General features: G+C 59.2%; 44 protein-coding genes and 1 pseudogene. 11 read left to right on the forward strand and 34 right to left on the reverse strand.

The window, feature by feature from the left end; genetic code table 11:
• The 3 genes from AAG793_RS15350 to AAG793_RS15360 all read left to right on the forward strand — a co-directional run.
• Positions 1-121: IS3 family transposase (locus AAG793_RS15350; RefSeq protein WP_341909825.1), on the forward strand; the 121-nt coding region annotated here is incomplete at its 5' end.
• 594 nt (positions 122-715) lie between these two features.
• Positions 716-1,060: a hypothetical protein gene (locus tag AAG793_RS15355; RefSeq protein WP_341909741.1), complete on the forward strand. Its 345-nt coding sequence runs from the start codon at positions 716-718 to the stop codon at positions 1,058-1,060.
• 336 nt (positions 1,061-1,396) lie between these two features.
• Complete coding sequence (locus AAG793_RS15360; protein ID WP_341909829.1) at positions 1,397-1,732, forward strand: hypothetical protein; 336 nt, start codon at positions 1,397-1,399, stop codon at positions 1,730-1,732.
• Positions 1,733-1,749: 17 nt separating this feature from the next.
• Here the strand turns inward: AAG793_RS15360 and AAG793_RS15365 are convergent.
• The 10 genes and pseudogenes from AAG793_RS15365 to AAG793_RS15410 all read right to left on the reverse strand — a co-directional run.
• Positions 1,750-1,971: pseudogene (locus AAG793_RS15365) on the reverse strand (transposase); the annotation flags it as partial.
• Between the two features lie 68 nt (positions 1,972-2,039).
• The gene (locus AAG793_RS15370; protein WP_341909743.1) at positions 2,040-3,278 is read right to left on the reverse strand and encodes a serine hydrolase domain-containing protein; all 1,239 of its coding nucleotides are present in this window, start codon (positions 3,276-3,278) and stop codon (positions 2,040-2,042) included.
• Between the two features lie 73 nt (positions 3,279-3,351).
• On the reverse strand, positions 3,352-3,765 hold the full coding sequence (locus AAG793_RS15375; protein ID WP_341909745.1) for a PPE domain-containing protein: 414 nt from the start codon (positions 3,763-3,765) through the stop codon (positions 3,352-3,354).
• A gap of 137 nt (positions 3,766-3,902) precedes the next feature.
• On the reverse strand, positions 3,903-4,346 hold the full coding sequence (locus tag AAG793_RS15380) for a hypothetical protein (RefSeq protein WP_341909747.1): 444 nt from the start codon (positions 4,344-4,346) through the stop codon (positions 3,903-3,905).
• A gap of 42 nt (positions 4,347-4,388) precedes the next feature.
• Positions 4,389-4,679: a hypothetical protein gene (locus AAG793_RS15385; protein WP_341909748.1), complete on the reverse strand. Its 291-nt coding sequence runs from the start codon at positions 4,677-4,679 to the stop codon at positions 4,389-4,391.
• Positions 4,680-4,734: 55 nt separating this feature from the next.
• Positions 4,735-5,346, reverse strand: coding sequence for a sigma-70 family RNA polymerase sigma factor (locus tag AAG793_RS15390; RefSeq protein ID WP_341909749.1), 612 nt, complete (start codon positions 5,344-5,346; stop codon positions 4,735-4,737).
• Between the two features lie 29 nt (positions 5,347-5,375).
• Positions 5,376-8,138: an NHLP bacteriocin export ABC transporter permease/ATPase subunit gene (locus AAG793_RS15395; RefSeq protein ID WP_341909750.1), complete on the reverse strand. Its 2,763-nt coding sequence runs from the start codon at positions 8,136-8,138 to the stop codon at positions 5,376-5,378.
• Positions 8,135-10,312, reverse strand: coding sequence for an NHLP family bacteriocin export ABC transporter peptidase/permease/ATPase subunit (locus AAG793_RS15400; protein WP_341909752.1), 2,178 nt, complete (start codon positions 10,310-10,312; stop codon positions 8,135-8,137). The genes AAG793_RS15395 and AAG793_RS15400 overlap by 4 nt, the downstream gene beginning before the upstream one ends.
• A gap of 25 nt (positions 10,313-10,337) precedes the next feature.
• Positions 10,338-11,636 carry an NHLP bacteriocin system secretion protein gene (locus AAG793_RS15405; RefSeq protein WP_341909754.1) on the reverse strand — a complete coding sequence of 433 codons (1,299 nt, stop codon included), beginning with the start codon at positions 11,634-11,636 and terminating at the stop codon, positions 10,338-10,340.
• Positions 11,633-13,144 (reverse strand): TolC family protein, encoded by a 1,512-nt coding sequence (locus AAG793_RS15410; protein ID WP_341909756.1) that lies wholly within the window; start codon positions 13,142-13,144, stop codon positions 11,633-11,635. The genes AAG793_RS15405 and AAG793_RS15410 overlap by 4 nt, the downstream gene beginning before the upstream one ends.
• A gap of 572 nt (positions 13,145-13,716) precedes the next feature.
• On the opposite strand from AAG793_RS15410, the gene AAG793_RS15415 reads away from it, so the two are divergent.
• From AAG793_RS15415 to AAG793_RS15425, 3 genes are all read left to right on the forward strand, one after another.
• The gene (locus AAG793_RS15415; RefSeq protein WP_341909758.1) at positions 13,717-13,905 is read left to right on the forward strand and encodes a hypothetical protein; all 189 of its coding nucleotides are present in this window, start codon (positions 13,717-13,719) and stop codon (positions 13,903-13,905) included.
• Between the two features lie 232 nt (positions 13,906-14,137).
• Positions 14,138-14,467: a hypothetical protein gene (locus AAG793_RS15420; RefSeq protein ID WP_341909760.1), complete on the forward strand. Its 330-nt coding sequence runs from the start codon at positions 14,138-14,140 to the stop codon at positions 14,465-14,467.
• A 196-nt stretch (positions 14,468-14,663) separates the two neighbouring features.
• On the forward strand, positions 14,664-15,131 hold the full coding sequence (locus AAG793_RS15425; RefSeq protein WP_341909762.1) for a hypothetical protein: 468 nt from the start codon (positions 14,664-14,666) through the stop codon (positions 15,129-15,131).
• Positions 15,132-15,647: 516 nt separating this feature from the next.
• On the opposite strand, the gene AAG793_RS15430 is transcribed toward AAG793_RS15425, so the two are convergent.
• From AAG793_RS15430 to AAG793_RS15470, 9 genes are all read right to left on the reverse strand, one after another.
• Positions 15,648-16,394, reverse strand: a complete 747-nt coding sequence (locus AAG793_RS15430) for an SDR family oxidoreductase (protein ID WP_341909766.1) — start codon at positions 16,392-16,394, stop codon at positions 15,648-15,650.
• Between the two features lie 20 nt (positions 16,395-16,414).
• On the reverse strand, positions 16,415-17,461 hold the full coding sequence (locus AAG793_RS15435) for an L-idonate 5-dehydrogenase (protein WP_341909768.1): 1,047 nt from the start codon (positions 17,459-17,461) through the stop codon (positions 16,415-16,417).
• Positions 17,462-17,496: 35 nt separating this feature from the next.
• Positions 17,497-18,273, reverse strand: coding sequence for an SDR family oxidoreductase (locus AAG793_RS15440; protein WP_341909770.1), 777 nt, complete (start codon positions 18,271-18,273; stop codon positions 17,497-17,499).
• Between the two features lie 16 nt (positions 18,274-18,289).
• On the reverse strand, positions 18,290-19,570 hold the full coding sequence (locus tag AAG793_RS15445) for a TRAP transporter large permease subunit (RefSeq protein WP_341909773.1): 1,281 nt from the start codon (positions 19,568-19,570) through the stop codon (positions 18,290-18,292).
• Positions 19,567-20,106: a TRAP transporter small permease gene (locus tag AAG793_RS15450; protein WP_341909775.1), complete on the reverse strand. Its 540-nt coding sequence runs from the start codon at positions 20,104-20,106 to the stop codon at positions 19,567-19,569. The genes AAG793_RS15445 and AAG793_RS15450 overlap by 4 nt, the downstream gene beginning before the upstream one ends.
• An 84-nt stretch (positions 20,107-20,190) precedes the next feature.
• The gene (locus tag AAG793_RS15455; RefSeq protein WP_341909777.1) at positions 20,191-21,165 is read right to left on the reverse strand and encodes a TRAP transporter substrate-binding protein; all 975 of its coding nucleotides are present in this window, start codon (positions 21,163-21,165) and stop codon (positions 20,191-20,193) included.
• A gap of 155 nt (positions 21,166-21,320) precedes the next feature.
• Positions 21,321-21,659, reverse strand: a complete 339-nt coding sequence (locus AAG793_RS15460) for a hypothetical protein (protein ID WP_341909779.1) — start codon at positions 21,657-21,659, stop codon at positions 21,321-21,323.
• Positions 21,660-21,721: 62 nt separating this feature from the next.
• Entirely contained in the window at positions 21,722-22,249 is a 528-nt protein-coding gene (locus AAG793_RS15465; RefSeq protein WP_341909781.1) for a gluconokinase, read from the reverse strand.
• Positions 22,250-22,280: 31 nt separating this feature from the next.
• Entirely contained in the window at positions 22,281-23,243 is a 963-nt protein-coding gene (locus AAG793_RS15470) for a 2-hydroxyacid dehydrogenase (protein WP_341909783.1), read from the reverse strand.
• Between the two features lie 319 nt (positions 23,244-23,562).
• Here AAG793_RS15470 and AAG793_RS15475 point away from each other — a divergent pair, with 319 nt between their 5' ends.
• The gene (locus AAG793_RS15475; protein WP_341909785.1) at positions 23,563-24,597 is read left to right on the forward strand and encodes a LacI family DNA-binding transcriptional regulator; all 1,035 of its coding nucleotides are present in this window, start codon (positions 23,563-23,565) and stop codon (positions 24,595-24,597) included.
• A gap of 25 nt (positions 24,598-24,622) precedes the next feature.
• Here AAG793_RS15475 and AAG793_RS15480 read toward each other — a convergent pair whose 3' ends face one another.
• From AAG793_RS15480 to AAG793_RS15535, 12 genes are all read right to left on the reverse strand, one after another.
• Positions 24,623-25,624 carry a 2-hydroxyacid dehydrogenase gene (locus AAG793_RS15480; protein WP_341909788.1) on the reverse strand — a complete coding sequence of 334 codons (1,002 nt, stop codon included), beginning with the start codon at positions 25,622-25,624 and terminating at the stop codon, positions 24,623-24,625.
• Between the two features lie 289 nt (positions 25,625-25,913).
• On the reverse strand, positions 25,914-26,330 hold the full coding sequence (locus tag AAG793_RS15485) for a hypothetical protein (RefSeq protein ID WP_341909789.1): 417 nt from the start codon (positions 26,328-26,330) through the stop codon (positions 25,914-25,916).
• A gap of 87 nt (positions 26,331-26,417) precedes the next feature.
• Positions 26,418-26,726 (reverse strand): hypothetical protein, encoded by a 309-nt coding sequence (locus tag AAG793_RS15490; protein ID WP_341909791.1) that lies wholly within the window; start codon positions 26,724-26,726, stop codon positions 26,418-26,420.
• Between the two features lie 473 nt (positions 26,727-27,199).
• Positions 27,200-27,565 (reverse strand): hypothetical protein, encoded by a 366-nt coding sequence (locus tag AAG793_RS15495; RefSeq protein WP_341909793.1) that lies wholly within the window; start codon positions 27,563-27,565, stop codon positions 27,200-27,202.
• Between the two features lie 1,805 nt (positions 27,566-29,370).
• Positions 29,371-30,078 carry an amino acid racemase gene (locus AAG793_RS15500; protein ID WP_341909795.1) on the reverse strand — a complete coding sequence of 236 codons (708 nt, stop codon included), beginning with the start codon at positions 30,076-30,078 and terminating at the stop codon, positions 29,371-29,373.
• A gap of 22 nt (positions 30,079-30,100) precedes the next feature.
• A complete protein-coding gene (locus tag AAG793_RS15505) occupies positions 30,101-31,114 on the reverse strand; it encodes a putative sulfate exporter family transporter (RefSeq protein ID WP_341909797.1) in 1,014 nt (337 codons plus the stop codon).
• A gap of 10 nt (positions 31,115-31,124) precedes the next feature.
• Positions 31,125-32,135 (reverse strand): D-cysteine desulfhydrase, encoded by a 1,011-nt coding sequence (locus AAG793_RS15510; RefSeq protein WP_341909799.1) that lies wholly within the window; start codon positions 32,133-32,135, stop codon positions 31,125-31,127.
• A gap of 43 nt (positions 32,136-32,178) precedes the next feature.
• A complete protein-coding gene (locus AAG793_RS15515) occupies positions 32,179-33,429 on the reverse strand; it encodes an aminotransferase class I/II-fold pyridoxal phosphate-dependent enzyme (RefSeq protein ID WP_341909802.1) in 1,251 nt (416 codons plus the stop codon).
• A gap of 7 nt (positions 33,430-33,436) precedes the next feature.
• Positions 33,437-34,756, reverse strand: a complete 1,320-nt coding sequence (gene hisD, locus AAG793_RS15520) for a histidinol dehydrogenase (RefSeq protein ID WP_341909804.1) — start codon at positions 34,754-34,756, stop codon at positions 33,437-33,439.
• Between the two features lie 26 nt (positions 34,757-34,782).
• Positions 34,783-35,610, reverse strand: coding sequence for an ABC transporter permease subunit (locus tag AAG793_RS15525; RefSeq protein ID WP_341909827.1), 828 nt, complete (start codon positions 35,608-35,610; stop codon positions 34,783-34,785).
• Positions 35,611-35,635: 25 nt separating this feature from the next.
• Positions 35,636-36,430 carry an ATP-binding cassette domain-containing protein gene (locus AAG793_RS15530; protein WP_341909806.1) on the reverse strand — a complete coding sequence of 265 codons (795 nt, stop codon included), beginning with the start codon at positions 36,428-36,430 and terminating at the stop codon, positions 35,636-35,638.
• Positions 36,431-36,504: 74 nt separating this feature from the next.
• Positions 36,505-37,506: an ABC transporter substrate-binding protein gene (locus AAG793_RS15535; protein WP_341909808.1), complete on the reverse strand. Its 1,002-nt coding sequence runs from the start codon at positions 37,504-37,506 to the stop codon at positions 36,505-36,507.
• A 277-nt stretch (positions 37,507-37,783) separates the two neighbouring features.
• Here AAG793_RS15535 and AAG793_RS15540 point away from each other — a divergent pair, with 277 nt between their 5' ends.
• Positions 37,784-39,274 carry a PLP-dependent aminotransferase family protein gene (locus AAG793_RS15540; protein WP_341909811.1) on the forward strand — a complete coding sequence of 497 codons (1,491 nt, stop codon included), beginning with the start codon at positions 37,784-37,786 and terminating at the stop codon, positions 39,272-39,274.
• Positions 39,275-39,291: 17 nt separating this feature from the next.
• On the opposite strand, the gene AAG793_RS15545 is transcribed toward AAG793_RS15540, so the two are convergent.
• The 3 genes from AAG793_RS15545 to AAG793_RS15555 form a co-directional block, all read right to left on the reverse strand.
• Entirely contained in the window at positions 39,292-40,479 is a 1,188-nt protein-coding gene (locus AAG793_RS15545) for an amidase (protein WP_341909813.1), read from the reverse strand.
• A 326-nt stretch (positions 40,480-40,805) separates the two neighbouring features.
• Positions 40,806-41,570, reverse strand: coding sequence for a class I SAM-dependent methyltransferase (locus tag AAG793_RS15550; RefSeq protein ID WP_341909815.1), 765 nt, complete (start codon positions 41,568-41,570; stop codon positions 40,806-40,808).
• 246 nt (positions 41,571-41,816) lie between these two features.
• The gene (locus tag AAG793_RS15555) at positions 41,817-42,578 is read right to left on the reverse strand and encodes a hypothetical protein (protein WP_341909817.1); all 762 of its coding nucleotides are present in this window, start codon (positions 42,576-42,578) and stop codon (positions 41,817-41,819) included.
• Positions 42,579-42,992: 414 nt separating this feature from the next.
• On the opposite strand from AAG793_RS15555, the gene AAG793_RS15560 reads away from it, so the two are divergent.
• The 3 genes from AAG793_RS15560 (at position 42,993) to msrA (ending at position 45,332) form a co-directional block, all read left to right on the forward strand.
• On the forward strand, positions 42,993-43,865 hold the full coding sequence (locus AAG793_RS15560) for a LysR family transcriptional regulator (protein WP_341909819.1): 873 nt from the start codon (positions 42,993-42,995) through the stop codon (positions 43,863-43,865).
• 349 nt (positions 43,866-44,214) lie between these two features.
• Positions 44,215-44,694 carry a peptide-methionine (R)-S-oxide reductase MsrB gene (gene msrB, locus AAG793_RS15565; protein WP_341909821.1) on the forward strand — a complete coding sequence of 160 codons (480 nt, stop codon included), beginning with the start codon at positions 44,215-44,217 and terminating at the stop codon, positions 44,692-44,694.
• The gene (gene msrA / locus AAG793_RS15570) at positions 44,691-45,332 is read left to right on the forward strand and encodes a peptide-methionine (S)-S-oxide reductase MsrA (protein WP_341909823.1); all 642 of its coding nucleotides are present in this window, start codon (positions 44,691-44,693) and stop codon (positions 45,330-45,332) included. Before msrB ends, msrA begins: the two co-directional genes overlap by 4 nt.
• Positions 45,333-45,866: the final 534 nt, after the last annotated feature.

Consider the following 45,866-nt stretch of genomic DNA (forward strand, 5'->3'; position numbering starts at 1 on the left):
TGAGCAGTTCATTCAGGTACTAGACTCATACATCCGCTGGTACAACGAGAAGCGGATCAAGATATCTCTTGGCTCTCTCAGCCCCATCGAATACCGGGAGAGCCTTGGATTTACAACATAAACCAGTCCAAGTTAATATCCGCATCCCCTGGCGCAGTAACTCAGGGAACGAGGGCGCGACGGTGTGAAGACCACCGTGATAGGGACAGTCACCCGAAGGGCTGAGACTTTAGGCTCAGTCGGAACGCAGTGGAGATATGGCCCGGGCCGAAGGCATCACCCTATTGGCGGAAGTACCCACGCACCGGAAATTCATCGAAAAACCGACTTTCGACGCTTAAAAACGGCATCGTTTGCTGCCCAAAAACAAAAAAGCCCGGTCGTTCCGGGCCTGCATGTGTTGTTCTTGAGCCGCGGCATTCAGACGCCCCCATCAGAACCTGTAGCGAATGTTTTCAGATGGCCTGCTGCTAGGCAGGTACTTATCAGCCATCACCATAGTAGCGTCTGGCAATGGCATCAAGGTCAGCGGCAGCCTACATCTGGTGCGCTTACCCAAAAATCTGAGGGTCTACCAGACCCCATGCTGGCTGGCTCACCACGAGGCGATTCATGGAACCTTTTCTGCCCCCGCGTTGCAAAGTGGATGTGGCTGCAGTGAATATGGTCTTCAGCCATTCTGTGCAATTCGTACCCGTGATACCAAGGACTCTCCATGACGCTCAAACAAGAAACCATCACCCAAATCCAGGCGCTGCTTCAGGCCGACCCGGCATTGCTTGCACAAATCCAGTCGCTCGCCGAACCAGCTGAAGCCGCTGCGATTCTGGTGAAGGCGGCTGCCGCCAAGGGAATTGATGTGAACGCTCCCGATGTGGTGGCATTTGCCGAATCAGCCCGGGCTTCACAGGGGGCTATGTCAGATTCGGAGCTTGAGCAGGTTGCAGGTGGTTCGATAGAGTTTGTCATGATGTCGCTCAAGTCGCTCGGATTTGGCTGCGCCATTCACTCCATCGTGAACGCAAGCAAAGGGAACGATTGCGACAAGTCACTCTGGTGATTATTCAACTGCATCCAGCGGGTTAGGCTGCCGGCACAAGCACTATCTGATGAATCGGTTAGCCAATAAATGGTGCTTGAGGTTCTGGATCGCATTGAGCAGTTCTGCTTCGACGTCCTTGAAGGTCTTAGTCATCAGCGGCTGGGCATCGGATCCCCACCGGGATTCGTCAGCATGACGAAGGAGTGACGGCGCCACGTGAATTTGATTGGCAGTATCTACAAAGATGCAAGCTTTGATGGAACTTTTGCCGCCTGAATGTTGCTTACCCTGCAGAGACTGAAATTCCTGACCCTACCATCTAAGGTATAAATCAAATCCAACCAAGGAACGTCAATGACCACCGCACCAGACATCATCACGCAGATCCAGACCGTGCTTCACGCGGATCCGGCGTTGCAGGCTCAACTCAAGTCTTGTACCGATGCCAACAGTGCAGCTACGCTGATTGTCAAGGCGGGTGCGAACCAGGGTATCGAGCTCAGCGAGGCTGACGTTGTTGCCTGCGGCATAGCATCACCGTCATTGCAGTCGGCTGCTATTTCTGACGACGAACTCGATCTCGTCGCAGGTGGTGGTTCATTTGATCCAAATGAAAAGTATTCGAGCCGTGAAGTATATGAATTGTTTAAGTGGAAATACGGAGGCGGTAAGTTTCCAGGCTCACCCTGAGGGGGACTCTGCGGGCTTGGCTGTGGGCGCTCGACCATCCATGCGCTGAGGGTGGGCTCGGTCAGCCTCATGTCGTGTCGGTTGGCGCTATCCACCACAACGGCCAGCGGTAGGCCATTGGCCCCGGTCAGCACGCTGCGCTTGAAGCCGCTTTTGCCGCGGTCCGTCGGGTTGGCTCCGTTTTTTTCCCCGCCTAGCGGAGCTTTGGTCATGGCGCCATCGAGTGCCAGCCACGACCAGCCGCTGGCGTTCAAGGCCGTACCGATACCAGCACTATCTGATGAAGCGGTTCGGATCAGATCGTGCTTCAGGTCCCGGCGATTGCCTTGAGCAGTTCCGCCTCCAGACCCTTGAAAGTCCTTTCAGTCAGTGGCTGGGCATCCGCCATCCCGATATCGGGATCGATTGGAAAGCTGTTGTAGATCACAGCCCAGGTCACGCCGTCGCTGCGGCGGTTGAGAAACGAATGGGTTCCGGCGATGAGGGAGCCACTGTGGTTCCACGAGCCGGGAGCCAGCGCCCAGGACAGTCCGGCCGCTGGTGCGGTGATACGGGGATCAGGGCTTTGCATCAGTGCGACGGTCGAAGGTTTGAGCAACCGGGCAACGCCAGAGCGCCCGTCGATGGCGTCAACAAAACGAACGAGATCGGTGCTGGTCATCACCCAGCCACCATGGGCATCCATTGATCGCAAGTGAAAGGCAGCATAGGCCAGTTTGCCCGATCCGATGCCGGTCTGGGAAGGTACGTCCTGTGGCCAGCGGGGATCGTCGTAGTACACCGCCTCTCCCTCGAACCGCTCTGCCAGCTTGTCCATTCCGATGCGCGCGGCGGTGATGCCCGCCGGTGCGAGCACCAGCTGTCGGGTCGCCGTCTCATAGTCCATACCCGTGCGCCGCTCGATGATTCGCCCGAGAATGTTGTATCCGAAGTTGCTATAGGAGTATCGGGTGCCCGGTGCGAAATCCAGCATCCGCTCGCGAAGCATGAACTCGATCACGTCGGCACCGCTGGCCGGGGCGGGAATGCCCATCGCCTTGGCAATGGTGACCAGGTCGTACTGCGGCTCGTAGACATTGCTGTCCCAGCCACTGCTATGCTGCAGCAGATTCCTGAGCGTGATGTCAAGTACCCGACGGTCACGCACGGCTGCGTATCGGGCGTCGGGCAGCAAGCCACCGGGACCAAAGACCTTGCGTTCGAGCGCACCGGGCAACTCGTCTTCAAACAGCTTGAGTACCACCATACCAGTGATGGGCTTACTGATGCTTGCGATGCGCATCAATGTGCGACGAGTCAACGGAACCCGCGCATCGCGATCCGCCCAACCGAATCCCTGACTGAACACGATACGCCCTTCATGCGCCACACAGAGGCTGGCCCCGGGAATCTGCAGTTCGCCGATCGTCCTGACCATGTAGCGATTGAGCGCAGCAAACTGCGGCGCAGACTCTGCTGTGCCGGGTGAAAAAGTCCCACGCCCGGCACAGCCAAGAAGAAAGCTTGGAATGGACAGAGTGAAACAGCGACGGCTGATGTCTTGCATGGGATCTTTCTGGTGATTTGTTATCCGGGCAAGCCCGCCGGGAAACAGCACGGGGACGGCGCCACAGCTTCACTCATGACCTAATGACAGGACCTGGAATGCCTGGCATGCCAGACATCACGGCGTCAAAGCTTGCAGCCGACGCAGACAGGTCTGCGGCCAGTGACTGCCAAGCCGCACCGGCAGAAAGCAGGGGGGCTGAACCGGCCCCGGTAAACATGCGGAGGGAATTGATCTCCGGGGGCAGGACGCTGAACTTGCCGCCCGAGATTTTCTCCAGTGCAGTATCTGGAATGACCTGATCGGCTGCATGTTCCCCAGTAGACGCCCCCAAGGGTGGTACACCGACACCGTGGGCCGAGGCCGCCCTGGCAAGCATGGCTGCCGCATCGACCGGGCTGGCGCAGGAACGGATGGCTGACACCAGCGCCGGAGAAGTCTCCAGCATGTCTCTGATCTGTGCAATGGTTTCTAGCGTGAGTATCATGAGGACTCCTTATTTAGGTCGGAGACATCAAACTCATACTGAAAATGTAGGGGCAAAATAGAAGCGTCCCCTTTTGACGTTTCTATTTTTCTCCTGCATTTACTACTACTGAAAGTAAGGTAAGTAATCTGAAATTCTTATCCTTTCTCAGGCGGAAACTTTTTAACCCAAACTGTCTGCCCCCTTCTTGGACCGTTAGGTACAACTTGCCATGAGCCCAAGTAGCCGCCATCACCTATTTGGTAATCAATTTGGCCACCCGCTACTTTATCTAAATCTTCCATTGATAACGCTTCAATATTTTTATTAAGACGCATTAATGGGAACACGTTTGCAGGCAAAGCAATTGCTTCCGCTTCAGTTTCTACAAATTTCAAAGTAGCCCCTTTTTTTAAATTTACCCCTGCATCGATCAATGCTTGTGAAGGATTTTCCATAAACACGTTCATATCTACTCGTTTAAGGCATTCTTGCAACGTTTCTTCGGTCATATCGGTACAAGACTTGAGTTGTACCTGCAACGCCGGGTCGGCCTGAAGCATGATCTGGATTCCGGTGATGATTTCTGGTTTTAGGGTCATGAGGATTCCTTATTCAGGTCGAAGACATCAAACTCAATCACGCTAGCCCTTTGGATAGTCCAAGTCCGGATCGCCACCAGGCCCCCCCCCGGCAGGGGCCGACCCGGCAGCAGACAGCCACTCGAGTTCGTCATCGCTCAGGGCCCGGGTAAAGGGCTTTAGGGTCTCGCGTGTTTTCTGCTCGGCCTCGGGCCGCGCAGGAAGTCTGGCATAGCGCTGCGCGAGCAGGTCGAGGGCAGCATCAAGCTGCGCCAGCTGCGCATCTCCCGCGGCAGTCAAGTCGCCGGCTTCACCATCAGACGGGGGGGGCTTCAAAGGCTGGTTTTCTTTCATGACACGATCCGCTTCCAAACAGTGAGTAACGCATGAAGGGAAAAGGTTCCATCGATCAAGCGAGATATTCCTTCAATTCCAGTGCCAGCTGCGCCCGGGCACGGGACAGGCGGCTCTTGACCGTCCCCATGGGGACATCCAGCAGTTTGGCGACATCCTGCAAGGCCATGCCCTCCAGCCGCACCAGCACGGTCACTTCGCGCATGTCGGCAGGCAGACGGGCCAGTGCTTTGTCGAGCGCAGTCAGCATTTGCCGCTGACCCAATTGCTCCTCAGGGGCTTCATCGGCCCCGAGCAGCACTTCAAGGTGATCGTCATCGGGCAGTTCGACCTCATGTCTGGCTGGTCCCCGGTTGCGATGGTTGCGGGCCAGGTTCAAGGCAATACCCAGCAGCCAGGTGGAAAACTTCGATTCCTTGCGGAACCCCGGAATTTTCTTCCATGCCGCAAAAAATGTCTCCTGCGCCAACTCCTCGGCCACAGCTTGGTGACGCACCCATTTCATCTGGAAGCGAAACACTAGCTGGTAATGCTCCTTCACCAGCACGTCAAAAGCTGCCGAATCGCCCGCCGCTGCCAGAGTGACAAGATGCATCGCACGGGCCAGTGCGACATCGTCCGCACCGCCGACAGGAACTGCCACATTGACTGAGACCAGAGAAATCATAGTCGGTGCTTTCATCCTTGAAACTGACATCAGGCGATCTGCCGGCGGGCAAGCTCGGCAAATGCCCCATTTCGTTGCATCAACTCGTCGTAGGTGCCCGTTTCGACCACCCGGCCTGCGTCGATCACGAATATCCGGTCGGCATGGACCACTGTTGACAGCCGGTGCGCAATCACCACCCGGGTCGCCTTGAGGGTGCTGACACTGTTGGCCACAATCGCCTGCGTGCGGTTGTCGAGCGCGCTGGTGGCTTCATCAAACAGGAGGATGCGGGGCTTGCGGACAATGGCGCGCGCCACCATCAAGCGCTGCTTCTGCCCGCCCGAGATGGTGCCTGCGCCTTCGGAAATCACCGTATGCAGGCCCATGGGCATCGCCTTAATGTCGTCTTCCATGCCGGCCATCACAACAGCCTGCATGGCGTCCTCATGGGTGAGGGGAGCAGAGCCAACGATGTTGGTGAAAATATCGCCGGGCATCAGCTTGCCGTTCTGGAGCACGACGCCCAGTTGGCGGCGCACGGCCTGCACGTTCAGGCCAGCAAGGTCCTGACCGTCGTAATAAACGCCACCGGACAGAGGGGTCTCGAAACCGAGCAGCAACCTGAACAGGGTCGATTTGCCGGATCCGGAGGGCCCGACAAAGGCCACAAACTCTCCCTGCTCGATGCGAATGCTGACATCGGTCAGCGTCATCGGGCCATCTGCCGCATAGCGAAAGTTCAAGCCACTGAGTTCGATGGCACCCGTCAGCTGGCCGGGGGCAGCGCGCTGTTCACTGACCTCGGGCAGCGTGGTCAGTATGGGCTTGGCACGCTCGTACAGGGGCACGATGTTCAGGGCTGCCGTCAGGGCGCTGGTCATGCCTAGCGTGGCCGCCATGAACTGGCCAAAGGCGCTGTTGAATGCCATGAAGCTGCCGGTCGACATGTCGCTCGTGTAGAAGGCGACCACCATGAACAGCAACAGCGAGCACAGGACGATGTAGCCCGAGTCAAACACCGCCATGCCGTTGGCCAGGCTGCGGATTCTGAAATCCAGCGTCTTCTGCCTGGAAAAGGCCTCTGCCCAACGCACAAACGCGCGCTTTTCCGCACCACCACCGCGCAGCTTGGCCATGCCATTGAGGAGCTGAAACACCAGGCTGGCAATGTCGCCCTGGACCTGGTAGGTCTGACGCTCCAGCCGGAGGCGGTAGAAGTTGACCGCCGTGGTGACCAGCAGCGAAACCAGCACCAGCGCGGTGGCCAGAAATGCGAGCTTGATGTCGATGAAAAACAGGTACCCGAAACTGAACAGACCAAACAGCCAGCCGAACACGGCCGTTTGAACTGTGCTGGTGAGGATGCGTAAAATCGAGTCAATGCCGAAAGCGCGTTGGGCCAGATCGCCCGCGGCATAGTCCCGGAAAAACGGCACGGGCAACCGGAGCAGGCGGTCGATCACAGCCGGCTGATTGGCGTTGTCAATGCCACTTTCCACCCGTAGGATAGCCAGCCCGCGCGTAAGTTCAAACGCGGCAATCGAAATCGAAGCTGTCGTCAGCAACAGCACCATCTGCAACAGCTGGCTGATGTTGGCCGAGGGGATGACCGAGTCGATCAGGATGCCGGTTGCAGTTGGCGTCAGCAGGCCCAGCAGACCACCCAGCACGCCGAAGACGAGTACCCGGTACATGTCTGCGGTCGTGCCCTGCAGGCCAAAACGGACCAGCCCCATGATGGTGATAGCCGCGTTGTTGAACGCCCGGTAGAACATCACCGCAGTACGGCCGAGGTCCTGTGCTGTGGCTGAAGTCAATAGTGTTTCCTGACCCGTCACAGGGTCATGAATCACGAATCGGCCGCGTCCTCCTGGCAGCAGGGCGACCGGCGCAGAATTGCTTTCCCTGAAGGCCAGGAGTGGCGTGGTGATGTCCTTCCACCACTGGGCACCATCGAGCTGGACACGACGTTGTGAGACTTTCGCCTGCCGGCACAGGTCTTCGATCCGGCCGGTTGAATCGGCGTCAGCCCCAAGAGCTGAAAGACTATTGCTGGAAAGCGGCGTCTTGCAGCCGATAGCGTCAAGTACCTTGCGGCAGGCGTCTATCAAGGCATCGCCAGTGATGCCTCCGGCTGACGCCGTCTGTTGGCCCGAAACCACCCTCGCCAGCTCCCCGATGGCATGGCCGAATGTCCGCTTCTCGTTGAGATCACGGGTGCCGACCAGCGTTGCCTCGGATTCATCCAGCGCGCTGCGCTGTTGCTGAATCCGCTGCAAGACGACCGCATGGAAGTCCGCGAGCTGTGACAGTACCGCGTCTGCAGTCATTCGCCCGGGCTGACCGGCGGCTTGCATCTCCGCCCCGAAAGCCTGTACCCACCCGTCAGCCAGGCAGCGCAGTGCAAAACCTTCGTTCGATACCGCGTTCAGTAGCGCATGCGCTGCTTCAAGCCGTATCCAGCGTGTAGAGGGCGTGGCGACTGCCAGCAGCCCGTGGCCAGCCGCTTCTTCTTCGCCGCCACCAGCAGAGCTCGCACCACCCGGGCGACGCAGACCCAACACAGCCTGACCCGCATCGATCCGGCACACGTGCACGCGCGCACCCGAGGGCTGCCCATCGCTGACAGGCACGGCGAAAATATCCACGCTGCCGCTGCCGACAATCCACGCAGCGCTTTCGTGGTTGAGCAAGGTGGGTGCGGTGGCAAAGACTTCCAGCGGTTCGGCGGAGCGCAACAGCGCGCTGAAGCCTGCATCAAAAACAGTTTGCTCCTCTGCGTTCAGCCGGTAGGGGACGCGCGGTGTCATGCCGACATCCTCCCGACCAGTTTGGCGTAGGCGCCACCCAGCTCGCTCAGCGTCTCGTGGGTGCCGCGCTCGACCACCTTGCCGCGGTCCATCACGATGATCTCATCGCAGTCGCGCACACTGGACAGACGGTGCGCTACCACCAGGCAGGTGCAGCCGCGCTTACGGAGATGATCAAGAATCTGCTTTTCCGTGATCGGATCCAGCGCGGAGGTGGCCTCATCCAGCACCAGGATCCGGGGGTTGCCTGTCAGCGCCCTCGCCAGCTCCAGTCGCTGTGCCTGGCCGCCGGAAAAATTAACGCCACCTTCACCCACTGCCGAGTCGTAGCCACCCTGGCGCGACGCAATCACGTCGTGGATCAGCGCATCGTGCGCAGCCCGCACCATGTCGGATTCGGGTACAGCCGCATCCCACAGCGTCAGGTTGTCACGCACGGTGCCCTGGAACAGGTAAACCTCCTGGTCCACACCCGCCAGGGTGGCATTGAGCGTGATGGGGGCAATCGATTCACGCGCCACACCATCGATGCGGACCTCGCCCGACCAGGGCTTGTTCAGGCCCATTACAAGACGGGCAATGGTTGACTTGCCACTGCCCGATTCACCGACCAGCGCCACACGCTGACCGGGCGCCAGCTTCAGGCTGAAATCCTCGATCAGCGGAGGGTCGAGGCGGCTGTAGCCAAAACTGAGGCGATCAATCTCAAGAAAACCTTCGAGCTTTCCAGGGGGGCTGTCTCCCACCACCGTTGACCTGAATCGCTCGTCTACGGGGTACCGGAGCACATCGTCCAGCCGCGTCAGGTCACCCGAGGCCTCCTGGAACTTGGTGGCCAGCCCCATCAGGTTATTGACTGGCCCGGCGAACGAGCCCATCAGGCTTTGAAACGCCACCAGCATGCCAACGGTCATGCCGCCCTCCATCACAAGCCAGCCCCCCAGCCCCAGAACGGAAGCGCTCGTCAGCGCGCTGAGCAACACCGGCACGCAGGACAACATCCGCGAGTAAAGCTCCAGCTGCTGGCCACTGTTACCCGCCTTGGCCCGCAGCCCTGCCCAACGAGCAAAGAAATCGATTTCCCCGCCAGTGGCCTTGATGGTTTCTATGGTCTGAATGCCCCCCATGGTGGCAGCCATGAGCTTGCCGCGCTCCTGCTGTACGCGCATGTTGCCATCAATGCGCCTGCGTGCCACGTATCTCAACGCAGCCATGTTGAGCCCTGTGAGCAGGACGCCGATCAACGTCAGCAACCAGTCGTAGGTGAGCATGATCAGCACATAGAAAACGGCAGTGACGACCCCCACTGCGTTGGTCGCCAGCTCGCCTGAAAGCAGATGAGCCACTCGGTCGTTTGAGCCCACCCGCTGCGAGATGTCGCCCGCATGGCGCTGGTTGAAAAACTCAATGGGTAATCGCAGTACGTGCCAGAAAAACGTGGCGGAGCCCGTCAGGGCCAGCCGCAGTTCGAGCCGCAGCAGGTAGTGCTGCTGAAGCCAGGTCAGCCCCATTCGCAGCAGCGCCGTAATCCCCATGCCCAGAAGCAGCGGCTTGACCCACCCTTCCAGCTGGCCGATCAGGTAGCTGTCCACGAACACCTGCGTGAACACGGGTATCACGAGGCCGGGGATCACCAGTGCCAGACTGGCCAGCGTGACGAACAGCAGCACGCTGCGAGAGCCATCGAGACGGGGTTTGAGGGTCTGGAAGGTGCTTCGGCGCTGCCCCCCCTTCTTGAAGTCCGGCCCTGGGGCAATGAGCAGCGTGACACCGGTGTAGGCTCGGTCGAATTCGTCAAACGTCGCCTTGCGCGGACCGGACGCAGGGTCGTTGAGCCACACGCCATCGTCAGCGAAGCCTTCAACCACCAGGAAGTGGTTGAAGTTCCAGAAGACGATTACCGGAAAAGCCTGCGTCCGCAGCGCCTCCACTTCAAGCCGCGCGCCGGATGCGGTCATGCCGAAGGTACGTGCTGCTCTCACCACATTGCTGGCCTTGCTGCCGTCGCGGGAGACACCGCAGGCCACCCGCAACTGTTCAAGCGGCAGGTGCAGGCCGTGATAGCCCAGTACGATGGCCAGTGCCGCTGCCCCACACTCGACCGCCTCCATCTGCAGCACCGTCGGTGTCCGGGCGCGGACACCGGCCTTCCGTGTGATTCCGGGGCTTGGCATGTTCAGGCCTGTGCGGTTATCCACACTACAGGCCAATGGTTTCGCGGATCAGCGGGATCACGAGACTGATGGGGCGCTTTTCCTCCACCACAAAGCCACCGGTGGCGATCATTCCGCTGGACACCTCCACATCAGAGCCAGCGCTGGAAGACCAGCGATAGCCGCTGCGTGTTCTTTCATCCTTGACCAGCTGGACCGTCACCGCGATGGGTGGACCACTTTTGGACAATTGCCGAACCAGAACCGGGTTGTCAATCAGTGCCAGCATCCCCGCCTCGGTAGACGGAAACTGCGATACCTGCGTCACCTTGCTGACCAGGAATCCGAAGCGCTCCTTCTTGGCCGTCGCTGGCGATATCTGTCCAGTCATGCCTGGCCTGACCAGCTGGGCACTGGTGTTGGGCGGCAAGTAGATCACCGCCTCGAGTTCCTGGTCGTTAATTTCCACGCTGAACAATGTCTGACCAGCCTTGATCATGTCGCCGCGCATGGCCAGTACCTCGACAACAACACCGTCGTGGGTGCTTGTAACCTCGGAAGCAATCGTGTTCTTGAGTACGAGGTCAGCGAGCACATCCTGTGCATTCTTCAGCCGGCTGGCTACGTCTCGCTGCCTGTCTTCATTCTGTGTGGTCGTCTGCAGCCGTTCCACCGTCAGCTTCTGGAGAGTGTTGCGGGCCGAATTGATGTCGTTTTGAGCAGCGAAGATCTGCTGCTTGACTTCCTCGTGCCGCTGCCTGGTAATCAGGCCATCGCGAACCAGTTCAATCTGCGACTGTTCGATCGCCCGAAGTGATTTAAGCTGCGCTTCCCGCCCTTCAATCAACTTTTGTTGCGCTTCCTGTTGCTGCCGCAACGCAACGCTCTGCGCCGGAGCCAACGAAGCCAAGCCCGCGTTGGCGTCATTCTGCTCGGCCTTCAGCCGGGCCACCACGGCTTGCTGGGCCGCCAGCTGCTGTACCAGTGTCGGCTGAGCCAATTGGGCCAACACCTGCCCCCTCTGAATTCTCTGACCGATCTTCAGGTCGGCAATGTCGGTCACCACGCCGCTGCCTTCGGAGACGATGTTGAACGTACCGCCTTTGCGGATCAATATGCCTTCGCCAGTGACCATGGTTGGCAGCCGACCAAACACACTCCACACCAGGGCCACCGCAATCGCAAGGCCCGCTGCCCCCAGCGCTATCCACGAGTAGGGCTGCGTCACCTTGACGAGCTGGTTGAGCTGCTCCGGCGACGACAGCGTCTGCATCGCCGCCTCGCGAAACATCGGATTCGGCGTTTTGAGCTCGTTGCCAGCGCTGTGTTTGGTTTCTGGAGTCATGGTGCCTGCAATTCCCTTGCGGTAGGCAGTGTGGTCAGCCTGCCAAGGGCAAGTATCTGTTCATCGGCGTAGGCATCAAGTAGCAAACCGGCCTCAAGGCGAAAGTTCACGATTGCTTGCGCGAGTCGCTTGCTCGCGGCCACCGCAGCCAGTCGCTCCTGCGTGAGCTGCTCTTCCGCTGCCAGCAACTCGAAAGCCGTGACCAGCCCGGCGCTGTAGCGTCGGCGCTCGTTTTCGCTCACGCGCTGCTGGATGTCGACCTGGTTCAGTGCCAGGTTGCGCTGCGCCACCAGCTCACCAAGTCGCCCGAGCTGCAGCAACACGTTCCGCTGCATAGAACTCTGCAGCGCTGAATACTCGACATTGGCCAGTTCCAGGGCTGCTAGCCGCTGTGCCACTTCGCCCTGCTTGACCAACCCGGAAACTGGAAACGCATAGTTCAGACTGATGGACGCATTGGGCCCCGGACTGGCACGAAGTGCGGACAGTGGCGATGCTGCGGATCTGTTCTCACCCAAACCCGAATAGCCCAGACTCAGCTTAAGGTCAAGCTGTGCGGAGTGATCGCTTTCCGCGGCATCGAGCAGTGTTTGGGCGGACAGCTGACGCCGCTGCGAGGCCAGCACATCAGCCCGCCGCGCACTGGCGGTGGCCAATGCGCTGTCGGCTGCACCCAGGCCCAGAAGCTGGTTGACAGAGGCTTGTGGAACATCTGGAAAGTCATCAAGGGGCGGTGCGAGTGCCGCATCCGCTCGACGCAAGCCCATGGCCTGGAGCAGGTCGGTCGAAGCCTGGTTGAGGGCCTGCTCTTGATTGATGACACCCAGCCTGTCGCGCGACACCCGCGCTTCGTACTTCAGAACATCAGCCGCCGGAATTTCATCAGCCCGTGCCAGCCGGCGAGCGTTCACCAGCAATTGCTGAGATCGTTCAAGTGACTCACGCTGCACGGCCAGTGACCGCTGTGTGGACACATACTCCCAATAGCTGGAGACGGTACGGGCGACTGATGCGGCGATGTCATGGCGGTACGACAGTTGCGCCGCCTCCAGCAGCAGCTGCGCCGATCTTTCAGGCGCTGTCGTGATGGCCGTACCCGAACCGCGCAGCAACGGAAACAGGACATTGAGCGTTGCGTCGCTACGCATCGGTGCCGTCGGGTTGGTCGCGTTATCGATGCTCCTGGAAATGGATAAGGTGGGATTGAACGACACCCCAGAACGCAATTTGCGCGTAGCGCCGACCACGTAATTATTGCTCAGTGTGCTGATCCCCGGACCCACTGAAGACTGTTGGGCAGCGAGGACTGGCGTGTTCTGAAGCGTCCGACCGAGACCTGCATTGAGTGTGGTGTCAAAGGCGGCTGCCGCGGAAGTCACTGCCCCGACACTTGCCGCCACACGCTGTTTGCCAGCCGCGATGGTCGGCTCATTCACGATGGTGATACGAACGGCGTCGATCAAATTGCCGGTAAAGGGCTGCGCGTGGCTAGCCTTGGTCAGACCCACACAGGCTAGCACGCAGAGTGCGGTCGATAACGAGATCCGGGAGGTCAGATTGGCACCCTCTGAAGGTGAACCATCAGCCCCCCGTAGCCCTTGGCGATCAAAGGCAAGCGGGCTATGAACCGGGAAGGCGCAGTGTTTCCCTGGTTCCGCAAGCAAATCAATAACATTCGACGCCCCGGTTCGAAACTGTTGAACACTCGCTGCCTTGAGGTAAAAACTGAACTCCGACCCGCCTGCGCGTTTGCCAACAATTCAAACTTCGCCCCTGAAACTGCCGTGTGATTGTATAGACCTTTGCCCCTGCTGCAAGGCCCCTATGGATCAAATCAGCCAGGGGCTGGTCGCCCCGCCGTTGATGCTGCCTGAGAGAGTCAAGGGCGCCACATGCCATGACATTGCACCACATCCACGGGTACGTCCATGCGGGTTCAACCGAAACCACGTGGCGCTGGTTAGCGGCTGGAGTCCGAAGGCAACAAGCCGCGCGTTGCCCGCCTGGGGCCCCGGTCTGCCAGCGCCGTCGCCTTCTTCACCACCTGTACCGCAGCTCATCCTACCGTCACTGGATCGCGATGCGAACCATGGGTGCCGGAGCGGCGTTTGGCTTCGTGCGACCAAACAAGGATCTTGAGATTGTCACCACTTCAGACGAGAACCACGACGACAGCGTTGTCGACGGCGGCTTGGCTAACGCACCGGCGGGCAGCCATGTCCTCTTTGCCAGCGATGCGGGAGACGTCTTCCGGGTCGACGCCCAGTAGTGGCGCGACGCTATGGGCACATGGTCGGCGGAACCGTAACCCCCGGCAGCAGCACCATCACGACGTTGGCGCCGGCCGAGTGTCGGCCGACACTATGGTGACGGACCAAGCCAAAAAATGTATTTCATGGAACCTTTGCCGCTCAGTGGTTGCTAAGTCAGTGTGGACCTAATACAAGCAGTTGTCAGCTACCTGACAACCCAGACTCAACACAACACAAGGAGTTTCCGCGATGTCGAAATCCTCAATAGGGATCACCCAGGAACAATTACAGGAGTGTCTTGAACGGGTGGACATGAAAATGTTCATAGAAGACCCCACTCAGGCAATTATCAACGCAGGAGCAACTTTGAAAGAAGGCACCTGCTTCCAATTTGTAGACACTGCAGAAGAAGCAAACAAGTTGCCAGAGAACGTATTTCCGTTGCTGCGCACCCAGCGGCTGGTGGATGGGTTATCCGACGATGATCTGGATCAGGTTTCAGGGGGACATCAGGGACAGGGAGAACACATCAAGCGAAATGGTCGGTGGTACTGCACCTTCCTTGAACGGTATTTCTGATTCTCACCAAAGTAGCAAAAATCGAAAGATGGAGATCAAATTAACAAGTGGACCGGCCCAATACCGGTCTCACTCCGATGTCGACTTCTGGCCCATGGCCTGATATTTCTGAATAATGGAATCCTTCATATCTACTTGTTGCAAAGCTAATACAGGCTAAATACACTAAGCTCACAACCCCCATAAAGGATTCTCCATGTGCCCTCAAACAGAGACTATTGCCCGAATCCAGACCGTTCTCTTGGCGGACGCAGCTCTGCTCGGGCGAGTTCTGTCCTGTGCTGAGCCTGCCAGCGCAGCGGCGTTAATCTCCGAGGCGGCTGCTAATAAGGGAATTGAACTGACCGCAGCTGACGTGCAGCAATACATGGAAGAAGCGGCTTCCAGGAAAACGCCGTTTTCTAACGCAACCGCATTATCGGATAGAGAACTGGAGAGTATTTCGGCGGGGTACGATGGTGCGCCGCAGGACAAAGGTTTTGATCCTGTTGCGGAGGGTTTGACGTATGACGAGGGTCATGGATGGATCAATCTTGGCCCGCCTATGTCGGACGAAACGTATGCCCGATATATGCAATGGAGAAGAGCCGGTCTTGAAAAATTGCTAAGCGGTGGCTATCGCCTTGGGCAAAATTGGTTCACCGGCCGTGGCAGCAGGCTCTGAACTTGGTCTTTTTAAGGTATGGCGGGTTGGCCTTAAGTCGCAGCCCGGGTCTCAGAGCCCGACACCGTTCCTTGTGTGCTGCTGCCAATGCTGGGGCTGGCCTGATATCTCCAGACAATGGAATCTTTCATATCGACTTGTTGCAAAGCCAATACTGGACTTGCCCCGCTTTCGTAGACATATTGCAGCTTCCAGTGCGAAGCTGCCTTAATGCCAGCGGGCTCAGCGGGTCTAGATGAGCAATCCGAGAACGGAAATTTATAACTTTTGGAATCGGTATCAAGCCGCAATGTTGGTTGCTTGATAGCGGTCACTCGCCGACGACCGCTTCTGGCTACGAGACCAGACAGGATCAGACCAGGATTCAATAACTGTCATGCAGCGGCTTCAGGCCGTCATTTCTAAGGCTTAGGCGGCAGGTATCGGGCCAGAAGCGGTCATTGATGAGTAACCGGTATCAGGGAGTCAATTTGATAATCGAACTGAGAGTCCCTTGCGCTACCTTGGCTTAGCAGTCTAGCCGCGCCCGACAAAAGGCATGCCGGTTGCCATGACGGTAGTGAACAGCACATTGGCCGACAGTGGTAGGCGCGCCATGCCCATGAAGGTATCGACTACGGCCGAGATGTCCATGCAGGGCTCGGGCTTGATGCTGCCATCGGCCTGCGGCACGCCGTGGGTCATTTTGGCGGTCATGTCGGATGTGACGTTGCCAATGTCGATCTGCCCCACCGCAATGCCGAAGGCGCGTCCATCGAGCGAAGCAGCGCGCGTGAGGCCACTCACGGCGTGCTTGGTGGCGGCGTAAGCAATCGAGCCGGGGCGGGGCACATGCGCCGAGATCGATCCGTTGTTGATGATGCGCCCGCCTTGAGGTGACTGTGTTTGCATTAGCTTGAAGGCTGCTGACAGGCAATAAAATGCGCCGCTCAAATTGATGTCGACCATTCGTCGCCAGTCGTCGCCCGCCAGATCGCCCGGCAAGGTGTAGGGCAGGGAAATCCCGGCGTTGTTGAACAGCAGGTCCAGCCGTCCGAACTTCGCCTTGACGGCGTCGAACAGTGCCTTGACCTCGGCCTCATTGGACAGATCGGCCGGCATGGCGATCCCGTTCGCCGCGTCGGGGCTCGCTGCAATGGCAGCTTGGAGAACGTCAGCGCGGCGACCGACGAAGATGACTTGCCAGCCGTCCTTGAGCAAGGCATGTGCGCAAGCTTTGCCAATGCCGGAACCGGCGCCCGTAACCAATGCGATTTTTTTCAAGATGTGTTCCTATGTGGGTTTCAGGCGGAAGCGTCTGCAAAGGCGATCTGCACTTTGAGCGATTGCGACTTGTCGGCTGCAAGCGTGAAGGCCTCGACTGCGCGCTCGAACGGCACCACTGCCGTGATGACCGGCTTACCGTCCACCAGGCCCTCATTGAGGAACTGCACTGCGGTGGCAAATTCGGCGTGAAAGCGAAAGGTGCCGCGCAAGTCGACTTCCTTGGCGACGATCTGATTCATGGGCAACGCAATCTCGCCGCCCAGGCCCACGGTGATCAGGGTGCCGCGCGGCGCAATGACATCCAGCGCCACGCGCAGCGCCGGCTCGCTGCCCGACGCTTCGAACACGGCGTCGAACTGGCCTTTGTCAGCCTTGTACTTGTCCATGGCCTCGGACTGGGTGCGCAGGTTGATGGTTTCGTCTGCACCCATCTGCCGCGCGCAGGTCAGCGGCAAATCGGCAATATCGGCAGCCACGATACGTGCGGCGCCAGCGCGGCGTAGGCCGCCAATCAGCAGCGAGCCAATCGGCCCGCAGCCTGTGACGAGCACCTGCTTGCCCAGCACGCCCCCTGCACGCTGAATGGCGTGCAAGCCCACTGACAGCGGCTCGGCCAATGCGGCTTCCGAGAGGCTCAGGTGATCGGCCAAGGGATACGCCTGGCTCGCATCGATCACCAGCTTTTCGCTGAAGGCGCCCTGGATGTGCGGAAAGGGCATGGCGCTGCCGTAAAAGCGCATGCCCAGGCACTGGTTCTGCATGCCCGACTGGCAAAAACGGCAGTTGCCGCAGGGGCGCGACGGCGAAATAGCGATGCGTTGGCCTGGTTTGATTCCGCGCACCTGTACACCGGCCGCTTCGACCACCCCCGATACCTCGTGTCCCAGCGCCATGGGGTGCTTGATGCGCACGGTGCCAAAGCCGCCATGCTGAAAATAGTGCAGATCCGAACCGCAGATGCCACCGAAGGCGACGCGCACCAGCAACTGGTCTTCGCCCAGTTCAGGGACCTCCGTGGTTTCCAGCCGCAAGTCCTGAGCGGCGTGGCATATCAAAGCGCGCATAGTAAGCCTTTAAGCAATCAGAGTTAAGACAGATGTCAGAGCGTCGCTGTTACGCCGCCATCGACATACAAAATATGGCCGTTGACAAAGCACGATGCGTCGCTTGCAAGGAAGACGGCAGCACCGCCGAGATTTTCGACGTCGCCCCAGCGCCGACTGGGTGTGCGTCCGACCAGCCATGCTGTGAACGTCGGGTCGGACACGAGTTTTTCGGTCAGTTCGGTCTTGAAGTAACCAGGGCCGAGGCCATTGACGTTAATCCCGTGCGGACCCCAGTCGATCGCCATGCCCTTGGTCAGCATCTTGACCGCGCCCTTGCTCGCCGTGTAGGGCGCAATGCCCGGTCGGCCAAGCTCGCTTTGCACCGAGCAGATGTTAATGATCTTGCCGCATCCGCGCGGGATCATCTTTTGGGCCACGGCCTTGCCCACGAAGAATGCGCTGTCGAGGTTGGTGCGCATCAGCGTGTGCCAGTCGGCATCTGCAAAATCGTGCAGCGGGTTGCGGATCTGCATGCCGGCATTGTTGACCAGGATGTCGATGGGCCCAGCCGCCTCCACCTCGTCAATGGCAGCGCGTACGGCGGCCGAGTCGGTCACGTCGAACAGGGACGTGCGCACAACCAGACCTTCGCTTGCAAGTTGCTGAGCTGCAGCTTCCAGCTTACCTGCGCTGCGTCCATTGAGCACGAGAGCCGCACCGGCCTGGCCCAGGGCCCGCGCCAATGCCAAGCCGATGCCGCTGGAAGAACCCGTGATGAGGGCGCGACGGCCGTCGAGTCGGAAGGAGTCGATGATGTTCGCAGTGGTCATGTCAAGCCCGGAAAAGTCAGGTGGTCAGCCAGCGAAGCGGCGCCAGCACGATTTGCGGGAAGATGATCAAGAGACCCATCACCACCACTTGAGAAAGCAGGAAAGGCCAGACCCCCTTGATCACGTCATGCATGGGAATTTTGCCCACGCCGCAGACCACGTTGAGCACCGTGCCGACCGGCGGCGTCAGCAGGCCGATGGCGTTGTTGATGATGAACAGCACACCGAAGTACACCGGATCGATGCCGGCCTCGCGCACCAACGGCATCAGCACCGGCGTGAGGATCAGCACGGTAGGCGCGAAGTCGAGTGCGGTGCCAACGATCATGACCAGCAGCATCAGCATGGCCATGAGCAGCATCTTGTTGTCCATGAAGGGCTGCATCAGCGTCACGATCTGCGCCGGGATATTGGCCACGGTAATCAGCCACGCCGACACCAGCGCTGCGGCCACCAGGAACATCACAATCGACGAAGTTTTCGCTGCGCTCAGCGTAATGCCATAGAGGTCCTTGAACTTGATCTCGCGGTAGATGAAAAGACCCACAAAGAGTGAATACACCACTGCCACGACCGCCGCTTCGGTTGGGGTGAAGATGCCCATCTTCATGCCGCCGATGATGGTGATGGCCAGCAGGTAAGACCAGAACGCATTGGCCGTGACCTTAAGCCGCTCGGCCATGCTCACCTTTGGCGCGACTTCGACCTTGTCGTTGCGGGCCACGATCCACCAGGTCACGATCAGCGCCAGTCCCATCATGAGCCCGGGCACGATACCGGCCATGAAAAGCTTGGAGATGGAAACGCCGCCGATCACGCCGAACAAGATGAAGCCGATCGAAGGCGGAATCACTGGGGCAATGATGCCACCGGCGGCGATCAGTCCGGCGGAGCGGTCCATGCGGTAGCCGGCCTTGCGCATCATGGGCAACAGCACGGCAGCGAGGGCGGCGGTGTCCGCCACGGCGGAACCCGAGAGGCTGGCCATGATGATGGCGGCGAAGACCGCCACGTAACCCAGTCCACCGCGAAAGTGGCCGACCCAGACCATGGCTGAATTGACGATGCGGCGGCTCATGCCGCCTGCATTCATCAACTCACCAGCCAGCATGAAAAACGGGACCGCCATCAATGGAAAGTTATCCGCGCCGTTGATGAGGTTTTGCGACACGATTTGCGTGTCGAACATATCCAGGTGCAGCATCAGCGCTACGCCCGAGACAAGCAGGGAAAAAGCCAGAGGCATACCGAGCGCCATGGCGCCCAGCAGCGAAAAGACAAAAATCGCGATGGTCACCGGGTCTCTCCTGCCAAACGCGCTTCTGCAGCATCTTCGGAGTCCTGCACTTGAATGAGTTCACCCTCTTGGTACTGGCCGAGCGCCAGGCGCACCAGCTTGCCGAGGATGAGAAGGCCCATGGCGACGCTAGCGACATAGCCCACGCCATAAACCCAGCTCATTGGAATTCCGGTCACGGGCGACAGCGTCGTGGCGTTGATGCCGTGTTGCTTGTAGGTGCCGTAGAACATCAGTACGCAGCAACCGAACATGAGCAGGTTAGAGATCGCGAACATGATCTTCTTGCCCATCCGGGGCACCAGGCGAACGATTGAATCCAGGCCCAGGTGCGCGTTCTCGCGCATCGCCACGATGGCGCCCAGGAAGGTGATCCAGATGAACAAAAAGCGCGACAGCTCTTCGGAGCTGATGATGCCGTCGTTAAACCCGTAGCGCAGCACCACATTGCCAAACACCATGATGACCATGGCCGTCAGCATGGTCACCAGCAGTATTTCGGCCAGCCGAAAAAAGAGATCGTTGAGCTTTTTCATGGGGTCTCTCGGAAGAGTCCCCCGCCCCGCAGGAGGCGAGGGGACATTCAGGGTCAATGACGAAAGAGCGCCTTGCTCGTTGCCTTACTTCGTGTCTTCAATGGCCTTGAGCAGGGTCATGCCGTTCTTTTCGCCAAAAGACTTGGCAATCGGCTCCGAGACGATTTTCTGGAACGGTGCCATGTCAACGTTCTCGACGATCTGCATGCCCGACTTTTTCAGCTCGGCCACGACCTTGCTGGCGTTTTGCAGGTTCAGATCGCGTTGGTACTTGGCGGCCTCACGTGCGGCATCGACCATGATGGTCTGGTAATTCGCAGGCAGGCTATCGAACTTGGCCTTGTTCATCGCGAGGATCAGCGGCGAGTACACGTGGTTGCTGACCGTCAGGTGCTTTTGCACTTCGTAGAACTTGGAGGACCACGTCACGTTGATCGGGTGCTCCTGCGCATCGAAGGTGCCGGTTTCAAGCGCAGTGTACAGCTCGGCAATCGCCATCGGTGAGGGGTTCATGCCCAGCAGCTTGAAGGCCTGGATGTGATACGGGTTGCCGGTGGAGCGGATCTTCAGGCCCTTGGCGTCTTCGGGCGTGCGGATAGGACGCTTGTTGTTGGTGAAGGCGCGCCAGCCGTTTTCCCAGTAGGCTAAGCCCTTGAGGTTGTGCGGCGCGAGTTCGGCCAGGATGCCGGTACCGATCGGACCGTCAAGCACAGTGTAGGCGTGCTTTGCGTTGCGAAACACAAACGGCAGCTCGAGTGCCGCAGTGCTGGCCACGATGCCGTTGAAATTCGAGGCACCGCTAGAGACGATGTCAATCGTACCGCCTCGTGTGCCGTTGATCATGGCGGCGTCGTTGCCCAGCTGGTTGGACGGGTAGATCGTAATTTCGACATCGCCGTTGGTGCGCTGCTTGACCAACTCGGCCATTTTTACAGCCGCTGCGTGCTGGCCGTCAGTCGCGTTGACCGCATGACCAAGCTTGAGGTTGAACTTCGCAGCAAATGCTGTCGATCCCATGCCGGCGATCAGGCAGGCAAGCAATAAGCGGGAAAGTTTCATGGGGTTGTCTCCTGTTTTCAATTGGACCTTCGGCGGTTTCAATGCGCTTGCCTTGATTTCGCCACACTTGCAAAAATCGCCGGCGTCCCTGACGCCTTGCGCACTCTCAGGCACCACGCCACCAGCCGCACAGGCCGGCCCGGTACCTTTCAAACTCAATCCGTAGGCATGCCGAATTCGTCGGCACTGAAGATGGTGTGGAACACGGTCCCATCGAACATGTCGATGAGGGCCTTGGACACTTCCTTGCTCTGCATGCGCACTTCTGACGCCAGCGCTGTCTCAATGGACGCTCGGCTCGGGTAGCGAACCGACAGCACCATTTCCAGCCGCGGATCGTTCACGTCACTTTCCACTTGCCGCAGCACACGCACTTCCTGCGCGCCTGGGAAGCGGGTCCACAGCGGCACCAGTTCCTTGCGGATGTAATTGTTAAAGGTGTCTTCCAGGCCTGGTTTGACCTGGCCACGAAAGAATGCGCATCGGATAAACATGAAGAGCCTTTTTTATGAGCGTGTTCGCTGGGGTTGCGGGTGATGCTGTGGTTACAGCGCTTTTAACATTGGCGGGTTGGCTGAAGCTCGAGCGCCATGAGCGCCTTCACGGCGTCGGCGACCACCTGCTCGACGGGTCGATCAATGTCGAGTGTGGTCACATCGGTCTCATCGGTCGTTGGCTTTTCCAGTGCGGTGAACTGGCTGGCCAGCAGATCGGACCGCATGTAGTGGCCTGTGCGCAAGGCCAGGCGCTCACGAATGAGGTCAACCCCGCCATCGAGAAAAACAAAGTGAGCGCGGGGTACGAGGACGCGGATGCGGTCCCGGTAAGCACGCTTGAGCGCAGAGCAGGCCACAACGCGACCGTGCGCCGTTGCTTCAGGTTCGGCAAGAAAGCGACCAATCCGGTCCAGCCAGGGCCAGCGGTCAGAGTCGTCCAGCGCCACGCCGGCGCGCATCTTGGCAATGCTGCCAGGCAGGTGAAAGTCATCTCCGTCGGCCATGTCGAGCGCGAGCGCCTGCGCGATGGCACCGGTCATCGTGGATTTGCCGCAGCCCGAAACGCCCATGACGACGATTTTCAGCATGTCAGTTGTGTAGGCGTCTTGCCAGCATGGCTCAGATTGACCAAGCGGCCCGGCATTCGGGAACCGGCGTCAACAGCGGCTGCCCGCTGGTGCCGGCCTGCATGTTGGCAAAGGCGAGGTCGGCCATTGCCTGACGGGTTTGATGGGTGGCGCTGGCCATGTGCGGCGTGAGGACCACGTTCGGCATGTGCCAGAGCGCCTCGGGCACATGCGGCTCGTTGGCGAACACGTCGAGCGCGGCACCTGCGATCACGCCGGATTCCAGTGCCTCGATCAGGGCCGATTCATCGACCACGCTGCCGCGCGCCACATTAATCAGGTAGCCCTTGCTGCCAAGCGCGCCGAGCACTTCGGCATTGATCAAATGCCTGGTTGCCTGACCGCCCGGCGTGATCACCACCAGGAAATCCACGTTGGCCGCCAGCTGAGCTGCGGTGGGGTAGTAAGCGAAACCAGATTCGGGTTTTTCGCTGCGAGCGGTGTACGCAATTGACATGTCGAAGGCCGCAGCCCGACGAGCAATGGCCTTGCCGATGCGGCCGAAGCCAACGATACCCATGCGCGCCCCGGAGACTTTGCGTCCCAGCGGTAGCGCCCCGGCTGGCCAGCGGCCGTTTCGCACATGCTGGTCCGCCTGCGGCAGCGTGCGCGCCACGGACAGAACCAGAGCAATGGCCAGGTCGGCTACGTCGTCGGTGAGCACGTCGGGCGTGTGGGTCACGGGCACCTGGCGATCGATGGCGGCTTGGACTTCGATGCCGTCGTAGCCCACGCCAAAAACCGACACCACCTTAAGCGCCGGCAGCTTCGCCAGCAGGGCGCCGGGCACGACCGATTCGCCGCCCGCGGCCAGGCCGATCACGCGGGGCGCAAGCGCCGAGAAGGCGAGGACATCGCCATCGGGGTTGTAGGAGTGAACGGTGTAGGCAGCTTGCAGCGCTTGCAGGTACAGCGGGTGAACCTTGGGCATGGCCAGAATGTCGGGTTTCGTCAAAGCGTTCAGCTCCTGGTTTCGGTCTCTTCGTGCATTGGCCGTTAAAAGGTATGGCCGTGCCGTCTCGTTTGTTGGATAGCGCTATCCTGTGTAGCCCCAAAAAAAGCGTTCGAATTCTGAGGCGTACCCGCTGGCGCTTGCAATCATGTTTACGCGATTCGCCAAATGAAAAATTCTCCAAGCAGTTTAAAAATGTCCACTTGACAGCTCGTGGAATCACTACAATTCAAGTCTGCGCCAGGCACCTCGGATAGCGCTAGCCTAAAGCAGCTCGTCTACTTCGAGCTTGGTACTTACCCTCGGCAACCACTCATCCGCCATGCCTTTGCCTTCCAAACGCCATCGTTCCACCGGCCGCGTCACGCTCAATGACGTGGCCCATGCCGCGGGCGTAAGTCCCATGACCGTGTCGCGGGCCCTGCGCGGCGAGCGCGCGGTGGATCCGCTGCTGGTCGAGCGCGTGCTCTCGGCCTCCGCCCGGCTCGGCTATGTGCCCGACCCGCACGCGCGGGCGCTGGCATCGCAGCGCAGCAACCATGTGGCCATCCTGATTCCCAAGCTCTCGAACGCGCTGTTTGTCGACCTGCTTGATGCCGCGCAGCAAACCCTGCGTGCTGCCGGATTTCAGACCCTGATCGGCGTCACGCATTACGACGAAGGCCAGGAGGAGCAGTTGCTGCGCGAGCAGCTGCTGCACCGACCGGCGGGACTGCTCATCACCGGACTCGACCACAACGCGGCCACGCGCGGCCTGATCGAGCGCAGCCAGGTGCCCTGCGTTCATTTGATGGATTTGCCAGGCGCAGACGCGCCTGACCAGCCCCACTGTGTGGGATTTCGTCAGAACGAAGCCGGCGCCGCACTCACGCGGCTTTTACTCGGACGTGGCCGCAAACGTATTGCGTTTGCAGGCGCACAGCTCGATCCGCGCGTGATGCAGCGGCTGTATGGCTGGCGCTCGGCCCTTCAGGAGGCTGGTCTTTATGAGCCGACGCTGGAGTGGCTCAACCCGGCTTCGTCATCGCTTGCGCTGGGCGGCGTGATGTTCGAGCAAATCATGCGCCAGACGCCACCGATCGACGCCATCTTCTTTTGCAACGACGACCTGGCCCAGGGCGCGCTGCTCGCGGCGTTGCGTCTGGGCATTCCAGTGCCTAAGCGTGTCGCCATCGCCGGTTTCAACGATCTCACCGGCAGCGACCAGATGCTGCCGCCGCTGACCACCGTGCGCACTCCGCGCGCCCAGATCGGACGGGCCGGCGCGCAGATGCTGCTGGGCCTGATGCGCGGGGACAGCCAGCCGGAGACGTTTGTCGATCTGGGGTTCGAGCTGGTCGAGCGCGGCAGCTCGTGAGGGCTTGAGGCCGTCGCCCCTCTGCTCAGGCCCACGGCGCCTTGAGCATGTTCAGCAGTGGTTGGCCAGCAACCAGCCGTGCGATGTTGTCGGCGATATTCTGCTGGCGGCGCTGCACGGTGCCGCGGGTCCAGCCTGACATATGCGGCGTCATGACGACGTTAGCCAGCGCAGCAAAATCAAAGCGCGAAGGCGCGCAGTCAGGCTGCTGCGGCGTGGGGTACTGGTACCAGGTGTCGATGATCGCGCCGCCGATCTGCCGGGCGCTTAAGGCCTTGTAGAGCGCTTCTTCATCGACCACCGGACCGCGTCCGACGTTGATCAACACTGCCTCCGGCCGCATGGCGGCCAGCGCCGCCTGACCAACCAGCCCCTGCGTGCTGGGTGCGAGCGGCAGCGTGACCACAATCGCGTCTGCCGAAGCCATGAAGGCGCTCAAGTCGTCAAGCATGAAAGCCAGGTCAACGTCGGGGCTGGCAACAGGGCTGCGGTTGGCCACGTGAACGCGCATGCCGAAGGCCTTGGCGCGCATCGCCACGGTTTTGGCAATGTGCCCGTAGCCAAGCAGGCCGATGGTCTGAGTGCCGAGTTCCGCGCGCAAAGCCGTGGGGCGGCCAGCGTAATAGGTCCAGTGCTGTTGGCGCAGATCGGCATCGGCCTGCATCAGGGGCACATGGCGCAGCAGCAGCGCGGCCATCACGTATTCGGCAATCGCCGCCTCGTGGCCAAAGCAGTTGCACAGCGCGCTCGCCGAGGGCAGCAACGCCACATCTATCGCGTCGGTCCCGGCCGCAGGCGCGTGGTAAAGGCGCAGCTTTTTGGGGGTTGGCATGGCCGCAGTGAGCTTGACTCCAACGATGACCTCGGCCGACTCAAACGCCGCTTGCTCTCCGGGCTGGTCGAGCGAATCGCTCAGGTTGACGATGCGATGTGAAGGTGCGATCAGCGCCTCGAAGCCTTCTCGAAAGTTGGCTGCGTTCTGGCCGTGAAAAGCGATCGTGAGACCGTTCTGGAGGGGGGTGTTCATGTTGAGCCTTGTGGTGGGTGGGGCGCGGTCAACCCCACACTATGTCAGACGCCGAGCAACACCGCCGGTTTGAACTCGGCGCGGCGTATATTGAAGAGCGCCTTGACGTTTCGAACGTTTGCATTGGCGCAGGCTAACTGGCGAGCCGCCGCCTTCAAAAAGCATTGAGTTCAAATTGCGGTTTTCCATTCCCTGACACGGCAGTGGCCGGGCCAGAAGCTGACATTGGCGAATGACCGGTATCAGGTAACCAAATTTGGCGTAGAGCCTGGACAAGCGATCCTCAATCCTAAGCTTGTGCTGCAGAAGATCGTTTCATGCCCCGAGCATGTACCACCCCAAACCAGACGGGAAGACCGAATAGGAAAGCCGTACCCCAGCCGAACATGACTGAGGATATGAGAGCAACTGTTGTCGTGACGCCAACAAGTACAAGCACGGTAAAGTACCTAAGGCGGGACACCGAAAATAACAGTGCTGCCAGCACAAACCAAACAATCGGCATCGCGTACCAAACCGCCATGAGAGTTCGACTAGGGCCATCCAGCGAGAAATCAAACGCGATTTGATCTATCGCCGCGCCCCAAGCGGTTGCGTGGATCGGCACGGAAGTGAAGAGATACACGTAGAGGAACGGTAGCCAGACCGCGCCCGCAAGGATCGCGAAGGAACCAGCAAGGGTTGACGAACTCAAGTTCAGCTTCATGCGATCTAACGTGAGTGTGACCGGCTTCCTAGGCCAGGTGCGACTGCAGGGATCGTACGCACTTTGATGTCCGTGTCGTCTAGCTGGTTAGCTCGCATTGCCACTACCTGCCACAATGAACAAGAGGCATGCACACGCACCCGCAACAAACGCCGCTGCATAGAAAAACATTGTTCGCGCTCTCGATTTCTTTGTCATACCAATGGGATCGAAGGCTCCGACTAGGACGGTAGGCCCCTTTCGCATCGCACCACTTTGCGCCACCACGACCCACGATGCAACGATGCACACGACAAACGCCCACAGGATGAAATCACCACGCCAATCAACAGGCACCAAGGCCAGCGTGCCCGCTCCGGCCAGCGCAGCGACGAAAACGGTGATGGAACTTCGCATACTCATTAGTGCAAACTAACGTAAAAATGACCGAACCATCAACATGAGCGGCGAAGCCGTCTCCTGCCGTTGTGGGTCCGCGTAGATTGACAAGTTAGGGCTCATAGCGCACCTGCGGCCGCAAGAACGGTGAGACACAAAGCCGCACCGATCGTTGGCACCGAGAGTGCCCACTTCTCAGCCGCACCAGCGGAGGTTGAACGCCAAGCGATTATCGGTAGGAAAACCCATGCAAGGCTGCCAGCCAACAGTGCAAGCGATACACCCGAAAGGAGTTCGTGCCGCAAAGGATTCGCGGTCTCCGATACCCAGCGCGACGAGTAGTACATCAGCGCCAGCAAGGTAGCGATACTCCAGGCCATAATGATCCAGCGCACAGCTTTCATGAGCTCTAACGTGAAGGTAATCGGCGCCCTGCGGCCACGATCCGCGCAGCGGGCATCCGCTGCAATACGTCCGGGTTGAATGACATGTTAGCCAGCATTGAACCTGCGCTTGACGAATACAGCAAGCATGGCACTCGCTATGGACGTTGGGACTCCATACAGAAAAACTACCACGTAGGCCATTGCGGCGCCTCCACCTTCATACGGCCGGCACTCAACTGCATTCGCCCAAAGAATGAAAGGCAGCAAAGCAGCGCACATGGCGATGGCCGCAGTTGACCCCGAAAGGGTAAGACCGATGGCGATAGGAACCATGAGGATGAGCGTGACCCAAAGGAACCCTGCGAGTCGGCCGTCGCAGAAGAATTGACCGTATATGGCCTGCAGCATAAAAAGCGCCGAAATAGCAGCGAGGCCAGGAATCCTTTCTTCGATGAGCTTGGGAATTTGCATGCTGGCTAACGTTTGACATGAGAGGCTGCCGAAGGCAGTCCTCTGGATGGAAGGGTTAGGCGCTTCATAGCGAAGGAACGAGCAACAACCACCAAGTGGCCACCGAAAAGGCGCAAGCGAAAAAGAACTAGCTTGTCTAGGCCAGAGAGTTTCTTGGGCGTTGGGTCAAGGCTCCGAGCGTAGGACACGTTCCAGAATTCCCTGTGTCTTTGAACTAGCTTCTCAATCTCTTTGGAGTCGACTGACGCTTCAACTGAGCAAGTGTTGTTTGGCGCGTTGTCTTTCAGGATGTCAGCGTCTAGCGCTACCGCATAGTTCGCGCATCCTGTGAAAGTGACTAGGCGACGCGTGCCAGCCCAGTGGCGGAAGAGTACGACTTCTACCTTTGGCGAGGTGCGATGTGTTGCCGGTGGCACAAAGTTAAACCCTTCGACTGTGTCGTCGTGTACATCGAGTGATTGAAACTTGGTCTCGATCTCTAAGGGAGTTGGCATCAAAGGGCCTAACGTAAAAACAACTGGCGACCACTTACGATAGGCCGCGCAGCGACCAAACGGGCCAGACGGATTTGGGCGTCCGCGTTGACTGACAAGTTAAGACGGCTTTCCGTGAGTTGTAGGCTCCTTTTTCTTTTCGGGTACCAGCCAAGACACCGCAATAACAAGCAGGAGGCACACTGCAAACGTGGCGCTCAACAACACGATAGGTGTGTCGTACGTGCAGACTCGGCCCAATAGTGGCGTAGGCCCGTCGCAGCCCATGAACACCGACCAGAACGCAATGGGCGGTCCCGCAACTAAACCAACAAGAAACTGTAGTGCTCCCCGCACTATTCGTCCTGAGTCTTATGTCGGAGTTGACCGGCGCATAAGCCAGGTGCAACCAGAGGGAGCAGGCGCACCTGTGCATCCGTGTCGAACGATCTGTTAAGGCTCATTGTCACTGCGATTCTCCACATACTGCACACCTCTTGAGTTTGCGCGGTGGAAAGATGATCGACGCCTTAAGCAGTAGAAAAACTGCGATCACAGTCATCACCCAGTCGCGTCTTTCCGAAAGTCCGGTAGAGCCACACGCGCGGCAGTTGGGAACGTCCGGTGGGTACTCCTTCTCCAACGCGGCCTGAAGGTCACCCCGATCGCGTAGCGCAAAGGCAGCTCGCGCCGCATCAATAAATTCGAAGGGCACCATCAATCTAACCCCTCCGAGCATTCGGGACATGGGCCAGTTGGCGGTAACGTGATGCTCATTCTCCAAGAACGCCGGGACTCCTTCGGATTCAAGCAAAGCTCGGCTCACGTGAGCGTCCAACGGACTCACATGCCACTCGGCGACCGCGAATCGAACCTTTGCGCTCATGGGCACTAATGTAAAAATGACCGAACCACCATCACTTGCGGCGGAGCCGCCTTCTTCTGATGGGAATCCGTATAGTTTGGCATGTTATAGCTCAAAGTCTCTCCGCTCCTACAGCTCCGAACTTACCGGGAAGCGCTTCTACAAACAAGCCAAGAAATGGGAAATATTCACCAGTGCACATGAAGCGGATAGCTAACATGCGATTTGACATGCCGAGTGTCGACCAATGCAGTTCAGCTATCGTAGCCAGAAGCGGTCGCACGCCAATGACTGGTAACAGGTAACCGACATTGCGGCCTGTACTCATCCCAAAAGTTATAAATTTCCGCTCTTGGACTGCTTGTGTGGACCTGCTGAACCCGCTGGCATTCGGGCAGCTTCATGCTGGAAGCCGAAATGCGTCTACGAAAGCGGGTGATGTTCACTATGCGTTGAAACGGCTTTGCTTACTCAGTCTTGCCTTGGTTGGCCTGCCACCAGGCCACACAGGCCCGCGCCAATGCGGCAGTGCTGTCCACACACTTCGCGCGCAGAGGGGACTGCACTGCGTCCAGTGCCAGGGGCGTTTCAGTGCAGGCCAGAACCACCGCGCCAGCGCCCTGATTCAACAGGGCCTGAACAGCTTGCTCAATCAGTTGCCCACCTTCCGCGGCCCGACCTGCCTTGACGAGGTCGATGCCGGGCAGGACCAGCGCGTCCATCACATCGGCGTCAGGCAGCAACGGGGTGTAGCCCGCCTGCGTCAATGGTGCATCAAAAATTCTGGCGGCCAGCGTGGCCCGCGTTGCGATGATGCCAATGGGCGCGCCGGCATAGGCCAGTGGCACCAGTTCCGCAACCGACACATCCACAATGCTGATGAAGGGCACCGGGCAACCGGTGAGCAGATCGGCATACCAGAAATGCGCGGTGTTGCAGGGCATGGCCAGTGCGGTCGCACCGGCAGCGATCAGGCGGTCACGCCCGGCCAGCAGCTCTGGCAACGGGGAGCGCCCATGGCCCACGATGGCGGGGGGGCGCGGCGGAATGCGGGGATCGGACTGGATCAGCAGCGGCACATGGTCAGCGTCGCCCTGAACAGGCGTGGCCGCCAGCACCTTGCTGAAGAAATCAAGCGTGGCCAACGGCCCCATGCCGCCCAGAACACCAATCATTTTCACCGCCCTGTGGTTGACATCAACTCGTGGCCATCAGGTAGCCACCCGACAGGAACGCCAGGCCGAGCGTGACCAGAAAGATCATCGCCACAGGTCGCCACCCGAGCTGGCTGACGTCCTGCAGCGACGTTTTCAGGCCCACGCCTGCAATCGCCAGCACCAGAAACGCCTGCGACACATCCGACGCGCCCGACTGGACTGTGCTCGGAAGCCAGCCCGTGCTGTTGAGGAGCATCAGCGCAACAAAGGCGACTGTAAACCACGGCAGCAGCGGCGCCTTGACGGCGCCCCCTTCGCCCGACGAGCGACGACGCACCACAAGCGAGACCAGCACCAGCACGGGCATCAGCAACGCCACCCGCATCAGCTTGGTGATGGTCGCCGCGTCGCCGGCTTCTGGCGAGAGGCTGTAGCCGGCACCGACCACCTGCGCCACATCGTGAATCGTCGCGCCGATGAACTTGCCCGCCATGACCGCATCAAAACCCAGCCACTGCGTGACGAGTGGGTACACCACCATCGCCGCCGTGGAGAGCGTGGTCACGCCGACCACCGTCAAGGTGGTGTCGCGCTCCAGACTGGGGCTTTTGGGCAGCACGCTGGAGATGGCCAGCGCCGCCGATGCGCCGCAGATGGCGGTGGCACCGCCGACCAGCACGCCCAGACTGCTCTCGACCTTGAACAGCCGTGCCAGCAGCAAGCCGAATGCAATCGTCAGGGCGACCGCCACCATCAGCGCGGCCGCCGTTCGCCAGCCGACCGCGACCACGTGGTCAATCGTCAGTCGCAGGCCCAGCAGCGCGACGCCAAGGCGCAACACCGTGCTGGACGCGAACTGAATACCCGCTGCGCAGCGCCTGTCGTCACTGATGAAGTGCAGGGCCAGTCCGAGCAGCAGTGCAAACAGCAGCATGGAGCCCTTGTAGTGGCTGCCGAGAAAGGCTGCGGCCATGGCCACCAGTGCTGTCACCAGCAGGCCAGGGATCAGCGTTTTGGCGTGCTCGAAAGCCGCCACACGCGCCAGCGTTGTCATCGCAACGGGATCAGACCGGCTTCAAGCCACTGAAGGCGTCCATGTAGCCATACAGCGCCACAGAGCCACCGGTGTGCAGGAACACAACGTTCTCGCCCTTCTTGAAATGCCCTTTGCGGCACAAGTCAATCAGGCCGGCCATGCCTTTGCCCGAATACACCGGGTCAAGCAGAATACCTTCGAGGCGCGCCATCATGGTGACCGCCTCCAACATGCCGGGTGTCGGCACACCATATCCGCCGCCCACGTAGTCGCAGTTGGCCATGACGCTCTCGCGCTTGACGCTGCCGGGAACACCCAGCAGCTCAGCGGTTTTGACGGCCAGGTTGTAAACGTTGGTTTCCTGCGCCTCCTTGGGCGCGCGGACACCGATACCCAGAACCGGAATCTGGCTGCGCGTGCCCTCCAGACCCACCACCAGACCCGCCTGCGTGCCAGCGCTGCCGGTGGCGTGGACGACGCAGTCGATGCGCAGATCCTGCGTGTTGAACTGGTTGACCATTTCCAGCGCACAGGTGACATAGCCCAACGCACCAATGGGGTTGGAGCCGCCACCGGGGATGACGTACGGCTTCTGGCCCTTGACACGCAGCTCGTCGGCCAGCTTGGCCATTGCCGCGTTCATGTCGGTACCGCCGGGTACCTCCTGCACTCTTGCGCCGTACAGATGGTCAAGAAAGACGTTGCCCGACTTCTTGTAGTTCTCTACGGTCGAGCCGGTTCGGTCTTCCAGCAGGATCTCGCACTTCATCCCCATCTTGACGGCAATCGCCACTGTCTGGCGTGCGTGGTTCGACTGGGTGGCACCCTGGGTGATGATGGTGTCTGCGCCATGTTTGACGGCATCTGCCATCAGGAACTCCAGTTTGCGGGTTTTGTTGCCGCCTGAGCCCAGACCCGTGCAGTCGTCTCGCTTGATGTACAAGTTGGGGCCGCCCAGCGCTTCTGTGAGACGCGGCAGGAATTCAAGCGGTGTGGGGCCGTGGGTGATGCGGACGCGGGGGAAGTTGGTGAGTTTCATGGTTGCCTTCTTTTTGTGGTTGAAAGTTGGTGGGTGGAGGGGTTCAGTTGGCTGCGGCCAGTGCGCAGGCCACCGCGACGATGCGGCCAATCAGCACGCAGTCGTCGTCAGTCAGTGAAAGAGGGGTGCGCAGATCGAACAGCTGGTTCAGCACGGCCTTGGAGTTCGGAATGTCCGGCTTGCCCTTCATGTAATGCCAGTGCTCGTAATTGCTGGTGAACGCCACGGGCGCAGGGGTGCCGAACCATTTGACGTACAGGCCACGCGCGTTGCACTCCTTCAGAAAGCGCTCGATCTGCGCTGGCGTCAGATCAAGCGTGAACTGGATGGAGCTGGCCACAAACTCTTCCTGGGGCGGGCGCGCCGGCACCGACAGGTGCTCGACCTTGCCCAGCTCGCGCGCGAGCGTCGCATAGATGTGGTTCCAGCGCCGTCCCCGGTCTGCCAGCTGGCTGATCTGCGGGCGCAACAGGCTGGCCGCTAGATTGGACATGCGCATGCTGAAGTTGGGGGTCACGTACTTCCAGCGTTCAAACACTTCGGCTGAAGGCTTCAGGATGTGCTGGTCGTACATCATGTAGCAGCCAGACATCAGGATGGCCTGTGCGGCCACATCGTCGTCGTCCGTCACCAGCAAACCGCCTTCACCGGCGTTGATGTGTTTGTAGGTCTGCGCGCTGTAGCAGCCCACCATCCCCCAGGTGCCGGTGTGCTTTCCGTCCCACTTGGCGCCCATGGTGTGGGCACAGTCCTCAACAACAGCGATGCCGTAGCGGTCGCAAATGGCACGCACGGCCTGCAGGTCTGCGATGTGTCCGCGCATGTGTGAGAGCAGGAACACCTTGGCGCCGCTGGTGGCGGCCTTGCGCTCAAGGTCGGCCAGGTCGGTCAGGTAGTCGGCCGTGGTTTCGACCAGGACGGCTTCAGCGCCGGCATGGGCAATCGCGCCGGGAACTGGCGACAGGGTGAAGGTACAGGTCAACACCTTGTCACCTGGCTTGACACCCAGTGCCCTGAGCGCAATGAACATGGCCGCGCCGCATGAGCTGACCGCCACGCAGTACTTGCTGCCCACGTAGGCGGCATAGTCCTGCTCCAGCAGGGAAGGCTCCGGGTAGCCCGAGCCTTGCTCGCCATAACGGTGGAGCCGGCCGGAGCGCATGAGCGCAACAGCACGTTCAATCGCGTCTTCCGGAATCGGCTCGGGGGTGCTCAGGTCCTTGCCAAACCACAAGCCATCTGGCGTGGCGGGTCTGGCGGATACAGGCAGCGATACAGGCGTCGATACAGCCATGGTTACGTCAGTGTTGATGGCCAGCCAGCGTGCCCAGTTCAAACGAGTCCTGCGGGAAGTACTTTCGCAGCCGGATGTCACCTGTGCGTGCATGGCCTTCCATGCCTTCCAGCCGGGAGATTCTGGCGGCCACCTGCCCGACTTCGCGACTTGCACCGCGGGTCAGCCGCTGGTAGGTGACGGTCTTGATGAACTTGCCCACACTCAAACCGCCGGAGTAACGCGCAGCGCCCCGGGTCGGCAGGATGTGGTTGGGGCCCGAGCACTTGTCACCGTAGGCCACCGTGGTTTCCTCACCCAGAAACAGCGATCCGTAGTTGGTCAGCCTGGCCAGCCACCAGTCGAGGTCTTCGGCAAACACCTGCAGGTGCTCGGGCGCGTACTGGTCGCTGACCTCGACCATCTCTTCGCGGCTGCCCACCAGAACCACCTCGCCATAGTCACGCCAGGCGGCGGTGGCTGCATTGCACGCCAGCTCAGGCAAGGCGGCGATGACCGAGGGCATGATCTCGATGACCTTCATGCCGAGCTCGCGGGATGAGGTGAACAGCCACACCGGGGAGTCGGGGCCATGCTCGGCTTGGCCGGCCAGGTCGGCCGCCACGATGTCCGCGTCCGCCGTCTCATCCGCGATGATCGCGGACTCGGTCGGGCCAGCCACCACATCAATGCCGATGCGGCCAAACAGCGTCCGCTTGGCCTCGGCCACGAAACGGTTACCCGGGCCCACGATCACATCAGCGGGCTTGGGGGAATACAAACCGAAGGCCATGGCCGCAATGCCCTGTACGCCACCGAGGGCCAGAACAGTGTCTGCGCCGCACAGCCTCATGGTGTGCAGGATGGCAGGGTTGACGCCTGCTTCCTTGTGGCCGGGCGATGTCGCCACAATGTTCGGCACACCCGCCACCTTGGCGGTGCACACGCTCATGATGGCCGATGCCGCATGGGCATAGCGCCCCCCGGGCACATAGCAGCCGGCGGTATTGACGGGAATCAGCTTTTGCCCAGCAACCAGTCCGTCGATCAGTTCAACTTCAAACTCGTGCAGCGACTCGCGCTGACGCACCGCGAAGTCCTTGATGCGGGAATACGCAAACGCAATATCGTCCTTGACGCCCTGGGACAATGATCTAGTGGCTTTTGAGAAGTCATCATCGCTCACCACGATCGGGCCATGCCAGCCATCGAAGTCACGCGCGTATTTCTCCACCGCGTCGCGCCCGTTCTTCTGGATGTCCGCGAGCAGGCGCTCAACGGTCTCGGAAGTGACGTTGTCAATCGCCTCCTGCCGCGGCGGCGCTTTCTTCAGATATTCAATCGTCATGGAATGATTTCTTTCAGGGGTTGAACTTAACCGCGACCCTTCCAGGGCACAACGCGTCGCTCCACAAAGCGGACCAGGTGGTCAAAGGCGTAGGCAATCGCAGCAATTACCACAATGCCCATGATGACGACCGGTGTCTGCAAAAACCGTGATGCAGACAACACCATGTAGCCGAGGCCAGAGGTGGCGGCAACCATTTCAGCGGCCACCAGCGTGGTCCACCCAAAGCCGATGCCAACACGCATGGCCGTGAAAATCTCGGGCATGGCCGATGGCAGCACGACCATGCGAATCACCTGCCAACGGGTGGCGCCAAACGAATAGGCTGCGTGAATCTGCTCAATCGCTGCCGACTTCACGCCTGCCCGGGCACCCAGCACCATCGGCGCGAGCACCGACGAGAAGATCAGCAAGACCTTGGACAACTCGTCAATACCAAACCAGATGATCATCAGCGGCAGATAGGCCAGTGGCGGGATCGGACGATAGAACTCGATGGGGGGATCAAAAATGCCGCGTGCGACCGGACTCATCCCCATCGCAATGCCCAGTGGAATGCCGATCACGCAAGCAAGCAGGAACGCCCCGAAGACGCGCAAGGTGCTCACCCAGATGTGCTCCCAGAAACTGGCACCGGTGAAGCCTTCTCTGATAACTTCAAATAAGGCGTCAATCACCCCCATGGGCGAGGGCAGGAACAGCGGCTTGATGTAGCCCGCATACGTGACAAAGGCCCAGAAGGAAATCAGCAGCACGATCACCACCGCGCTGATCCTGAAGCTCTCCCCCTGACCCGGGACGCCGTAGATTTCACCGGGCTTGGCGGGCTTGGCCTTCATCAGGCCACCCAGCATGCCGCTGCCGCTGGTCGGACGGTTGTCATTCATTGTGGGCCTCTGCTTCGTCGGTAAAGATGATCCGCAAGATGGTTTCCCGCAGGGCAATGAACTCTGCGGAGGCCTTGATCTCGCGGGCGTTGCCGGTTTCGAAATAGCGCCGGCTGAATGGCAAGTCGAACACATGCGAAATGCGGCCAGGGCGAGGTGACATGACGATCAACTTAGTGCCCATGAACAGCGCCTCTTCAACGCTGTGCGTGATGAAGAACACCATCTTTCCGGTGTCGCGCCAGACCTTCAGGATCAGCTCCTGCGCACGCTCGCGCGTCAGCGCATCAAGAGCGCCCAGCGGTTCGTCCATCAACAAAATATCGGGGTCGCTGGTCAGCGCGCGCGCAATGCCCACGCGTTGCTGCATGCCACCCGACAGCTCGTAGGTGGCCGATTGTTCAAACTGCTCGAGCCCGAGCAGCCGGATGAAATCCCTGGCGATTTTTTCGCGCTTGTCTTTGTCGTGCCCCTGAATCTTCAGTCCGAACGCCACGTTGTCCAGCACATTCAGCCAGGGCAGCAGCGCGTGCTTCTGGAAAACGACGGAGCGGTCCGCACCAGGGCCGACCACGCCTCTACCCTTGAGGGAAATTTCACCCTCACTGGGCGCCATGAACCCGGCGATCAGATTGAGCAGCGTGGATTTGCCGCAACCCGATGCGCCCAGCGCCACCACGAAGTCCTTCTCATGAATCTCGAGGTTGATGTTCTGGAGCGCGTGTACCGGCGGTTTACCGGCGACCGGATAGAAAACCGACACATTTCGGATGGCAAGTGCAGTCATGGGAAGCCTCAAGGTGGAGGTGTGCAGTGCTGACCTGACCGATGCAGGTCAGCACGTGCGGGACAGCCGTGGGCTTATTTGCCCGCAGCAGCCTTGGCGAACTCAGGGTTGACGAACTGGCCGTAGTCGTCTGCAGTTTTGTTGACCCGACCTGCGCTCTTGAGGAATTCAGCGGTGCCCTTGATGGTTTTGGCTGCGCCGCCACCCATCCAGTTGGCGGACATGGTCAGATCAGCATCGGGGTAAATCGTGCCTTCAAGCATCGGCACGACTGCAGCCGGTGACACACCCACGCTCGCGGCAACGGCTTTGACTTTTGGCGAATCTGCGTTCCATGCGGCCTTGTTCTTGTGGTAGTCCGCATTGATCTCGAACATGGCCTTCAAGAACTTGACCAGGCCGTCGCGGTTTTCAGCGGCGAACTTGTTGTTCGCAACCCATGCGTTGAAAGTATGAAAGCCAGCCGCTTTCGCCACGTCGCCCGCGGTGTACATCACCTTGCCGTTCTCACGCAACTTCGTCTGAACGGGAACCCATACAAAAGCAGCATCAATGGCGTTCTGTGCCCAGGCGGCAGCGATCTCGGCGGGCGACATGCCCAGCACGGTGACGTCTTTTTCAGTAAGTCCATTCATCTTCAGTGCGCCCATGAGCGAGTAGTGGGCTGTGGAGCCGATCGGCACCGCAATACGCTTGCCTTTGAGGTCGGCAGGCTTCTCGATACCCGATCCGTTTCGTGTGACCAGGGCCTCGGAGCTGTCAATGACCTTGCCTGCAGAGACCATCTGATACGGCAATCCAGAGCTCAAGCCGGCGGACAGAGGAGAAGACCCAATTTCAGAAATCTGAATGCCGCCGGAAGCCATGGCCGCGTTGACTTCAGCGCCAGAAGCAAACTGCCGCCATTCAATTTTCCAGCCGGTTGCTTTGTCAAGGCTTCCATCAGCGATGAGTGCCTTGTAGGGAAGCGGATCACCAAAGTGTCCGATCACCACCTTGGTTTGCGCCATGGTTTGCGAAACCATGGTGAGGGTGAAGGCCGTGCCGATGAGCAGTGTTTTAAGCAGGTGTTTCATGTTGTCCATCCATTAAAAGAGGGTGCAGGCGTTATTCGGTTTGAACGAGGCTCACTTGCAAACAAGCATGTGACCTGTGCGGATACTAGGCAAAAGTAGTTTTTCAAAATAGTGCCAGACTGATTTTGTTTTAGTGCCAAAATGAAAACCCCTAGGAAGTTTCGTCGTGCCATTCAAGAATGCACCTGTGAGCTGCCCAAGCGCCTCTGGTCATTCCCTTTGTTGGTGCAGCACGGTCAAAAAGTGCACGGAACGGATGCGTTGACAGGATCAAAGCATGAGACAGAAGCAGGAGATCACGGGAATATGGGCCAAGCTGTTTCCCCAGTTCTCGGGGAGCAGCACCACCCTGCAAGGCCGGGTCAAGGAAATGATGGTGCATTCCATCTTGATGGGTCTGGTGCCTGCGGGCGCAAAGGTGCCCACCAGCCGTGCGCTGGCCAGTGCCCTTGGGTTGTCGCGCAACACGGTGTCACTGGCACTGCAGGTACTGGTGGACAAAGGATTCCTGATCGCGGCCCCCCGAAGTGGTCTGGTGGTCAATGGCGACATCCTGCTGGGGCAGGCGGTCCAGTCGTCGCCCCAGGAGCCCACGCCCAGCGGCCTGCAGTGGAATGCACGACTGGTTTCCCGTGTGGGCCATCAGCGCAACATCGTCAAGCCCGCCAACTGGCAGGAGTTCACTTACCCATTTGTCTATGGGCAGTTTGATCCCGGGCTGGTTCCACTGAGGGACTGGCGCGCCTGCGCGCACCAGGCCCTGTTTGTTCCTGCCGTCAGAAAGTGGGCACAAGACCACATCAACCGCGACTCCGAGGCCTTGCTGGACCAGATTCAGCATCGGCTCCTGCCCGCGCGCGGCATCATGGCCAAGCGTGATGAGATATTGGTGACGGCGGGCGCGCAAATGGCCTGCTACCTGCTGGCCAATGTGCTGCTGGACCGCAACACGGTGGTAGGCATCGAAGACCCTGGTTACCCGGATGCCCGCAACAATTTTTTACTGCGCACTGATCACGTCAAGGCGCTGCCGATTGACGCGGATGGCCTGCTCCCGTCGCGCGCCATGGGCCAATGCGCCTATGTCTACGTCACGCCCAGCCACCAGTGCCCGACCACAGTCACCATGCCGCTGGCACGCCGGCAGGAAATCCTGGCGCTGGCCAAGAAGCGTGACGTGGTGCTGTTTGAAGATGACCATGAGAGCGAGCTGAACTTTTCTGGCCGGCCGCTGCCCGCACTGAAAAGCCTGGACACGGACGGGCGCGTGATTTACCTCGGCAGCCTGTCGAAAACCCTGGCACATGGTCTGCGTATCGGCTACATCGTGGCTCCGGCTGAACTGATACGCGAGCTGCGTGCCTTGCGGCGCCTCATCATCCGGCACACGCCGGCCAACAACTCCCATACGGCCAGCCTGTTCATCGCGCAAGGTCATCACGATGCGTTTATCCGCAAACTGAACGTGACCTACCGGGAGCGGCGTGAGTTGCTGAACAATGCATTTGCCAAACACCTTCCCGAATTTCAAATCATGCCGTCACAAGGCGGCTCAGGTGCGTGGATCAAGGGGCCCGACGGATTGAATGCACAGACACTGGCCGAGAAGTGTGCTACGCGCGGTGTTCTGATAGAGCCCGGCGACATCTTCTTCAGAAAATCGTCACCGGCAAGTCAGGCGCATCTGCGTCTGGGCTATGCCGCCATTCCCGGCAACCTGATTGAAGCAGGGGTGCAAGAGCTGGCAAAGGCATACCACTCGACTTAGCTTCAAGCGACCTGGCTTCAAGTGGCTTTCATAATCGACTGCGCCAACCTCACCAAACCCATGTCACTGCCCGCCGGGCCCAGCAACGACAGACCCAGCGGCGCGCCGAGGCGTTGACCCAGCGGCAGCGATATCTGCGGAAAGCCCGACAGGCCGGCCAGGCACAACATTTGAATCGAGCGGTTGCGATAGCTTTCCAGCCTGTCGCCGCTATCACTGATCAACGGCGCAATGTCAGCGACGGTGGGCATGACCAGCACGCCATCGCTTCCCAGCAAGTCGGTCAGATGCTTTTTGAACCGCTCCCGGTAAGAAGTCGCTGCAGCAAGTTGTGCGTCGGTCACCGTTTTTGACCACGCAAAGCGCTCTGCAATGCCGGGGCCCAGCGGCGGGCAATAGCGCTCGATGAACGGGCCGTTGACCACCCACGCCTCATGTCCCTGTATGTAGCGAAAGCTCCAATAGGCGGTGTCGGGGTCGTCGAGGAAGACCCGTGTTTCTGCCGCCTTTCCGAGCGCCGCCTCGACACGAGCCAAGGGGGCGGCTTGCGCTGTGAGCACTTCGTCGTCCAGCATGGCCCAGATGTCGAGCGGCTTGAGCAACCGGAAGCTGGTTGGCAGGGGGGCTGTGTCTTCGCCCAGCAAAACAGCCGAGACGCGGGTGAACGTGTCGACATCACGCGCAAAGTAACCGCAGGTGTCCAGGCTGGGCGACAAGTCCAGCACACCGTCCAGGCTGATGCGCCCATGCGTGGGGCGAATCCCGTACAAGCCGCAGTGGTTGGCCGGGGCGCGGACGGAGCCCCCCGTATCGCTGCCCAAGGCAAAGTCACACAAGTTGTTTGATACCGCCGAGGCCGAGCCCGACGACGACCCGCCCGCTATGCGGCCAGCCGCTGCGCCGTTGATCGGTGCGCCAAAGTGCGCGTTGTTGCCGTTCATCGAGAACGCAAGCTCGTCAGTCACGGTTTTACCGACAAACCTTGCGCCGGCATACAGCAATTTCTGGACAGCGGGTGCGGTTTTGGTCTTGATACCCGACATGGCTAGGACCAGCGGCTGACCGCCACCGGTGGGGTAACCGGCGACGTCGAAAAGATCTTTCACGCCAAAGCTGAGCCCAGCCAGAGTTCCAGCCGGTGCGTGGGGTACAGGCACATCGGGGTAAGGTAAAAAGGCGTGAGCAGTATCGTCAATAAACGGCATGGTTTCTTTCTGAAGATGTCGGAACAGTCTAAGAGTTTTAGGAAAGACAGGCATTGAGGATCACAAGCGCTAGTACCGCGCTTACTCAGTCCGAGTAGTGGTCTGCCGAGTGTCTACCGTCGGCTTCGCTGCATAGACGACCTCAGTCTGCGCACCTCATTTTTAACAGAACAGACTCCCGCTTCGCGGTAAGAAATGCAGAGGTAGCAATGACCGCCTTGTGTCGTTGAAGGGAGCTGGCCAACGGCTGGTTTCGGGCCAGAAGCGGACATTGGCGAGTGACCGTTATCAGGTAGCCAAATTTCACGGGACTGATTTCTGCTGCTCTACCGCTGAAGGTAACCGGACTGCAACCTCTGCGGCGAAGCCTCCTCCCGCAGTTGTAGTTCAGTGTTGGCCGGCTTGCGGGCGACGATGAAGACACGGAAGTCGTTCCCACGTGTTCCATGTCGTTCGACCGCCACGATCTCCATGCCCTGCCGGGTGATGGCCGACTGCAGTGCACTCCCGTTGAAGCAAAGAACATGGGGTGCCTTGCCGATGAGGCGCATCAGCGGCAACGCCAGGTAAGGGATGAGTGGATTCATCTCGGCAATGCACGGAGTCTTGGAGATGAATAATCCTCCCGGCCGCAAAGCCTGCATCGCCAATGCTAGCGAGTGGTCAAGATCGCTCACCAAGTGCAGCAGGTTAAAGGCAAGAGCGGCGTCGTAGGCACCGTCTCCAAATGCTGGCGTGTCCGCGTCAGCCAAACTAAAGCTTAGCTCGGGCACGCTCTGACCTGCCAGCTTTTCTCGAGCGATGGCGATCATATTGGGTGAGACGTCGGTCGCTAGCAGGCTGCGAGTCGAGGGTGCCAAGCGCAGTGCGGTGGTGCCAGTGCCGCAGCCAATTTCCAACACATCCTGATCGTCAGACAGGAAGCTACGCACTCGTTGCAGTGTTGCCTCGTACCCCGCCATGTCCGCAATCGGATCTGCCGCGTATTTGTGCGCGATGCGGTCCCAGAAAATAGCATTGCGGTTGGCTGGCGCATTTGCTTCTGAAGGGAGGGCAGCGGTGGCAACGGGATCGTTCGGTCGGCTAGGCATGTCGGGAAGAGTAGTTGTTATCCAATGAAGCAGCCCGAGATACTATCCATGCACAGGATCGCAGGCAATGGCGATCAACTGCAGTGAACATATACATTTACGCATGCATCAGCTCGACTGAAATCAACTTGGGGCGTGCTTAGAGACTGTCGAAGCCGACACTCTTTCGGTAACTGCTCGCAAGCTGGGCTTGACTCAAGCCACGGGTCAGACTTCAGCACAATTCAACAGCTGAGCCTTTCCGATTTATCTACTACGCAGGCACTCACCCAGTGCCTTGCGGGCTGTGATGCCATCTTTCCAGCTCATCCGAAAGACTTCCTTGCCTTCTGAGGCAATTGCAAAGTCTTGCTTGTCCTCCATGCCAGCCAACGCTGCTTTCATGCTTGTGACAGCAAAGATAAGCGTGCCGTAGTCGCGCATTTCCTGACTTGCGGGTGGGTTGAAGACTTTAATGACGGCAGGTTGTTCGCCGGACTGTGTGAGCGTCACTGTCAATTCGGTGAGAGCTTTCGGCTTGGGAATATTCTTCCCCATGAAGACGAGCAGACCACCTTCCCAACTTTTATCGAAACCGCTCAAAGTAATGACGCCGTCAAGATTTACGTGACTCGCCGCACAAAACTCCCCGGGGCCGGCTGATTGTCGTGCCTGATAGTTGTCCCAGTACCCGTTAGCGAGCCGGGCGAGAACCGGGTCGCGACGAAGTTTTTCCATGATTTCGTAGTCTCTATTTCGAGCTTCAAGCTGCTTTTTCTGTTCTGGTGTGAGCTTGGCTGCATAGTCCGTTGTGAAATAGTGGGTAGGGCCGTCGCGAGTGCCACTGCTTATGCGCCGCTGAACATCACGCTGGAACTCTTCGGTCACTCTGGCGCTTAGTACTGCGTTCATGTCCCTTTGGGACTGGGCGGCCACATTTGCCGACCATAAGCCTGCCAAGAGGATGACTGCGAGCCCATAAGACCTACAGGCTCCAAGATTCGCCGAACCCGCAATATTGCTCAACATGTCAGTCAACCCTCTGAGAGGTAGAAATCAATCAATTTGATACTCGAACATCACCCCAAGAGCCGCAGCGCCTTGGTTGTAAACAGCAAGATCGATTTTGCAGGCCACCCTACGGGGCTGGGCTTGGCGCTGAGACAACGCTTGTTGCTCGGCACCACTGCGTAAATTTTTCCCAGTGGAGACTCCGATTGCACCCTCAGCTGTCACGATGGTGACCCATCGTGTTTCCCACTTGGGCGCCGGCTTCGAGGCACGATCTACTCGTACGCGGATTTGACGCCCCTCCAGTACGATCAACAAGAACAACACCCTTCTATCGAAGTATTGACTTGGCTGATATCCAGTCGAGGATACTAGCCATGCGCGGCATCGCTCGCAATGGCGATAAATTGCAGTGAACATATACATCTACGCATGAATCAACTCGATTGGAATCAGCTAAAGGCGTTCCTTGAGACAGCCGAAGCCGGGACGCTGTCGGCAGCTGCTCGCAAGTTGGGCCTGACTCAGCCTACGCTGAGTCGCCAGGTCGCGGCGATCGAAGAGAGCATGGGCGTGACGCTGTTCGAGCGGGTTGGCAAGACCATGGCGCTTACGCCCACTGGACTGGAACTCCTGGAGCATGCGCGCGCTATGGGTGCAGCAGCCGAAGCACTGGGACTGGCAGCAACAGGCCGATCGCAGGCGGTTGGTGGCGTGGTTTCGGTCTCGGCCACCGACCCCGTTGCCGCATATCTGTTGCCGCCCCTGGTGCGGCGCCTACGAGAGCAGGAGCCGAACATTGCGATTGAAGTGATCTCGTCTAACGCATTCAGCGACCTGCTGCGTCGCGAGGCCGATATCGCCATTCGCCACGTCAAGCCGGAGCAGCCAGAACTGATCGCACGATTGATTCGCGAGGCTTCCGCCAGCTTCTATGCCTCTAAAGATTGGGTGCGAGTTCACGGCCATCCGCGCAGTCCTGAAGATGCGGCACACCTTCCTTTTGTGGGCTCTGATCGCTCAGGGCAGTTTCTGGGCTACCTGCGCCAGCACGGCCTCCTATTGAGCGAGGCAAACTTTAGCTGCTACGCGGACCACTCGGTCGCCCACTGGCCTCTGGTTTGCGAAGGCATGGGTATTGGCGTCATGATGGACGAGATTGGGCTCCGCACGCCTGGCGTTGTCCGGGTACTCGACGAGGTACCGACCTTGCGCTTCCCAATCTGGCTGGTCAGCCACCGCGAACTGCGCACCTCGCCACGAATCCGAGTCGTGTTTGATGCGCTGGCGCAGGGTTTGGCTTGAGTTGGTGCCATCAAGCATGTTGCGCGATGGCGAGCAAACAAACGCCTAGTTCGCGGAAGGCACCGACACAACAACCGCTTTCGGGCCAATTGCGGACGGTCAGGAACGTCCGGTAGGCGGAAGTTGAAATATGTCTAAGAAAGCGGGTCAAGTCCAGAGCCAATCTTGCGTTCGTTGCTGTTGATCAAATCAGGAGCCAAATTCTGATAAGGTCATTTTTAAAGTAACAACACTGCTGTGACTGCTCGAAGGCTGACGTTCCCTGTTTCTCACCATAATGCCAAGTGAAGTGAAAGTTTTGGTTGCTTCGCCCGACCAACTAGCATTTACCGCACTGCAAAGGCACACCATGAACCGACGATTCACTCTCTCCCTGTTGGGCCTGCTTGGCCTTGGGCAGCATGTATCCGCGCAAGGCCCAAGCGCCCCGGGCGGCATTGTTCCTCTCAAGCTGTCTGATGCCGAATGGCAAAAACGTCTGATGCCGACGCAGTACCAAGTGTTGCGCCAGGAGGGTACCGAACGCGCCCACACCAGCCCTTTGAACGCCGAGAAACGCAAAGGAACTTACCACTGCGCTGGCTGTGACTTGGCCCTGTTTGAATCCGCCACGAAATACGACAGCGGCACCGGGTGGCCCAGTTTCTTCGATTTCATCCCCGGAACATTGCAAACGAAGACCGATTTCAAATTGATCTATCCCCGCAAGGAGTACCACTGCGCCCGCTGTGGCGGACACCACAGCCATGTGTTTACCGACGGACCCAAGCCAACCGGATTGCGTTACTGCAACAACGGGGTTGCACTGAAGTTTGTGGTGGCTACATGAACAATCTCATACAAACCATACGTTCATTGGCGGCACTGCTCACCGTGTCCGTCGCTGTCACGGTGCTGGCTCAAACACCACCAGCCGGCGGCACTGCTGTGCCCGCCACGGCAAAGGCTGTCTTTGCAGGTGGATGTTTCTGGTGTGTCGAGTCCGACTTTGACAAGGTGCCTGGCGTGCTTTCAACCACATCCGGTTATACGGGCGGGCGCACCTTGAACCCCACGTACCAACAGGTCTCGTCGAACAAAACCGGGCATACCGAAGTGGTAGAGATCGTGTTCGATCCTGCCAAAGTGAGCTATGAACAATTGGTAGAGCGCTTCTGGCGCACCATAGACCCCACCACCAAAGACCAGCAGTTCTGCGACCGGGGAAGCCCTTACCGCAGCGCGATTTTCGCCGTCAATGCCGAGCAACTCAAAGTTGCACAGGCATCTAAAGCGGCATTAGAGAAATCCAAACCATTCAAAGAACCTGTCGTGACCGAGGTGCTGATGGCAAGCACTTTTTATCCGGCAGAAGACTACCACCAGGACTATTACAAGAAAAACCCCGTGCGCTACAAGTACTACCGCACCAGTTGCGGCCGCGATGCCCGTCTGCAGCAGCTCTGGGGCGACAAGGCTGCACGTTAGTTCATCCAAAAGTCAAAAGTGTTGGCATGAAGACCAAACATCTTGTCATGCCTGCTTACCAACGACAGCTTTGCAGCGATAAGGGCTCCAATCCCTAGGGCCGAAGTTGCGGCAAAGCAGCGCTCTGCCAAGTTCACTCATCACCGCAAACGGATGACTGCTTTATGGCAATGCGTTAGATAGTCTGTAATTCCGCTTTGTCTCGATAGCAGCCTTAAGGTAACAAGTCGAATAAGCTCGCCAATAAATCTGGACAAGAGGCTCAGGGGCCAGATCAATTTCCGTCACTTATAGGACTTTTCGATCAGCTGCTCCACCTTGAAATCAGACAAAGTCTTCCCGTCCATGCTCACGATCCCCCCAGACGAGGCCACGGCATCACTGTCTGTTGATTTCCAGATGAAATTGACCCCTTTGAGCTGAGTTTTTTCATCGAAATTTGACCCCTTGAGTAAAGTTTCCTGCTTACTTTTTAAGCAGGAGGGACCAAGGAGTGATCAAAGTGGGAACACTGGCAAAGATCCGGCGGCTGCA

It is taken from the genome of Polaromonas sp. YR568 (genome assembly GCF_943372955.1).
Taxonomy (GTDB): Bacteria; Pseudomonadota; Gammaproteobacteria; order Burkholderiales; family Burkholderiaceae_C; genus Polaromonas.

Coding starts and splice junctions, on each gene's coding strand:
- AAG793_RS15540 (WP_341909811.1), top strand. CDS start 37,784: ATGAGACAGAAGCAGGAGATCACGGGAATATGGGCCAAGCTGTTTCCC.
- AAG793_RS15435 (WP_341909768.1), bottom strand. CDS start 17,461: ATGCGCGCTTTGATATGCCACGCCGCTCAGGACTTGCGGCTGGAAACC.
- AAG793_RS15355 (WP_341909741.1), top strand. CDS start 716: ATGACGCTCAAACAAGAAACCATCACCCAAATCCAGGCGCTGCTTCAG.
- AAG793_RS15545 (WP_341909813.1), bottom strand. CDS start 40,479: ATGCCGTTTATTGACGATACTGCTCACGCCTTTTTACCTTACCCCGAT.
- AAG793_RS15515 (WP_341909802.1), bottom strand. CDS start 33,429: ATGGCTGTATCGACGCCTGTATCGCTGCCTGTATCCGCCAGACCCGCC.
- AAG793_RS15505 (WP_341909797.1), bottom strand. CDS start 31,114: ATGACAACGCTGGCGCGTGTGGCGGCTTTCGAGCACGCCAAAACGCTG.
- AAG793_RS15460 (WP_341909779.1), bottom strand. CDS start 21,659: ATGTTTATCCGATGCGCATTCTTTCGTGGCCAGGTCAAACCAGGCCTG.
- AAG793_RS15405 (WP_341909754.1), bottom strand. CDS start 11,636: ATGACTCCAGAAACCAAACACAGCGCTGGCAACGAGCTCAAAACGCCG.
- AAG793_RS15385 (WP_341909748.1), bottom strand. CDS start 4,679: ATGAAAGAAAACCAGCCTTTGAAGCCCCCCCCGTCTGATGGTGAAGCC.
- AAG793_RS15415 (WP_341909758.1), top strand. CDS start 13,717: ATGCGAACCATGGGTGCCGGAGCGGCGTTTGGCTTCGTGCGACCAAAC.
- AAG793_RS15455 (WP_341909777.1), bottom strand. CDS start 21,165: ATGAAACTTTCCCGCTTATTGCTTGCCTGCCTGATCGCCGGCATGGGA.
- AAG793_RS15360 (WP_341909829.1), top strand. CDS start 1,397: ATGACCACCGCACCAGACATCATCACGCAGATCCAGACCGTGCTTCAC.
- AAG793_RS15370 (WP_341909743.1), bottom strand. CDS start 3,278: ATGCAAGACATCAGCCGTCGCTGTTTCACTCTGTCCATTCCAAGCTTT.
- AAG793_RS15425 (WP_341909762.1), top strand. CDS start 14,664: ATGTGCCCTCAAACAGAGACTATTGCCCGAATCCAGACCGTTCTCTTG.
- AAG793_RS15375 (WP_341909745.1), bottom strand. CDS start 3,765: ATGATACTCACGCTAGAAACCATTGCACAGATCAGAGACATGCTGGAG.
- AAG793_RS15380 (WP_341909747.1), bottom strand. CDS start 4,346: ATGACCCTAAAACCAGAAATCATCACCGGAATCCAGATCATGCTTCAG.
- msrB (WP_341909821.1), top strand. CDS start 44,215: ATGAACCGACGATTCACTCTCTCCCTGTTGGGCCTGCTTGGCCTTGGG.
- AAG793_RS15480 (WP_341909788.1), bottom strand. CDS start 25,624: ATGAACACCCCCCTCCAGAACGGTCTCACGATCGCTTTTCACGGCCAG.
- AAG793_RS15400 (WP_341909752.1), bottom strand. CDS start 10,312: ATGCCAAGCCCCGGAATCACACGGAAGGCCGGTGTCCGCGCCCGGACA.
- AAG793_RS15535 (WP_341909808.1), bottom strand. CDS start 37,506: ATGAAACACCTGCTTAAAACACTGCTCATCGGCACGGCCTTCACCCTC.
- AAG793_RS15555 (WP_341909817.1), bottom strand. CDS start 42,578: ATGTTGAGCAATATTGCGGGTTCGGCGAATCTTGGAGCCTGTAGGTCT.
- AAG793_RS15525 (WP_341909827.1), bottom strand. CDS start 35,610: ATGCTGGGTGGCCTGATGAAGGCCAAGCCCGCCAAGCCCGGTGAAATC.
- AAG793_RS15485 (WP_341909789.1), bottom strand. CDS start 26,330: ATGAAGCTGAACTTGAGTTCGTCAACCCTTGCTGGTTCCTTCGCGATC.
- AAG793_RS15550 (WP_341909815.1), bottom strand. CDS start 41,570: ATGCCTAGCCGACCGAACGATCCCGTTGCCACCGCTGCCCTCCCTTCA.
- AAG793_RS15420 (WP_341909760.1), top strand. CDS start 14,138: ATGTCGAAATCCTCAATAGGGATCACCCAGGAACAATTACAGGAGTGT.
- AAG793_RS15560 (WP_341909819.1), top strand. CDS start 42,993: ATGAATCAACTCGATTGGAATCAGCTAAAGGCGTTCCTTGAGACAGCC.
- AAG793_RS15450 (WP_341909775.1), bottom strand. CDS start 20,106: ATGAAAAAGCTCAACGATCTCTTTTTTCGGCTGGCCGAAATACTGCTG.
- AAG793_RS15530 (WP_341909806.1), bottom strand. CDS start 36,430: ATGACTGCACTTGCCATCCGAAATGTGTCGGTTTTCTATCCGGTCGCC.
- AAG793_RS15490 (WP_341909791.1), bottom strand. CDS start 26,726: ATGCGAAGTTCCATCACCGTTTTCGTCGCTGCGCTGGCCGGAGCGGGC.
- AAG793_RS15500 (WP_341909795.1), bottom strand. CDS start 30,078: ATGATTGGTGTTCTGGGCGGCATGGGGCCGTTGGCCACGCTTGATTTC.
- AAG793_RS15475 (WP_341909785.1), top strand. CDS start 23,563: ATGCCTTTGCCTTCCAAACGCCATCGTTCCACCGGCCGCGTCACGCTC.
- msrA (WP_341909823.1), top strand. CDS start 44,691: ATGAACAATCTCATACAAACCATACGTTCATTGGCGGCACTGCTCACC.
- AAG793_RS15440 (WP_341909770.1), bottom strand. CDS start 18,273: ATGACCACTGCGAACATCATCGACTCCTTCCGACTCGACGGCCGTCGC.
- AAG793_RS15390 (WP_341909749.1), bottom strand. CDS start 5,346: ATGATTTCTCTGGTCTCAGTCAATGTGGCAGTTCCTGTCGGCGGTGCG.
- hisD (WP_341909804.1), bottom strand. CDS start 34,756: ATGACGATTGAATATCTGAAGAAAGCGCCGCCGCGGCAGGAGGCGATT.
- AAG793_RS15465 (WP_341909781.1), bottom strand. CDS start 22,249: ATGCTGAAAATCGTCGTCATGGGCGTTTCGGGCTGCGGCAAATCCACG.
- AAG793_RS15510 (WP_341909799.1), bottom strand. CDS start 32,135: ATGAAACTCACCAACTTCCCCCGCGTCCGCATCACCCACGGCCCCACA.
- AAG793_RS15395 (WP_341909750.1), bottom strand. CDS start 8,138: ATGACACCGCGCGTCCCCTACCGGCTGAACGCAGAGGAGCAAACTGTT.
- AAG793_RS15495 (WP_341909793.1), bottom strand. CDS start 27,565: ATGCAAATTCCCAAGCTCATCGAAGAAAGGATTCCTGGCCTCGCTGCT.